General features: G+C 43.7%; 60 protein-coding genes (2 of these 60 cut by a window edge). 23 read left to right on the forward strand and 37 right to left on the reverse strand.

Features of this window, described 5'->3' with window-relative positions; all coding sequences use genetic code 11:
* The 3 genes in view from AB5903_RS01380 to AB5903_RS01390 are tightly spaced (at most 23 nt apart) and all read left to right on the forward strand, a layout consistent with a single transcriptional unit that may run on beyond the window.
* Positions 1-815, forward strand: partial view of a subtilase family N-terminal domain-containing protein gene (locus AB5903_RS01380; protein ID WP_005658196.1) — the end only. 1282 nt of this gene lie to the left of the window's left edge; only the last 815 of its 2097 coding nucleotides appear in the window; its start codon lies beyond the left edge, outside the window; its stop codon occupies positions 813-815.
* Between the two features lie 17 nt (positions 816-832).
* Positions 833-1606, forward strand: a complete 774-nt coding sequence (locus tag AB5903_RS01385; RefSeq protein ID WP_117946274.1) for a DUF1573 domain-containing protein — start codon at positions 833-835, stop codon at positions 1604-1606.
* Positions 1607-1629: 23 nt separating this feature from the next.
* The gene (locus tag AB5903_RS01390; protein ID WP_022104640.1) at positions 1630-2106 is read left to right on the forward strand and encodes a lipocalin family protein; all 477 of its coding nucleotides are present in this window, start codon (positions 1630-1632) and stop codon (positions 2104-2106) included.
* An 87-nt stretch (positions 2107-2193) separates the two neighbouring features.
* Here AB5903_RS01390 and AB5903_RS01395 read toward each other — a convergent pair whose 3' ends face one another.
* The 20 genes from AB5903_RS01395 to mnmA all read right to left on the reverse strand — a co-directional run bounded on the left by AB5903_RS01395 (position 2194) and on the right by mnmA (position 30039).
* Positions 2194-3261 carry an SGNH/GDSL hydrolase family protein gene (locus AB5903_RS01395; RefSeq protein WP_005658202.1) on the reverse strand — a complete coding sequence of 356 codons (1068 nt, stop codon included), beginning with the start codon at positions 3259-3261 and terminating at the stop codon, positions 2194-2196.
* 144 nt (positions 3262-3405) lie between these two features.
* On the reverse strand, positions 3406-4953 hold the full coding sequence (locus AB5903_RS01400; RefSeq protein WP_368117608.1) for a Gfo/Idh/MocA family protein: 1548 nt from the start codon (positions 4951-4953) through the stop codon (positions 3406-3408).
* Positions 4954-5006: 53 nt separating this feature from the next.
* On the reverse strand, positions 5007-6107 hold the full coding sequence (locus AB5903_RS01405; RefSeq protein WP_005658207.1) for an Mrp/NBP35 family ATP-binding protein: 1101 nt from the start codon (positions 6105-6107) through the stop codon (positions 5007-5009).
* A gap of 267 nt (positions 6108-6374) precedes the next feature.
* Positions 6375-8048: an RNA-binding domain-containing protein gene (locus AB5903_RS01410; protein ID WP_016661604.1), complete on the reverse strand. Its 1674-nt coding sequence runs from the start codon at positions 8046-8048 to the stop codon at positions 6375-6377.
* A gap of 103 nt (positions 8049-8151) precedes the next feature.
* Positions 8152-8910: a tRNA (guanosine(46)-N7)-methyltransferase TrmB gene (gene trmB, locus AB5903_RS01415; RefSeq protein ID WP_016661605.1), complete on the reverse strand. Its 759-nt coding sequence runs from the start codon at positions 8908-8910 to the stop codon at positions 8152-8154.
* Between the two features lie 9 nt (positions 8911-8919).
* Positions 8920-9726: an MBL fold metallo-hydrolase gene (locus AB5903_RS01420; protein ID WP_272710524.1), complete on the reverse strand. Its 807-nt coding sequence runs from the start codon at positions 9724-9726 to the stop codon at positions 8920-8922.
* 3 nt (positions 9727-9729) lie between these two features.
* The gene (locus AB5903_RS01425; protein ID WP_005658213.1) at positions 9730-10749 is read right to left on the reverse strand and encodes a branched-chain amino acid aminotransferase; all 1020 of its coding nucleotides are present in this window, start codon (positions 10747-10749) and stop codon (positions 9730-9732) included.
* A gap of 629 nt (positions 10750-11378) precedes the next feature.
* A complete protein-coding gene (locus AB5903_RS01430) occupies positions 11379-12824 on the reverse strand; it encodes a clostripain-related cysteine peptidase (RefSeq protein ID WP_231292998.1) in 1446 nt (481 codons plus the stop codon).
* A gap of 55 nt (positions 12825-12879) precedes the next feature.
* Complete coding sequence (locus AB5903_RS01435) at positions 12880-14769, reverse strand: hypothetical protein (protein WP_005658218.1); 1890 nt, start codon at positions 14767-14769, stop codon at positions 12880-12882.
* A gap of 23 nt (positions 14770-14792) precedes the next feature.
* Complete coding sequence (locus AB5903_RS01440) at positions 14793-16595, reverse strand: BACON domain-containing protein (RefSeq protein ID WP_005658220.1); 1803 nt, start codon at positions 16593-16595, stop codon at positions 14793-14795.
* Between the two features lie 24 nt (positions 16596-16619).
* Complete coding sequence (locus tag AB5903_RS01445) at positions 16620-17915, reverse strand: DUF4302 domain-containing protein (RefSeq protein WP_005658222.1); 1296 nt, start codon at positions 17913-17915, stop codon at positions 16620-16622.
* A 12-nt stretch (positions 17916-17927) separates the two neighbouring features.
* Positions 17928-18809, reverse strand: coding sequence for a putative zinc-binding metallopeptidase (locus AB5903_RS01450; protein ID WP_005658224.1), 882 nt, complete (start codon positions 18807-18809; stop codon positions 17928-17930).
* Positions 18810-18837: 28 nt separating this feature from the next.
* Positions 18838-20412 (reverse strand): RagB/SusD family nutrient uptake outer membrane protein, encoded by a 1575-nt coding sequence (locus tag AB5903_RS01455; protein WP_016661607.1) that lies wholly within the window; start codon positions 20410-20412, stop codon positions 18838-18840.
* Between the two features lie 21 nt (positions 20413-20433).
* Positions 20434-24018 (reverse strand): SusC/RagA family TonB-linked outer membrane protein, encoded by a 3585-nt coding sequence (locus tag AB5903_RS01460; RefSeq protein WP_005658228.1) that lies wholly within the window; start codon positions 24016-24018, stop codon positions 20434-20436.
* A gap of 158 nt (positions 24019-24176) precedes the next feature.
* The gene (locus tag AB5903_RS01465; RefSeq protein WP_117857678.1) at positions 24177-25322 is read right to left on the reverse strand and encodes a FecR family protein; all 1146 of its coding nucleotides are present in this window, start codon (positions 25320-25322) and stop codon (positions 24177-24179) included.
* Positions 25323-25402: 80 nt separating this feature from the next.
* Entirely contained in the window at positions 25403-25891 is a 489-nt protein-coding gene (locus AB5903_RS01470) for a sigma-70 family RNA polymerase sigma factor (protein WP_005658234.1), read from the reverse strand.
* A 156-nt stretch (positions 25892-26047) separates the two neighbouring features.
* Complete coding sequence (xseB, locus tag AB5903_RS01475) at positions 26048-26257, reverse strand: exodeoxyribonuclease VII small subunit (protein WP_005658237.1); 210 nt, start codon at positions 26255-26257, stop codon at positions 26048-26050.
* An 8-nt stretch (positions 26258-26265) separates the two neighbouring features.
* Positions 26266-27513 (reverse strand): exodeoxyribonuclease VII large subunit, encoded by a 1248-nt coding sequence (gene xseA / locus AB5903_RS01480; protein WP_016661608.1) that lies wholly within the window; start codon positions 27511-27513, stop codon positions 26266-26268.
* A 32-nt stretch (positions 27514-27545) separates the two neighbouring features.
* On the reverse strand, positions 27546-28919 hold the full coding sequence (locus AB5903_RS01485) for a S8 family serine peptidase (protein WP_272710539.1): 1374 nt from the start codon (positions 28917-28919) through the stop codon (positions 27546-27548).
* A 37-nt stretch (positions 28920-28956) separates the two neighbouring features.
* Positions 28957-30039: a tRNA 2-thiouridine(34) synthase MnmA gene (gene mnmA, locus AB5903_RS01490; protein ID WP_016661610.1), complete on the reverse strand. Its 1083-nt coding sequence runs from the start codon at positions 30037-30039 to the stop codon at positions 28957-28959.
* A 187-nt stretch (positions 30040-30226) separates the two neighbouring features.
* Here mnmA and AB5903_RS01495 point away from each other — a divergent pair, with 187 nt between their 5' ends.
* The 3 genes from AB5903_RS01495 (at position 30227) to AB5903_RS01505 (ending at position 33623) form a co-directional block, all read left to right on the forward strand.
* A complete protein-coding gene (locus tag AB5903_RS01495) occupies positions 30227-31273 on the forward strand; it encodes a porin (protein WP_368117609.1) in 1047 nt (348 codons plus the stop codon).
* Positions 31274-31309: 36 nt separating this feature from the next.
* Positions 31310-32161 carry a hypothetical protein gene (locus AB5903_RS01500; protein ID WP_016661612.1) on the forward strand — a complete coding sequence of 284 codons (852 nt, stop codon included), beginning with the start codon at positions 31310-31312 and terminating at the stop codon, positions 32159-32161.
* 103 nt (positions 32162-32264) lie between these two features.
* Complete coding sequence (locus AB5903_RS01505; RefSeq protein WP_016661613.1) at positions 32265-33623, forward strand: glycoside hydrolase family 28 protein; 1359 nt, start codon at positions 32265-32267, stop codon at positions 33621-33623.
* Here AB5903_RS01505 and AB5903_RS01510 read toward each other — a convergent pair whose 3' ends face one another.
* The 4 genes from AB5903_RS01510 to AB5903_RS01525 all read right to left on the reverse strand — a co-directional run bounded on the left by AB5903_RS01510 (position 33624) and on the right by AB5903_RS01525 (position 36586).
* Positions 33624-34643 carry a metallophosphoesterase family protein gene (locus AB5903_RS01510; protein ID WP_016661614.1) on the reverse strand — a complete coding sequence of 340 codons (1020 nt, stop codon included), beginning with the start codon at positions 34641-34643 and terminating at the stop codon, positions 33624-33626. It lies immediately after the preceding gene.
* A gap of 30 nt (positions 34644-34673) precedes the next feature.
* A complete protein-coding gene (gene ispF, locus AB5903_RS01515) occupies positions 34674-35153 on the reverse strand; it encodes a 2-C-methyl-D-erythritol 2,4-cyclodiphosphate synthase (protein WP_060385878.1) in 480 nt (159 codons plus the stop codon).
* 159 nt (positions 35154-35312) lie between these two features.
* The gene (locus AB5903_RS01520; RefSeq protein WP_258997842.1) at positions 35313-35930 is read right to left on the reverse strand and encodes a fumarylacetoacetate hydrolase family protein; all 618 of its coding nucleotides are present in this window, start codon (positions 35928-35930) and stop codon (positions 35313-35315) included.
* Positions 35930-36586, reverse strand: a complete 657-nt coding sequence (locus tag AB5903_RS01525) for a redox-sensing transcriptional repressor Rex (protein ID WP_005658317.1) — start codon at positions 36584-36586, stop codon at positions 35930-35932. Before AB5903_RS01525 ends, AB5903_RS01520 begins: the two co-directional genes overlap by 1 nt.
* Before the next feature lie 169 nt (positions 36587-36755).
* On the opposite strand from AB5903_RS01525, the gene AB5903_RS01530 reads away from it, so the two are divergent.
* Positions 36756-37115 carry a translation initiation factor gene (locus AB5903_RS01530; protein WP_060385876.1) on the forward strand — a complete coding sequence of 120 codons (360 nt, stop codon included), beginning with the start codon at positions 36756-36758 and terminating at the stop codon, positions 37113-37115.
* A gap of 90 nt (positions 37116-37205) precedes the next feature.
* Here the strand turns inward: AB5903_RS01530 and tsf are convergent, their stop codons facing one another.
* The 13 genes from tsf to AB5903_RS01595 all read right to left on the reverse strand — a co-directional run bounded on the left by tsf (position 37206) and on the right by AB5903_RS01595 (position 47576).
* Positions 37206-38198: a translation elongation factor Ts gene (gene tsf, locus AB5903_RS01535; RefSeq protein ID WP_005658319.1), complete on the reverse strand. Its 993-nt coding sequence runs from the start codon at positions 38196-38198 to the stop codon at positions 37206-37208.
* Positions 38199-38324: 126 nt separating this feature from the next.
* Complete coding sequence (gene rpsB / locus AB5903_RS01540) at positions 38325-39161, reverse strand: 30S ribosomal protein S2 (RefSeq protein ID WP_005658322.1); 837 nt, start codon at positions 39159-39161, stop codon at positions 38325-38327.
* A gap of 177 nt (positions 39162-39338) precedes the next feature.
* Positions 39339-39725 (reverse strand): 30S ribosomal protein S9, encoded by a 387-nt coding sequence (rpsI, locus tag AB5903_RS01545; RefSeq protein ID WP_004288304.1) that lies wholly within the window; start codon positions 39723-39725, stop codon positions 39339-39341.
* A gap of 6 nt (positions 39726-39731) precedes the next feature.
* Positions 39732-40193, reverse strand: a complete 462-nt coding sequence (gene rplM / locus AB5903_RS01550) for a 50S ribosomal protein L13 (RefSeq protein ID WP_005658326.1) — start codon at positions 40191-40193, stop codon at positions 39732-39734.
* A gap of 337 nt (positions 40194-40530) precedes the next feature.
* A complete protein-coding gene (locus AB5903_RS01555; protein ID WP_005658332.1) occupies positions 40531-41022 on the reverse strand; it encodes a DUF4488 domain-containing protein in 492 nt (163 codons plus the stop codon).
* A 156-nt stretch (positions 41023-41178) separates the two neighbouring features.
* The gene (gene asnS, locus AB5903_RS01560) at positions 41179-42582 is read right to left on the reverse strand and encodes an asparagine--tRNA ligase (RefSeq protein ID WP_022104287.1); all 1404 of its coding nucleotides are present in this window, start codon (positions 42580-42582) and stop codon (positions 41179-41181) included.
* A gap of 28 nt (positions 42583-42610) precedes the next feature.
* Complete coding sequence (locus AB5903_RS01565) at positions 42611-44077, reverse strand: pseudouridine synthase (RefSeq protein WP_117857663.1); 1467 nt, start codon at positions 44075-44077, stop codon at positions 42611-42613.
* A 131-nt stretch (positions 44078-44208) separates the two neighbouring features.
* Positions 44209-45555 carry an adenylosuccinate lyase gene (purB, locus tag AB5903_RS01570; protein ID WP_005658339.1) on the reverse strand — a complete coding sequence of 449 codons (1347 nt, stop codon included), beginning with the start codon at positions 45553-45555 and terminating at the stop codon, positions 44209-44211.
* 262 nt (positions 45556-45817) lie between these two features.
* Positions 45818-45958, reverse strand: a complete 141-nt coding sequence (locus tag AB5903_RS01575) for a hypothetical protein (RefSeq protein WP_016661619.1) — start codon at positions 45956-45958, stop codon at positions 45818-45820.
* The gene (locus AB5903_RS01580) at positions 45955-46263 is read right to left on the reverse strand and encodes a nucleotidyltransferase domain-containing protein (RefSeq protein ID WP_016661620.1); all 309 of its coding nucleotides are present in this window, start codon (positions 46261-46263) and stop codon (positions 45955-45957) included. The genes AB5903_RS01575 and AB5903_RS01580 overlap by 4 nt, the downstream gene beginning before the upstream one ends.
* Positions 46251-46700: an HI0074 family nucleotidyltransferase substrate-binding subunit gene (locus tag AB5903_RS01585; protein WP_151871375.1), complete on the reverse strand. Its 450-nt coding sequence runs from the start codon at positions 46698-46700 to the stop codon at positions 46251-46253. The genes AB5903_RS01580 and AB5903_RS01585 overlap by 13 nt, the downstream gene beginning before the upstream one ends.
* A 21-nt stretch (positions 46701-46721) precedes the next feature.
* The gene (locus AB5903_RS01590; protein ID WP_016661622.1) at positions 46722-47174 is read right to left on the reverse strand and encodes a hypothetical protein; all 453 of its coding nucleotides are present in this window, start codon (positions 47172-47174) and stop codon (positions 46722-46724) included.
* A 9-nt stretch (positions 47175-47183) separates the two neighbouring features.
* Positions 47184-47576, reverse strand: a complete 393-nt coding sequence (locus AB5903_RS01595) for a helix-turn-helix transcriptional regulator (protein ID WP_007557951.1) — start codon at positions 47574-47576, stop codon at positions 47184-47186.
* 184 nt (positions 47577-47760) lie between these two features.
* Here AB5903_RS01595 and AB5903_RS01600 point away from each other — a divergent pair, with 184 nt between their 5' ends.
* From AB5903_RS01600 to AB5903_RS01675, 16 genes are all read left to right on the forward strand, one after another.
* Complete coding sequence (locus AB5903_RS01600; protein ID WP_368117610.1) at positions 47761-48123, forward strand: hypothetical protein; 363 nt, start codon at positions 47761-47763, stop codon at positions 48121-48123.
* Between the two features lie 114 nt (positions 48124-48237).
* Complete coding sequence (locus tag AB5903_RS01605; protein ID WP_008782031.1) at positions 48238-48498, forward strand: hypothetical protein; 261 nt, start codon at positions 48238-48240, stop codon at positions 48496-48498.
* On the forward strand, positions 48476-48862 hold the full coding sequence (locus AB5903_RS01610) for a LuxR C-terminal-related transcriptional regulator (RefSeq protein WP_008782030.1): 387 nt from the start codon (positions 48476-48478) through the stop codon (positions 48860-48862). Before AB5903_RS01605 ends, AB5903_RS01610 begins: the two co-directional genes overlap by 23 nt.
* 75 nt (positions 48863-48937) lie before the next feature.
* On the forward strand, positions 48938-49240 hold the full coding sequence (locus AB5903_RS01615; RefSeq protein ID WP_007557958.1) for a hypothetical protein: 303 nt from the start codon (positions 48938-48940) through the stop codon (positions 49238-49240).
* Positions 49237-49467, forward strand: coding sequence for a hypothetical protein (locus AB5903_RS01620; RefSeq protein WP_007557960.1), 231 nt, complete (start codon positions 49237-49239; stop codon positions 49465-49467). The genes AB5903_RS01615 and AB5903_RS01620 overlap by 4 nt, the downstream gene beginning before the upstream one ends.
* A 10-nt stretch (positions 49468-49477) precedes the next feature.
* Positions 49478-50437 carry a recombinase RecT gene (locus AB5903_RS01625; protein ID WP_270367939.1) on the forward strand — a complete coding sequence of 320 codons (960 nt, stop codon included), beginning with the start codon at positions 49478-49480 and terminating at the stop codon, positions 50435-50437.
* Positions 50438-50455: 18 nt separating this feature from the next.
* Positions 50456-51658 (forward strand): hypothetical protein, encoded by a 1203-nt coding sequence (locus tag AB5903_RS01630; protein WP_368117611.1) that lies wholly within the window; start codon positions 50456-50458, stop codon positions 51656-51658.
* Positions 51658-52314 carry a PD-(D/E)XK nuclease-like domain-containing protein gene (locus AB5903_RS01635; RefSeq protein WP_151871367.1) on the forward strand — a complete coding sequence of 219 codons (657 nt, stop codon included), beginning with the start codon at positions 51658-51660 and terminating at the stop codon, positions 52312-52314. Before AB5903_RS01630 ends, AB5903_RS01635 begins: the two co-directional genes overlap by 1 nt.
* Positions 52315-52332: 18 nt before the next feature.
* Positions 52333-52872, forward strand: coding sequence for an HNH endonuclease (locus tag AB5903_RS01640; RefSeq protein WP_151871366.1), 540 nt, complete (start codon positions 52333-52335; stop codon positions 52870-52872).
* A gap of 1 nt (position 52873) precedes the next feature.
* The gene (locus AB5903_RS01645; RefSeq protein WP_007557967.1) at positions 52874-53299 is read left to right on the forward strand and encodes a hypothetical protein; all 426 of its coding nucleotides are present in this window, start codon (positions 52874-52876) and stop codon (positions 53297-53299) included.
* 171 nt (positions 53300-53470) lie between these two features.
* Positions 53471-54076: a hypothetical protein gene (locus AB5903_RS01650; RefSeq protein ID WP_368117612.1), complete on the forward strand. Its 606-nt coding sequence runs from the start codon at positions 53471-53473 to the stop codon at positions 54074-54076.
* Between the two features lie 52 nt (positions 54077-54128).
* Complete coding sequence (locus AB5903_RS01655; RefSeq protein WP_016661630.1) at positions 54129-55808, forward strand: DEAD/DEAH box helicase; 1680 nt, start codon at positions 54129-54131, stop codon at positions 55806-55808.
* Entirely contained in the window at positions 55789-55953 is a 165-nt protein-coding gene (locus AB5903_RS01660) for a hypothetical protein (RefSeq protein WP_153881318.1), read from the forward strand. The genes AB5903_RS01655 and AB5903_RS01660 overlap by 20 nt, the downstream gene beginning before the upstream one ends.
* A gap of 10 nt (positions 55954-55963) precedes the next feature.
* Positions 55964-56620 (forward strand): DUF3560 domain-containing protein, encoded by a 657-nt coding sequence (locus AB5903_RS01665; protein ID WP_368117613.1) that lies wholly within the window; start codon positions 55964-55966, stop codon positions 56618-56620.
* Between the two features lie 23 nt (positions 56621-56643).
* Positions 56644-56853 (forward strand): hypothetical protein, encoded by a 210-nt coding sequence (locus tag AB5903_RS01670; RefSeq protein ID WP_151871380.1) that lies wholly within the window; start codon positions 56644-56646, stop codon positions 56851-56853.
* Between the two features lie 333 nt (positions 56854-57186).
* Positions 57187-57671: the 5' portion of a hypothetical protein gene (locus AB5903_RS01675; RefSeq protein ID WP_368117614.1), read on the forward strand. Its footprint extends 100 nt past the window's final position; only the first 485 of its 585 coding nucleotides appear in the window; its start codon is at positions 57187-57189; its stop codon lies beyond the right edge, outside the window.

Genomic DNA, 57671 nt, shown 5'->3' on the forward strand with positions numbered 1-57671 from the left:
ATGAATATGCGGGAAGCGCCTCCTATCCGGGAGCTTACTCCAAATGCGTAACTGTAAGCGCGGTTGCCGCCGACTTCACCCCGGCATCCTACACCAACTTCGGTCCGGAAGTGGACATATCTGCACCGGGCGGTGACACTGAATATTATAACGCTATAGGGGAAGAGGACAATGAGTTTTGGGAAAACAATGAGGTTTCCGGCTCCATCCTTTCTACCATGATTCGGAACGGAAGCCCTGCCTATGGTTATATGGACGGCACTTCAATGGCATGCCCTCATGTATCGGGTGTGGCTGCATTAGGTCTGTCGTATGCCGTGCAACAGCGCCGCCATTTCAAGGCAAGCGAATTTGTGGCACTATTGAAAGAGTCCGTAAAACCGGTTGATAACTGGTATAGCGGCGGAAAGAAGAAAACATACTACCGCAACCATAACTCACCGGCTGCCGCTCCCTCCGTCATGGAGCTGTCCAAATACATCGGCAAAATGGGCACGGGCGTAGTGGATGCAGGAAAGTTGCTGAACAACATCGAAGGAAGCGGTTCGGATATGAAAGTGCCGAATGTGTACGTTGCCGAAGGAGGCACATCGACCGTGAACCTTGCCTATTACTTTGTAAACGGTGAAACGCTGACCTATACCTGTACATCGGACGATGCCGCCGTGGCAACGGTAACCGTCGGCAACAGCCTGATGGAAGTAACCGGCGTAAAAACCGGCGCCACACACATCACAGTGAAAGTGAGCAACGGAAGCGAACAGACAATCACCGTTACCGTGCGCAAGAATGCCAACGACAACGGCTGGATGTAATTTAATGTAATTGATTAATGAAACTAATTACCTGGATAGTGCTATTGGTATTTGCCCGTTCCCCTTGGCAGCAAAAAGCCGACTCGCTGATAAATCCGCCACTGATGCAGCAGGCGGAATCCATACTGCGTTTCGACAAAAGCACGCTGGACATCGGAACGCTGACCGAGGATGATGCTCCGCAGGCCTACCGTTTCACGGGCAGGAACATCAGCAAGGAAGCCGTTACCGTCACAAAGGTACGGACCACCTGCGGATGTACGGCAGCAGAACTGCCTGCCGGAAAGATACTGCCGGGAGAAACCGCTACGATTGTACTGACTTATCATCCGAAGAATCATCCCGGAACGATAGATACGGACGCGTTCGTCTATCTGTCCTGCTCGGAAAAGCACCCCGTAGCACGTCTGACCCTGACCGGGAATGTTCTTCCCGGAGCGGATGAATGGGCACGCTACCCGTATGCAATGGGCCGACTGAGACTGAAACAGAACCAGATGGAATTTCAGGAAGTGATGCCCGGAAAGCGACCTTCCGAACGGATTCTATGCGGAAACAGCGGAGACAAGCCGCTGCGCCTGTCGGCACTCGTCATTCCGAAGTTCGCAACTTTCCGGACGGAACCGGAAGTGATACAACCGGGCAGTGAAGCCGACATCGTGGTAACGGTAGACGCTTCACTGATTCCCGCCGGAAAGGAAAAGACATTCACATTCCCGATTATCATCGAAGGAGTGGATGCCCGGCCTTCGGACCGGACCCTGAATATAAAAGTAAACTATACCAAGTAACGATAAAAAACAAGAAACCCGAAATGAAGAATATTTTCAAACTAACGGCTTTGGCAGTCTTTCTGTGCTGCCTTGTGTCCTGCGATGACGATGAGCCGATAATACCGACCCTGGAAGTGACTCCCGCCAACCTGAACGGCACGTGGGAACTTTCCGAATGGAACGGAACTCCGCTGGCGGAAGGTACATACTGCTACGTGGTTTTCAACCGCAAGGAACAGACTTTTGAAATGTACCAGAAGTTCGACAGCATGTACGCCCGCTACATCACCGGAAGTTTCAGTATCAAAAACGACCCTTATCTGGGCGCCGTCATCAGCGGAGAGTATGATTTCGGCAACGGTGAATGGAACAACAAATACATCGTGACCGACTTGCTGGAAAGCGGCTCGATGATATGGACGGCAAAAGACAACGAGAACGATGTAAACAAATACATACGTTGCGAGAAAGTACCGGAAAACATAATTGCGGAAGCAAAAGTGGACAAGGGCGAGTAAAGCAGAATTTCAGCTTTTTTTCATAAATTTTTACTCTAACAATTATTTGTGGGGAGTCTGTGAGGATTCCCCACAAGTGCGTTTGCACTAATCCTTTATATGCTTCTTCAAAACCGGATACAACACTTTTGCATAACGCATAAAACCTAAATCCGTAAAATGAACACCGTCTACGGTAGCCTCTCCATCATGCCCGATAATATCTTCGGAAGAGAGCAGGTAGATGTTCTTCTCTCCCCGCTTCTTCAGAGACCGGAACACAGCCTGCAAAGTCTCGTTCTTATTCTTCACTTCTCTGGCTACGGTCCTGTTAAAACGGGAATGGGTAAATATAGGATCCTCCACAAAAAGTACAGGCGTATCAGGATGCTTGCTACGGATAATGGAATAGAACTCACCGGCACGTTCCTTTATCTGCTCCACACCGGCATTCGGAACAAAATCAAGTACAAATACGGATGCATCCACACCCGCCATCACATAGGCAATCTCCAAATCCAATAAAGCATTGCCGCTAAATCCCAGATTGATACATTCCCGATTGAGCCAACGCTCCAGGATATTGGTATGCGCCATACCCGGACGGGAAGCGCAGCCTCCCTGCAGAATGCTTGTTCCGTAAAAGACAACCGGCTTCTTACGCACCGGCAGTTCCGTTGCCGGCCCGCTGATTTGAGACAGCGAGTCGATGCCGATGGAAAGAGAAGTCACCCCGTCGTATAAAGAAAGGAATAAAAGATATTCACGCTCTTCGGGCAGCATATCCTTCACGATGGTTGCCTCATTCACCTTTCCTTGCGGACGACCGCTTCCGGCAAACAGCCACTTCCCGTCTTGCAGGCAATACAAATCAAGTCCTTTAATGCCCGTAGGGGTCATGTGATTCATATTCCTGTTGAGCAGTACCTCCCATTTGGCGGCAATCCGGGTGGAATTGGAACGGAAACGTACGGCAAGCCCGGCACTGTTACGTCCCAACTCCCATAGAGGCTTACGGGAGATATTCCGTAAAGAGTCCGGCAAACGTTCGTAGCGTGTAAGGGTTGTCTCGGTAGCTTTTCCTAAAAGAGGAAAAGCGGAAGCGTCGTGATAGACGATTTGTGCATTGGCGGAGATAGCCAACAGCAGGCACAGAAGAAAAAAATTTGTTTTCATAGCAGTTAAATAATATATGGAATAAGGATTTCGGAGACTGAAACTCAAGTCTTCTGTCCCTTATTCCATATAAACTTTATTATAGATGATGTTAAGAATCCGTTTGAACTTTGTTCAAAAAGTATTTTCCGAAAGTGAAAAGTATCATTTCTTTTCAGCCTGCGCCCATTCTTTAGCCCCTTGCTCTTTCAGCTTGGCAGTAAACGCCTTTGCCTTTTCCATAACGGCGGCTTCTTCTTCGGGAGCGGCATAAGCATGCTTATACCCTTTCACCACGTTCCACTCGCCACGGGTAAAGTCGGGGAATGCCACCGGAGCGCAATTATTGTCCATGGAAAGTTCTCCTAACTCTGCCAGGCAGCACCACTCTGCCAAATCGTATACATCCATATCCAAAGGCAAACCGTTCTGCAGGCAATAAACCAGACGGCTATCCATGATAAAGTCCATACCGCCGTGACCGCCCACTTCTTTTGCCATCTCACCGTATTTCTTCAAAATAGGATGCTGGTATTTGGCTACAAGTGCTTCCATTTCCGCTTCCGGCAAGAAACCGTGCGAGTTCAAATCATCTACCTTAGGCTGTACACCCGAAGCAGTCAGTTGGTCGGCATCGAGCGCATACCCCTCTACGGGATACTTATTGGCAAATCCTTTCGAACCGGTCAACTGATACAGACGGTTATAGGGCTGGGGAGTCATCACGTTATGCTGTATCTCGATCACCTTACCGTTGGCAGTACGAATCAGCGTGGTGGTATGGTCGCCATTGCGGAAGCCATTGCAGGCAGAGTCCGTCCTTGCCTCGACCAGAGTCTTTCCCACAACCGATTTGGTATCCATAGCAACCAGTGTCTGCATACGGTCGCCGCGGTGAATGTCGAGCGCCTGTGCCACAGGGCCGAGACCGTGAGTGGCATACACATCGCCGCGATGCTTCATGTTGTAATCCAGACGCCAGCCCAGCTTGTCGCCCTCGCCGTTCTTCCAATAATGGTTCCAGAACGGGCTCAGGTTATGGATATACGCGCCCTGCGCACGGATTACCTCACCGAATACGCCCTGCTGCGCCATATTCAGCGTATTCATCTCGAACCAGTCGTAGCAGCAGTTCTCCAGAATCATACAGTGCTTGCGGGTCTTTTCACTCATGTCGACCAAAGCCCAGCACTCTTTCAGATTCATGGCGGAGGGCACTTCGATGGCTACGTTCTTGCCGTTCTCCATAGCGCACATCGCCACGGGGAAGTGATGCAGCCAGTCGGTGGCGATATACACCAAATCTATATCATCGCGCTTGCAGAGTTCCTCATACCCCTTTTCACCGGAATATACGGCTGCTTTGGGCAAGGACGCCTGCTTCAGATATTTCTGGCACGCCTCGGCACGTCCTTGTTCGTAATCGCAAAGCGCCACGATCTGCGTACCGGGGATATGGGTAAACCGCTCCACAGCTCCGGGGCCACGCATTCCCAAACCTACGAAACCCACGCGCACCACCTCCATTTTAGGCAGTGCCAGACCTATCACGCTTTTCCGGTCTGCCGGACGCTGGGGAGTTTCAACGACAATCGTTCCATTCTCCCACTGCCACTGAGTTCCTTTGTCGTTTGTCTGCACAGTGGATGTCGGTGAAGAACAGGCGCATAATGCGACACATGCGCCCAATAATAATACTTTCAAGCTCTTCATGCTTCTCAAATTTAAAGTTAATCGATACGGATACATATTTTCGCTGTTCCGATTTATTTATGTGTCTCCACAATCTTGGTAGGCGCCATTTCCATATTCCGGCGGTCAACCTGGCGGACTACAGCAGCAGCCAGTTGCAGGAACGCGCGTCCGGTCACGGTATTCTCGTCCAAAGCGACGGGGGTACCCTTGTCACCGCTCTCACAGATGCTTTGCACAATGGGAATCTGCCCCAGCAGAGGAACGTTCATCTGCTCCGCAAGCTGCTTGGCGCCTTCCTTACCGAAGATGTAGTACTTGTTCTCCGGCAGTTCGGCAGGCGTAAACCACGCCATGTTCTCTACCAGACCAAGGATAGGCACGTTCACCTTATCATTCGTAAACATGTTGATACCTTTGCGGGCATCGGCCAGAGCCACCGCCTGCGGCGTGCTGACAACAATAGCTCCGGTCATGGCAAGCGTCTGCACTACGGTGAGGTGAATGTCGCTGGTTCCGGGCGGAAGGTCTATCAGGAAATAATCCAGTTCGCCCCAGTCGGCATCGGCAATCAACTGTTTCAGGGCATTGCTTGCCATACCGCCGCGCCACAGGGTAGCCTGGTCGGGGTCTACGAAGAAACCGATAGACAGCAGCTTGATACCATACTTCTCGATAGGGATAATCAAATCACGGCCGCCGATGTTCTCTGCATACGGACGTGCATCTTCCACCTGGAACATCTTGGGCATGGACGGACCGAAGATGTCGGCATCCAGCAAACCTACCTTATACCCCAGTTTGGCAAGGGACACGGCCAGATTTGCCGATACGGTGGACTTGCCTACACCGCCCTTACCGGAAGACACACCGATGATGTTCTTCACCTGCGGCAACAGTTTGCCCACTTCCGGGCGTGCCGCCTGACGGCTTTCCGTGGCAATCGTCACTTCCACTTCCGGTGAAACGTAAGTATGTATCGCCGTCTCGGCAGCTTTCACCATGGACTTCATAAAGGGGTCGGTCGGCTTCTCGAAGATAAGCGAGAAACTGACCTTCATCCCGTCGATACGCAGATTGTCGGCAACCATTTCGGCCTCAACGAGGTTCTTCTTGTTGCCGGGATAACGCACCGTTGCCAGTGCATCGAGGATTAATTTAGGATAAAGAGTCATGTTATTTACTATTTTAAATTTTCAACGGTTTGAGATAACCGTTTGAGAAATAAATATTCAACTGAGCATTTGAGTAGTAGTAGTAACGAATTAGCAACCTGCGAATTCCAGCGATTTGCAGTGCAATGCTGTCAAATAACTCTGTCACAAAAGTAAATAAATTCTTTAGTCAGACAAAGAGTTTATCTACTTTTTAGTCGTAATCGGTTCTATTTAGTCGTAAATAGTCATAATTCGCCATATTTAGTCGAAAAACGAGACTTAAGACTATTTTACATACCATATTCTACCCTTGACTATAACTATTTCCGCCTCTTTCATCTCTGCAAGGATATTTCCAACCATTCGTTCCTGCTGTTCCGAGGTCTTATTTCTGGGAAGAACATCTCTCAGATAATCGAATATAGCATCCCGTTTAGCTCCGACCGAACCCGCATTTTGGAGATACTGCAAAATCATATGTTGTAACTTAGCTTTATCCAATCCTCTGTTATGGGTATAATACGGCAATTGCCTTGTCTTTTTAGCAATATCAAGTGATATGTTATACTCTGAAGTATCACCCTCCAATAGTCCCCTATTCAATAGAGCAACCACATCTTTTTCAGAAATACGATGCCTTTTCTGCACTGCATCCAATAATATGCAGTCCCCCAATGTAAGAGTATTGTTTTCTTTGAGCAATTCAGTATATTTCTCATTAATTGTATTGCCATATATTTTTACTCCAACTTCCTTATTGAGTGCATCTATCTCATAATCCGGCATTGGGAAATGACGCTTCCATTGCTCATTGAACATCTTCTTGATACCCCGACTCACGGTGTCAATCATATTGAAATTTACCATAGCACGGCAAAGGCATTCGTTGCGGAAATAGCGTTGAGGTCCTTTGGTTGTCAACACATTTTGCAATGTACCCGGAATGAAACTACCACCGTTGGCGTAATAAAGATAGCCGGGATTTTCAACAAAGTTAATACGCTGCTGTAATGTGTAATCCTGATGAGCTATGGCATTGTGCAAAGCTTCACGGATGGTATAGTCATCATATTGCTTCATCGTTTCCGGAAACAATGTACCTCCGGGAAGTTCCCTCATTGTAAGATTGCGTATCTTACTTAAAATTTGGTCTACAGTAAGAATAAACGGTGCAGTGAAGTGTTCGTAATCTACCACTTCTTGCCGTTCATCTCTCAAAGTCCAAGTTACCTCAACTACAGCCGGGCGAAGTTTGAAGACTGAAACAGGCTTGCCCAACAATATAATGGCGGCACGAGTCAGTTTTCCGTCTATCATTATACCGCTATTCGACAACAATTCTTCCACTGTCCAAGCATCTATTTCTTCCGCCGGAATCTTAGAGGCATGTACTTTCTTGAACATTACACGGGCTTTGGCTACCGCCAATTCGTCTAAATCTGTCAATACCGCATTTGGAACAATCTCCGCCGACCAGTCTTTTGCCTCAAAAACAGGTTCTTCAAGGATTGCCGCAAGCCGTTCCTGTGTCATTTCCACCAATGAATCTTCCACCCGCTGCCATGCCTTCTTATGGGCATACACCGGGCGGCGGGGCAAATGTTTCGGTATATGGATTATCCATACCGTCTTATGGCTATCCTCTGTTGTGTATTCATCTATACTTAACCCCTCAGACGACAAGTTAGTGCAATGTTCCAATAGTTTCCACACGGCAGATTGCGCGTTCAAATTAAATTTGGAAAGGTCCGTGCCCACAATCTCCAAAGTCTTATCCTGCACGCCAATTACAAGATGCCCTCCTTCCATATTGGCTATGGCTGCAACATACGATATTACATCATTCTTTTCGTCTCCTGCAAATAAGTTTTTGAGATTCTTCATCTCTTTCCACTCACAACGAGCATTCTCTTGTGGAAACTCACGAAGCAGATATTGTTGAAGTTCTTGTGAAGTCATAATAATTAAGATCCAGATGAAGAATTTCAGAATCAATCATTTTTGCTATACTTTCAGCTCTCATGTTTGGATTAAAACCCATAGCAGGCTCGACAACCATTGTTTATTTGCCGGTCTGGAGACTGCTGCGCTTGCTGCGGTTGTAGCTGCGGTACTCGTCCAATTCTATCTCGACATCGGGTTCCTGCAACTCTCCGCACTGAGGAAGCCGGAACTTGACGTATTTTATGGTCAGGCCGCGGTCCAGCCACTGCTGTTCGTAATAGGTGCGGATGCCGAGAATATCATCCACCAGTCCGGAGTGGTAGAGGTCGTCGGTGATGAACTCTACGGGAAGCCCGTTCTTCTCTATCATGTATTTGGTGTAGGTGAACATGAAGTTGCTGTCGGTCTTTACATGGATAGTGCCGCCGTCTTTCAGGAACTTGCGGTAGCGTTCCATGAAATAGGTAGACGTAAGGCGTTTGGTGGCTTTCTTCATCTGCGGGTCGGAGAACGTGAGCCATATCTCGCTCACTTCGCCCGGAGCGAAGAAGCGGTCTATGATTTCGATGTTGGTACGCAGGAAGGCAACATTCTTCATGCCCGACTGCAAGGACTCGGTAGCTCCCGTCCACATGCGCGCCCCTTTGATATCTACGCCAATGAAATTCTTGTCGGGAAACATGCGTCCCAGTCCCACCGTGTACTCTCCACGGCCGCAGCCCAGCTCCAGCACAATCGGATTATCATTCTTGAAAAACTGTTGATGCCAGTTGCCCTTCATCTCAAACGGCACGTTGTCTACCGCCGAGTACGGATATTCAAACACGTGCGGATAACTCGCCATATCGGCAAACTTCTCTAACTTATTCTTTCCCATTCGTATGTATTAAAGTGTTTCTACCCGACCGGTATAATTATAAAAAGTACGGTCGGCAAAGCATTGGTGAAACAATGCGTATTTATCAATGCCCGTACAATGACAAACGCCCAGCCGCTGCGGCAAATGGCTTTCAAGGAAACGAGCTATCACATCAAATTTCTCTTTCTCGGTATTACGGATATGGAAACCGCCCAATACCAGTTTCAGCGAGGTCTGCGGAAAATATTCCTGCACTGCACGGATAATATTCGTAATGCCCCGGTGCGAGCAGGCACTCAGCACGGACACTTCAGCGTCCTGTTTCAATGCCAGCGCCAGTTCGTCCGTAAAGGTATCGGCCTGTTTCCGCCCTTCCGCCCACGTGAAGAAGTGTTCAAAATGCGTATCTTCCTCATCCGTAACAGGCAACTGCGGAAAGACAAACACGCCGCGGCACAATTCAGTAACCTCATCCACAAAACGGAAACGGGTGCTGTCCAAAGCATCGGGCTGCATCACTCCGTTTTCCCGTTCATCCTTGAACTTCGGTTGGAAGAGTTCTCTCTTGCAAACAACCTGTGCCTTGTCGTTCACGGCAAGAAAGTGATGCAGTCCTCCGGTGTGGTCGCGATGTCCGTGCGACAGTACCAGGAAATCCACCTCCTTCAAATCAATCCCAAGTATCCGGGCATTGCGTATGAAAAGGTCGGAAGCTCCGGTATCGAACAGCAGACGATGCTCACCCGTATCAACAAGCAGGGAAAGCCCGTGCTCTCCCTGTAGTCCCTTGCCGTAAACCGAATTTTCCACAAGGGTTGTAATCTTTATGCTCATGCGTTATTCCACGACAGTTACCCAACCGTGCGTATCGGGCTCGTCACCGTATTGGATAGCACGCAATTTGTTGTACAGCTTCGTGCAGACAGGTCCCGGTTTTCCGTCTTTGGCAATCACGTACGACTTACCGTTCTCCACATCGTCGATGCGCTCTATCGGACTGATAACGGCAGCCGTGCCGCAAGCGCCCGCTTCCTCGAAAGTAAGCAGCTCTTCTTCCGGAACCGGACGGCGTTCTACTTTCATGCCCATATCCTCGGCCAGTTGCATCAGGCTCTTGTTGGTGATGGACGGAAGAATGGAAGTGGATTTCGGAGTGATATACGTATTGTCCTTGATACCGAAGAAGTTGGCAGCACCGCACTCGTCGATGTATTTCTTTTCCTTGGCATCCAGATAGAACTCGCAGGCATAGCCCAAATCGTGCGCTTTCTTATTGGCGCGCAAGCTGGCTGCGTAATTGCCGCCCACCTTGTAGACACCTGTGCCCAAAGGTGCGGCACGGTCGTATTCGCGGATAATAACGTACGGATTGGTGGAGAACCCGCCCTTGAAGTAAGGACCTACCGGCGTTACAAACACGACAAACAGGTATTCCTTTGCCGGATGTACGCCTACCTGTGCTCCCGTACCCACCAGCAACGGACGGATATACAGGGAAGCTCCCGATTCGTAAGGCGGAATGAAACGCTCATTCAGCTTCACAACCTTAAGAATAGCCTCTTTAAAGCGTTCTGTCGGCAACTCAGGCATCAGGATGCCACGGCAGGTAGACTGCAAACGCGCCGCATTCTCTTCCAAACGGAAAATACGTACCTTGCCGTCTTTGCCCCGGAAAGCCTTCAAACCCTCGAACGCTTCCTGACCATAGTGCAGACAAGTGGCTGCCATGTGCATAGGAATGGTTTCCTCGCTGCATACTTCCAATGCGCCCCACTGTTCGTTACGATAGTAAATTCTCACATTGTAATCTGTCTTCATATAGCCGAACGGCAGATTAGCCCAATCCAGTTCTTTCATATCTCGCTCGTATTAATTTAATTTCAAGACTATCTATTTGTAACAAAAGTAATGGTTATTCTTCATATTTCCTAAAGAAGCACTGTTTTTTTACAACCTAAGAGTGGCGATACGTTGTTTCCATTACATGCCAACTATGATAAAAAGATAAGCAGCCAGATTTTCATTGGTTGGAACTATCTGTTTCCCTTAGGAATACCCTAAGTTTACCCTAAGTAAACTGATAGTTTAATGCGGTGAAACGAATAGTTTACTTAGGATAAACTATTCGTTTTTCCGCATGAAACTTTCTCTATTTACTGGAAAGCGCCCAAATACACTGAGAATCTCCATTTTACACAAAAGGAAAAGCTATCGGGCCACCCTTTCCTTGTGGAACATAACAGTGTGACAGATGTTTTTCGTTTTTCAAACTTTGTATAGGAAGCAGCAACAAGAATTAAACGGTGTGGAAGACGACATAAAAAAGACCGCTACCCAATAACTGTCGGTAGCGGCCTTTATCCTTGTTAGAGAGAATTAAATTACCAAATGCTTGTTTTCACAAATTTACAGATGATATAAAAAATATTCCTAAAAAAGAGTTTATTCACACTTTCATTTATTTGGATAATTCCTTGACAACAAGATTATCGTGCACCTATCGCTTTCGCCCATTCAGTGTCCAGCCAAGCTTTTTGAGTATCAGGAAACAAGTGGCTGTCAATAAAGCAACTGAGTCCGCAACTGCGAGACAGCCCGATGGGTTGCTGACTATAAGCACTGTAGAATTGTGGAGTGTGGTCTGTAAAAATCACAGCTTCTTTCAATGCCGCTTTAAAGGCATCAGTGTCATTGGTCAGTGCTTCAATATACTGCTCCAAGTCATAAAACAGGTGTGGATTAAGCCCTTCATAACCTTGAATGGCAGTCAAATCCACTTGCTTGTTTCCTACTGCAGTTACCACGTTTTTCACAGCAGCGGCCAAAGCTTCCAATTTATTGCTTTGTACCAGTGCGACAGTACCCGACGTTTGTCTGTATTTATTCATAAATGATTCGCAAGCGCCTTTCAAATCTTTTTGGAAGAGCTGCGATACGATTTCCTTATATGGGAATCCATCGGCCAGCACCTCTGTCGGTGAAGCTATTAAATAATCGGTTACATTTCGCAGATCATAAAGCGCTTCTATAGACGACATGAAGCAGGCATCGAATAACAAGTACTCGAATTTCAGTCCTTCAAACGCCTGTGCCAAAGCAGGAATTTCCATGTATTGAGTACCGTCCTGTCCGATAAACCGGGTGCTGGGTGCCATGACATGCTTGTCGAAAATAGAACTGGGCACCCAGCCGCTACCATGGCTGGAGAGTACTAATCCGTAGCTGTCAGCAGGCATTTCCTCCATCACCTTTTGCAAAACATTCTTCATGAATACGGGGTCTGTAGAAAGATCAGACTGAGTATATTCTTCGATAATCTGATGCGATGTCCGGTTATTCTCCTCATTGATGACCAGTTTGGTCAATGTAGACCGTTTGCCATTATCGTAGAATACAGCTACCTGATTTTTGTCGGACAGACGTATCAGGTGCCCGGCAGCTCCCTGAATAACGCGCAGGTTGGCCTCCATTTCCGTTTCCAATCCGGTATTGTCACCCATGTAATAGAAAATAAGCGTATGCTTCTTGTCGGGCACAGAGAAAGCCTTTGTTGCAATCTTTACACTAGCAAGCACGTTTTCTTCCTCTCCTTTGGCAGCAGCCAATACCACATATTGCGTGTTGGCATCCAGTTCTTCTATCAAGATATCCATCGGCTTGTTGGCAGTGGTCACAATACCTTTGTCCAGCACTTCCTGTGCATCGGGCATGATTTCGTTTTCTTCCATTACCAAATAAGCACAGCGCAAGGCATTGGTCGATTCCAACGTAATGTTTACAGTGGTGTAACCGGTCTCGCCGGCCGTGAGTGTCACGGTAGGTGTTGGAGGCAATATGGTTTCTTCCATCGGAGTGTCATCATCCGAACAGGCAGTGAGAGCAGACAAGCAGAAGAAAATACCTGCACCCCATTGGTATAAGGTTCGTTTCATGTTCATAATCTTTATATTTTAATAAATTATCGTTAAATTGTCTGTTGCGGGAAGTTTAAGGATTAAAATTATCCACCACGTTCACCGTACCTTTCCATTCTCCTGTTATTTCGTATCCCGCATCATCCCGGAAGTCGAATACGAATTTATAACCGTCGTTTTCTTTACTTACAGTCATTGTACCACTCTTGATAGGAGCCAATATATCTGTAGCCCCTGTCTCATCATCACTGCGCTTATCTCCATACCAGGTATACAAGATATCTGCTTTGTTGAACATCATGTATCCGGGAAGCGCATACATAGGTTCAAACTTATGTTCTATGGTGTAGACCCCTTCCTGAAGTGTGGCTCCTTTATTCGCATCAGTAAAGAATTCGATGGTAATCATCTCTGACTTTATCTCTTTCCCTTCTTCGTCTTTATCTTTATAGAAATTTATTTGCCAAGAACTCAATCCGGGATAGAGGTATTCTCCCAAATAATAAGCTTCTATCTCTGTCAGTTCTTCGGGCAGAGCCAATGTGACATTGTTCTTCAAAGTGCTCATCGGGCTGGCAGGCTTCGTATTGTCATTGTCGTTAAAATTACCCATAGGCAATGCCCCGCTGAAATTGCATGTTATGTTCAGACCGTCTGCACTTTGGAAATTGAATGCAATATCATAATTTTCACCGCTTCGTGTCACGGTCATGGTTCCACTGTTCAGGAAGGCAATATATCTCTTGCCTGTTCTGGAATCGACTTTCTCCAAATAAGAGCCCGTAGGATAATATTGCCCGTTTATGTCGGAAATTTGGCCTTTGTTGATAGTCATGGGGATTTGCATATATCCCTGTGCACTTCCTCCAAAGATAGACACTTGGTAAGTACCTTCTTCCAGTGGAGGATTTTCCATATTGTAATCTAACAATTTATGCATATAACAGCTTGACAATTGCAAATAATAGCCATTGGTCAGTACCTCGTTTTCATTGAAGTTTCCATGATAGAATTGCAACAGCATATCATCGGCATGCGGACAGAACCAGTTGCCGTAATATCTTCCTTTGGCTAAAGTGAAAGACACCTCTTGATCTTCCGTAAAAGGCTGGTAAGTGCCCTGTGGTGTTTCCGGCTCATATTTTTCAAAGATAATATCACCTTTGAAGTGTCCTCGGAAAGGCTCTCCGTCTTCCATGACGATATCCATATCAATGGTATAGGTGTCACCTTTACGCTGAACAAGTACGGTTCCTCCTGTGACGTAGCTGTAAACCACTCCATTGGCAGGGTCGGATGAAATACGGGTAAATACATTGGTTGTTTCCACATCCCAACAACCTATTTGTGCCGTCTCTTCTCCTGCATGATATTCTCCCGCCGGCAGAGTAGCGTTCCAAGGGTCGCTATCGGCTACATTATAAAGATCCAGGCGAACCAGATAGTCTCCAATATTGGTCGGTAAGTCGTCTTTTCCTATTTCCCCAGAGGCCAGGCGAATAACATAGTTACCGTTTCCAGGCTCATTGTCGGTACGGTAACTTGCCTTTTCCAATAATTTCAGTTTCACTACAGGTACATCATTTTCATAAACCGGTTGTGTCTTCATTTCAAGAGCCTCGGAAAGTAAATAGCGTCCTTGACTCACAACAGCTGCCTGAATGATGTAACAAGTTTCCGCCTCTAAGGCAATAGCCCGTTGGATACTTGTCTCGGAGTTATCGGCCAGTATGCCTTCGTTAAGAATATCCTCCGCTGTAGGAGCCGTCTCGCCTTTTTTATAGCACATCCAAGCACATTGGTCTGCATGTTGGGGTGTGAGTGAGAACTCCAATGAATGACTGGTAGCTTTGATGGCGTTCAGGGTAGCAGCCGCCGGAACTGCCTTTTCATCATCGGAACATGATGAGAAAAACAATACCGATAGAATGGCTGATAAAATATAATATGTTAGTTTATTCATAACAAACGTCTTTTTAATGTGATTTATTGGGGATTATCCATATCGGTAACCTTAGAAGTGAAAGTACATACATAACGCTGTCCTTCCGTATCAGTAAGGTCTATCTTAAAGGTATATGCTTCACCGGATTTGTCGACTTCCACCTTGCCTGATTTAAATTTACGGGTAGTGAAACCATACGAATAGACTGAGATTTCACTGAATTTGCTGTCCAACGTTCCGACAGCGCCATCGTTACCGACGTTATAAGTTCCGGCGGGAAGAACCTTCTCCCCCACAGCTGCACGCAAATCAAGGGTTATTTCTGTATCCCAATTATTGAATGCAGCCTTGAGATAGAATTGTCCATCTACTGCGCCGTTAGGAAGTATGCGTTTCAGTTGTTCTATACTATTAACCTGAATTTGCAGTTCATCGAAAATGGCAAATCCTTTTCCTGATATTTCCCCCTCATACGTAGCATTTACTTTGCTGCCATCCTCCAGTATGAATTCCATGCTGATTTCATACTTTTGGGTTTCCGTATTAGCATTCAATTTCATTGCACCAGATTGGATACCTATCTTTTCTTCTCCTTTCATAAAGTATGTGTAATCGATATTCGTATCAATGCAGTATCCATCTTCCGCCCCTACCACATAAGTACCGCTTTTGGTATATTTATAATCTTCACCATAAATCTCAAGTGCAAGTGTGTAGTTCCCGTCACTGAACGTGATATCATCAGTACGCCCATAATTGGAACCCTCGGCCGAGGTAAATGCAACGTTATACGTCTTGACTATCTCTTGCGCTTCCCCGTTGGGTTTCAGCATCAATTCTTGCAGCAGATCCATGGCTCCCGCCAATTCGTCATTCTCATCCATAGCAGCTATGGCTATACTCTTGATTTTTAATCCGATTTTCTGGTCCATTTGCGGAGTCAAGACCCAATCCCCGTTTTCCAGTGCGCTGGGGGCTAACGTAAAGCTTATATCCGGATTCAATCCCCATTGATCGTTTTCAAAGATTACGCCCAAGTAGAGTTTAAAGCCATTAGCTGTCTTCAGAAATTGTCCGCAAGGCACGTTGAGCACACCGTCTTTAAGGACTCCTTTGAAAGTAAGTTCTGCATTCTTGAATGAAACAGTTACCTCATTACTCTCGGCTATAACACTTACTTCATCCTGTGTGGCAAATCCGTCCCTATTCTTAAAATCAGCTATCCAAGAACGGTTGTAAGAACTCCTGGAATACTGCATAAAGCTATACTCTTTAGCCAAACTACCGGATTCCAGCGTCACTTTACCCAATCTTTCCAGACTTTCTGTGTTCTCATCAGCCAAGATGTAATACCCATTCTCTGCTTCTTCGTAACTCAACCAGGTTTGGGCTTCTTCACTGATGCTCACCGTTATCGGCATTTCACTTTCAAAACGGATAAACTGTTTGAAAGCCTTGTTTTCGGCAAAAGAGAAAAAATCGTCAGTCTTATAGTTTGTAATGATACCCATCTGTGTGATGCCTATCTTGGCAGACGATTCGCCCATGACCAGTGAGATGGTGGCTGTACGGGTTTCCATTTCGTCGTTGGGAGCTATGTAGAAGCTTACCACTCCATTACTGCACGCCTTGATGGTACACCATTCTTCATTGGAAGTAGCCGTCAGAGTAGGATCAGCGTTGCCCACCTCAATGGTTCCATCACCACCAACAGATTTGAAATCAACCGTAGAAGACGTTATTTGCAGTTCTACCGGTGGCAGATATTGGGTATCGTCATCGTTGCAGGCACCTAAGAACAAAGAGCATCCTGCGATGAGTAGATAGATGATATTCTTTTTCATATTCACTTCTTTTTTTAATGTTTGTTATTTGGAAGCCGCTTGCTGTGTAAATGTACGAAAGAATCCTGTCACATAAGCCAATTGCAGGACATCCTTACCTGTGTTATTGTCTATTGCCACAAAAGAGTCGCACAAAAACTTGCCCCACATACCGTTATCCTGCAAGATGACGGTTTGGGTTACATCTTCCAAATGGCTATCTCCAGGGTTGGGCGCTGCTTTTTCCTCCATGTAACCTTCCATACCAACACCCTGTGTCTGGCTCAAATATCCTCCTCCCTGCAAAGTCCATGGTACTAAGACAATGCCATCAGGCAACATTTGGTATTCCAGACTGATACTACCGGCCACTGCATTGTAGCGTATGCGCATATCAAACGGCAATCCTTTCATAAGATAACTTTCATTGAACAATTCTTCTTCCAGTGTTACAGGTAGCATGGTATTTCCTTGGTAATACACAAAAAAGTATTCACCGATGTATTTCTCATAGCGGGAGTAAGTTTTGGGCAATTCTCTGGCACGTATAGTTACTTTATCGTCTGTGAAGCTCATGCTACCCTGTTCCCAGCGCAACTCTTTCACATCCAAGGTAGCTAGCGACAACGGTTCATCGAAACTGATACCTTCCGGTGTATAGTGAAAAGGCAGATTTACCTGGCTGCCATCGGCATTTTCCAAGATAAATTTGCGATAACGCTGTGTCACTGTGTATTGTATCACTCCGTCTATCACCACCTCATAAGCGGCCGGATAAGCCTCATTGGTAATCTGTTTAACGCTTTGCAAGTAATCTTCCCAAGCTACATTCTCCGGCAGCGGATGCATTATCATTTTGTTACCGGTCTTCTTACCCTTCAACACCACTTCGTCAGAGGTACAGGACAAGATAAGAAAGTCACTGTCTCCCTCCATACCCATACCATCTTCGCCTATACCCAATGCATTGGAAGGCTCTGAGAAAAAATGGAATATTTCATTGTACGTACTAAACGTCAGCATGGGTCCGGCACTATTCACCATATCATAAGCACCTGTACTCACCTTATCGGGCTGGAAGAGATCGCATGACACATCGGCAGTGCCCTCTTTATGAAAGCGTATCAGCATAGTGTATCCCCCATAAGCCTTAGTAGCGGCAGGATAGTAATTCAGCACCCATCCGTTACCGGCAGAACGCAGTACTTCCTGATACTCGGCGATGGACTGGTTGATGCGGTTGGCGGCCGATTGGTCGAAAACATCGTCCACTTCAGAGGTACATGCTCCTGCTCCAATCAATATTAAAGCCAATATCCATAGATTATATATCTTTTTCATATATATGTTCTTTTAGTTTAATTCTGTCAAATCAATATATTTCACTTGTTCGGAACGGCGCTGTACAATATCGCGCAATTTGTCCAAGTCAATATTCCACACTTCATTCATGTAGTTTCTCACAATTTCCATCTTTTGGTTAATGAATGTGGCTCCCTCATCGGCTATTTTCAACTGTTGTTGCCACCAGGCAGCATCATGGGTCACATAGTTCGCTACCAGCTCGGCAAAGTCCTCATGTACTTCCGAACCACCGTAGGCCGTAATGAATCCCATGCCCAAAGCCGCTTCATCACTGACATTCACCCATCCGTTACCAATATATTTTCCACTAGACACAGCATAGAAGTCCTGCGGAAATTCGATGGTCTGATGCAAGATGTGTGAAAATTCATGGTGCATGGTACTGAAATACCAGCGGTTCATCATCTCTACATCCACGCTGTTCGGGTTCAGAGCGTTGATATTATACAGAGTTACTTTCAAACCGCCTTCTGCCGTACCCAAGGTAATCTTTCCGTTATCATAAGCCGGAGAACCTATCAAATGAATCATCTTAGGACCATATGTACATATAAAATCGCGGTTGTTTCCCTGAACTTCTACATAGGCATCAATCCACAAGTATTTTACCAATTTGGCCATGGCTACTGATTTGGACAATTCGGCCGGTGCCAAGTTATAGTCGGTATCCGATTCCTTGTATTCGAATTTATATTTAAAATCGATATTATAAGGGGTGACATAGTTATCGAGCAACCATTCATCGAATGCCGTACGGTATGGAGTCATGTTGTCGAAGCTGCTCTCCTTTGTCAGGTCATCTTCGTTGCAAGCAGTGGCACCGCCGATAAGGGCTGCCGCCATCAGAAAATAGGTTATATATTTTTTCATATGTTATCGTATTCAGTAGATTATATACTTAGTATCTAGGATTTGGTTCCATGCCGGCAGTGATGACATCTTGTGGAAGTTGGATGGCGCGTCGCGGGTCTTCTTTTCCCAGCACAATCGGACTGTTGCCGGCACGGTTGTGCGAAAACTCTATGCCATAGCGTTTCAGGTCAAACCAGCGAAGTCCTTCCTGCATGGTTTCCAAACGGCGCAGTTGCAAGATGAGTTGGATAAGATTCTCTTCCGTACCGGGCTCTACGGTAAATCCTTCAGGGTTAAGACGCTTTTTCACACTGCGTTCCTTGTCTTTGGTAACAATAGTGGGCTGATAAGGCAGGCTATTGTAGAAATTATTAACCTCTTGCTCTGTCAGGTCGTGTCCTTCGTCCTTACTCAGCGCACTATGACTTTCTATCCAAAAGTTTATGTCTTCCAAAGCCTTACTATAGTCAGGGTTATCACTCAACACATAAGCCTCTGCACGGCATAGTAGGGTTTCATCTACCGAAAACGGTACTGCTACCGTGTGCGGGTAGTACAGGCCATTGGCCTTGTCTACGTATTCAAAGTACAATTTCAGTTTCGGGAAAGGATTTTTCTGTACTACACTGAGGATGAAAGTACTCATAACCAGTCCACCCCTCCAATGCCAGGGACCGTCTGCGTCAATAGTCTCGTTAGTATAGATTGGGGTTCCGTGTCCGTAGCGTTTCAAAGTATTATAAGGACCTGTAATGATAGGTACTTGCGACCCTAAAGCAGCTAAAAGCAGATTGGCCGGTTTCTTTTCAGACACGTATTGGTTGCTGATGTCGTCCACCAAACTTACTCCGCCGAAATCAGCCTCCCAATTACGCAGTGCTGTGACCGGATTGCTGCCGATGGCAATGTTGGCACATTCTATCACCTTATCCCATTTTTGGTAATAGAGATAAAACCGTGCAGCAAAAGCGTTGGCTGCTTTACGGTTGAAGTGATACTTGGGAACCTCATAAGCAGCATCTTTAATGAGCGGAAGTCCAGCTTCCAAGTCAGCAGCAATCTGTTCATACGTATTCTTCAAGCTGCCTCGTTCAGTATTTTCCGGATAGACGCTGTCACCGGTCCGAGTACGGTAGGGTATTCCCAAATGACTTCCTGCCGTATTCGGATTATAAGGCATACAGAATACATTAGCTAATAGAAAATGGGAATAGGCGCGGCACACCAAAGCTTCGCCCCGTTGCGGATTGAGGCTGGCAGGCGAACCTAAGTTTTCGATACCTTCCAATGCCATATTAGCCGAAGCAATAGCAGCATAACATCCTTCCCAAAGGGCATAGGGACTATCGTAACTACTAATGCTGGGAGAATCCCACAAATAAAGTTTTTCGATGAGTTCGTCCGTATCAAATTGTCCACCGTTATCCATCACGTTATCCGATGACAACTCGCCAATCAACAGCGGAAGAGTAGTTGGGTATGCCGAAACCAACAGTGGAGATATTTTGTCGGTACTGTTGATTTCCGTGCGGCTATCGGGCAGTGTATCCAAAAAATCACTGCAAGAAGAGAATGCCAGCAATGAAACGGATAGCAAGGTTATGAATGATTTATTTTTCATGTGATTCATTATTAAAAAAAATTAAATGCCTAAGCGAATGGTAAAAGTGAACTGTTTAGCCATGGGAACGGCCACACCACCTGTGTTAAAGAATTCGGGATCCTGCCCGTTTAATTTGTCGTCTGCATAAAGCAAAAACAAATTAGTTGCCTGCAGTTTCAATCCTAAATTGGAAATTTTTAACGGTTCAATCCACTTCTTGGGCAGGTCGTATGAAAGCGAAATCTCTTTCAAACGGATAAAGTCACCCTTTGCGATGCGGTCGCTGGAGTAATTATAAGCATTGTAGGCACGGCTCAGATAACTGTCGTTCACATTCATATACTTATCTGCTATCACCGGAATATTGGTACGATGCTCGTCGCCCGGCCTCATCCAACGGTTCTTGAATTCTTTCGGCATAGCATCAAGGTCGGTATATTGGTTGCTAAATACCGGATCCAAACGGATGACATTGCCAAAAGAATAAGTGATAAACACATTCAGTTTCAGACCCTTGTAGCTGAATACATTTCCCAAACTACCTGTAATGGTAGGATCTGTAGTACCTTCATAAATCAGGTGTGATTTGTTGTTGCGCTCCTGGAAGTTGATGTTGCTTGTGGTCAATTCGCCATTTTCATTAATGAAAGTAGGCAGACCTTCTTCATTCAGTCCACGGAAGTCGAGCGAAAACAAACTTCTTACCGGATAGCCTTGCATGGCAAATCCATATCCGCTCACCATGTCCATTACCGATGAGAATGCCTCCAAATCGGTTACCTTGTTCTTGGTTTTAGAGAAAATGAAGTCAGTGTTCCACTTGAAGTCCTTCTTGGCAATGTTACGGGTAGAAAGAGTCAGCTCTATACCGTGCGAACGCATGCTTGCCACATTGGCATACTTGCCAATTTCTCCATCCAGACCGGTAGTACTCAACCATCCTATCAGGTCATAGTTCTTGCGTTTGTACCAATCCATGCTGAAGTTGATACGGTTATCCAGAAAACCTAAATCGATACCCAGATTCAGTTCATGTTTCTTTTCGTAAGTCAGTTCAGAATTTTTGCCTTGTAGGATGCCCAGTCCCGACTCCATGACATCGGCATTGGGACGCCAAGGATTATAACTGCTCACCATTGCCAGCGAGTTACTCACAAAGGCAGGACCACGGTCGGCAGTCAGCGAGTAACTTGCTTTCAGCGTCAAGTTAGATAATATGGAATTCAGTTTGCTGAACCAAGTTTCTTCGTGCGCATTCCAAGCACCGGAAATATTCCATGTAGGCAACCAGCGAGCCGAACGGCTTTTACCTAGTTTGTTGGAACCTTCGTAACGCACTGTACCGTTCACGGTATAGCGTCCCTTCCATGAATAAGTGCCGGTAGCGAAAAAAGCCACTTGGCGTGCTTTGGTTTCGTCAACAGTATTATAAGGTGTATTTTCCTCGTTGCCTTGCTTGAAGAACAAATAGTCGTAACTGGAAAGCATACCCATGCCATACTGCATACCTGCACCGTTAAACCACACTTTGCTGCGGTCTGTGGCATTTAGTTCCATACCACCGAAAAAGTTTACGATATGATTTTCGTTGAATACATCATTGTAACTGACGGTACTACGCAAGTCATAGCTCGACATAGTATATTTCGTATCGCGATAGAAACCGCCTACGGGCAGTACCGATTCCGGTAGAGTATTGATTTTGTCAGGATCGGTATAGAGCCACGGATTGGCTTGCTGCATGGTAGCGTCATCCATAGCCCTATAAGCCCATGCCTGATTAGAATAATCTTTCACATAATGGTTTTGGGTAGTAGATGAGTACTTGTAAGCCCCCAATATGCTCAATTCTACCTTTTGAATAGGCTTCCATTTCATTTCACCCTGGAATCGCATATCAGTAACTTTTAAATCCATGTAGTTGTTATCCAGCTCGTGGAAAATATTAAACGGTGCATAGTTACGTACGTAGTATTCATTGGGATCCAATGTGCGCGAAGTATTCAGCGCAAATGAGTAAGGATTGATGTCGAAGTCACGTTTCACCTCACCACTTACGGGATCAGCTTGCGAACCAAGAGTACCGGGAGCCTGCTGCTTGCGAAAAGATGCATTCCCGATAAGGTTAAGTGTAAGGTTTTTGAAGATATTATACGTAGAATTAATGTTAGCCGTATAACGTTGCACTTTGCTCCTCTTAGTCCATCCCGGGTCGTTCATCACACTGATGGAAGTATAATAAGAAGCCTTGTCTGTACCGGTAGCCATACTCACAGCATGATTTTGTGAGATACTATTGCTGAACAACAGGTCGAACCAGTCGGTATTACGGAACTCGGCCTGCTTCAGATAAGCCCCCCGTGCTTCAGGCGTATTGGCTAAACCAAATACACCGCCTGTTGCCGAATATTGATTAATGAGATGATACATTTTACCATAGACACCACTCTGCGAAGCACGATAAGAATCAACAAAACTCAGGGAACCGTTTTGCTCCATATTCTTGTATACATCCATTTGCTCTTGAGAGTTCATGATGTTGAAATTGCTATAACTGGGTTTCATGCGCATGGTAAACTCACCTGTATAACTGATTTTGTTCGTACCTGATTTACCTTTTTTGGTAGTTACCACAATCACCCCTGCCATAGCACGTGCACCATAAATGGAGGTAGCCGAACCATCTTTTAGAATTTGAAAACTCTCAATATCATCGGCATTCAAACCGGCAATAGCTGAACTGATCAGAGTCTCAGCATCACCTGAGGACAGATCGTCAGCACCTATCTCAGCTACATCTTCCATGATAACACCATCTACCACCCACAGCGGCTTGGAACTTCCGTAAATGGAAGTTGCACCACGCACACGAATCTTAGGCGCCGTACCGAAAGTACCAGATACATTTTGCACAGATACACCTGCCGAACGTCCTTCCAGACCGCGACTGATATCTGCCATACCATCCATTTTGATGTTTTCTGCTTTCAACTGGTCGGTAGCACCGGTAAACATACGTTTATCCATACGCTGCATACCCGTCACAACAACTTCGGACAGCGTCTGTACATCCGATTGGAGAGTCACTTTCATAGTCGGCGAAGGAGAAAGCGACTGAGGAAGCATACCGACATAAGAAAACTCCAACTTGGAACGACTGGAAACATTAGGCAATGTAAACTTACCGTCTATGTCTGTCAGCACACCCGTAGAAGTACCTTTCACCATAACGGTAGCTCCAATAAGCGGCTCACCGTCATCGGCAGACAGCACAACGCCGTTTACCGTATACACTTTAGCCTGTTTGGAAGGACCTTTTGTTGTAATGGTAATAAACTCCTTATCGATAGTATACTCAAGTTTCTTACCAGAAAGCACAATATCCAAAATTTCCCGGATATTCTTATCCTTGATGGCACCGCTATACGTATATGACTTCACATCATCATACGTAAAAAGGATTTTATAACCTGAAATTTTGCTCAACTGTTTAAATACAGAAGACAACTCTTCATTCTTAAACTCTACTGTAAGTTTCTTCTCACCTACCTGAGCTTCCGCACAGAACGGAAGACAAAATAGAAAAAAGAAAAGCGGAAATAATAAGTACCTCTTTCTTCTCATACGTTTATTTTTAATAATATTAGCGAAGCTTCATTTATTAATAATACGTATGACTTGAATAACAAGATACCTTTTTACCTTATTTTTTTCAATTCATGAAACTTTTTCTCTAAAAAGCATCTACAATATGGAAGAAATTACACAAAACATGCCTCCATCTAGTCAACATAGACCGTATTCTCACAAAGTGTTAACGTTACTTTTTTTAAACGGTTCATCAAACGAATTGTTTCTTCAATACCACCCTGACGATTGGACATAAAATGTATGCGATATGCCATGGCTTCTTTATTTCTAAATATAACGTTCACATTATACCAACGTCCAATAGACTTCATAATATCCGCCAAAGTCAACTCATCAAAATAAAAATATCCATCTTTCCAATAAGTATAGGCCTCACTGTTTACTTCCTTCACCTCAAACTGCCCATTGGAAAGAAGTATGGCATCTTTACCTGGTTCCAAATCCACAAAACGTGCATTTTCATGGCTGCGAACCTGTACCTTACCGCTAATCAGCGTTACATGGCTGTCTTCGGCTGTATAACTTTTCACATTAAACTCCGTTCCGAGAACCTTAGTTTGCAAATAATCCGTCTTTACAATAAAAGGTTTTGTATCTTTTGTAACTTTAAAATACGCTTCTCCTTCAAGAAAAACCGTACGCTCCCTTTCTATAAAAGCTGTAGGATAAACCAATTTACTATTGGCATTCAGCCACACCTCCGTACCATCACAAAGAATCAATTTGAATGTCTCGCCTCTGGGGATTACAATAGAATGAGTCTGTAACATCTTTTTCACTACCGGAACGGAATTCCTCGCTAGATTAGTATAATCAAGAGTCCGCCGTTTTTCTACTTGTTTGTTTTCTTTTTTAGGCTCATCATCCAAAAAGAATTGCTTGCCGTCATTTAATTCCAAAACAATACGCTGTTCATTCGGATCCGCAGCAAATACCGTGACAGATTTAGGCGGGGCAACCGGTATATTAAATAAATAATTAAATGAAACAAAAGCTCCTACCAGGATAGCTGCTACCGAACTGCTCCATATCCAAAACATCTTAAGATATTTTTTCTTATTCTGTCTACCTTTCAAACGAGCTAATTCAGCCTCCACATCAACCATACCGGAAGCCTGGCACTTATGCAAAAGATATCTGACATCCATCAAATCCTTACAGGCATCTAATGTCTCCACATCTTTCAAATCCTCCCATTTCTTGTCAGAGCTATCGGATGAACTCTCCATTAAATCCAGTGCTTTATCAAATTCAGATGTACTATCTTGATTACTCATAAATCCGCTAGTTTAGTTAATACCTTATTATAAATGCGTTTATAAAACTTATTTTGAACCGTTTAGCCTATTTTTTATATTTATTTAGCAAATTCCTCACGAATAGCCTTCAAGGCTTTAACAATATGTTTTCTAACCGCACTTATGCTTATATTCAATTCTGCGGCTACTTCTTTATACTTCTTCTCATGTAGATAGCACTCTTCCAGGATATGCCTCGTATGCGGGGTCATTCCATCCAACACTTTCTGAATCTTCATCATACGCTCGTCTTGCTCCTTGAACTCCACTTCTGTATAATTTTCATACAATTTCTGAGAGAATTCAGCATAAGCATAATGTATATCCTGATGTCTCAGATAATCGATAGCACGATTGCGTACATATATAAAGAGATACGACTTAGCCGTGGCCTTCTCTATCCTATCAAAATTCTTCCATATATATTCAAAAGCATCGCTCGCTATGTCACGGCTTACTTCCCAATTATTAATGAGAGAATGTGCATAGGAATAAAGAGAGACATAATACTCTTTAAAAAAGAAATCAAAGTCGGCAAAGTCCTCCACCCTTTTACAATTTATTATTCATCTTAAACAATTTTACCAGCGAAATTAATTATTATTATAATACAAAAAAAGCAGTATTAACTCTTTTAGCGTCCAAAAGAGTTATATAATATTAATACATCAAAAATCAAGCTAACAAAAGCCACTCAAGGTTATTTAGCTTTCCTGCTTGTCCGATAGAAGTTTCTGAACCTCACGGTCTGCCTTAGTCAACTTATCACTGCAAAAAGCAATGATTTCATTTGCCTCCTTTATCTTTACGGCAAGTTCATCTATTTCCAGTTCATTGTTGTCTATCTGACTGACAATTTTCTCCAACCGTTCCATCGCTTGGGAATAAGTCTCTTTTTTCTTGGGTGCAGGCATAGGATTATTTATTTTTTTGACAGTTTATTTGTTACTACTGAAACCACTTCTCCTTTATACAGGCGAGTGATAATTTCATCACCCTCATTTAAGAGAGAAGCATTCTTTATTGCTTTTCCGTTTTTCAATGTAATGCTGTAGCCACGGGCTAATTGCTTTTCCGGAGAAGCATCCGCCAGCCGTTGTTGCAGTAACTCCAGCCGATGATGCTGACGGAACAAGGAGGCTGTTACAGCTTGTACAATATCTTTTCGGACGGTAAGCAAAGTTAATTTTGCATCCGAAATGCAACCATAAGCAGCAGAGGGAATACGATTCCTGTATGATACTAACTTCTGTTGCTCTTGTACCAGCAAATTCCGGACACCATCGCATAGGCGGGCAGCCAGCGATTCCAATTCATCGGCAGCCTCATTCATGCAGTCTATCAGAAATTCGGCAGCAGCAGTGGGAGTTTTGACACGGGTATGGGCCACGGAATCGAGAACCGTATCATCGCGTTCGTGTCCGATACCCGTGATAACAGGCAAAGGAAACTGCGCACAGGCAGCCGCGAGCAGATAAGTATCAAATCCGGAAAGATCGGAAGTTGCCCCACCGCCCCGGATAATAACTACTACATCAAAACTGTCCGAACGGGAATTTATCTTATCCAAAGCAGACAAAACGGATTCTTCAACACGATCACCCTGCATCAATGCCGGAAAAAGTTCCGTATAGAAGTAAAAACCTCCCGGATTATTCTGCAACTGGTGGCAAAAATCACCGTATCCGGCAGCGGTTGGGGAAGAAACAACCGCAATACGCTGCGGCAAACGAGGCATTCTCAATTCTTTATTTAAAGTAAGTACCCCTTCTTCTTCCAATTGTTTCAAAATCTCTTTACGGCGACGGGCCATATCACCCAAAGTATAGGTGGGATCTATATCCTGTACTGTAAGGCTATATCCATACAGTTCATGGAAACTGACGGTCACTTGCACCAGCACTTTGATACCCGAAACAAAAGCCTGTCCCGTAGCTTCCTCAAAATAGGGTTTCAACAAACGAAAGACGTTCGACCATATCGTTCCTCTCGCCTTAGCTATCAGACTATTACTACGGACATCTTTCTGTACGAACTCCAGATAGCAATGTCCGGTGCTGTTGGTACGTACATCACTCAATTCTGCCTGTATCCAATAGGCATCAGGCAAACATTGCTCCAAGCTGCGACGCACCAGCGCATTTAATTCGTATAGTGATAAGGCATCCATTCTTTAAGTATAAGTATGCAAAGTTCCTGTCCTTACTTCATTTTTAATTTATAGCTATTATATGCTTTCCACATATCCGGCACGCCATAACCGTAGATATTATCCGGATAGTCGGCACGGTCACCGGAAGCGCGGACTAATTCAAGCAACTCTTTCGCTGTCAGCCGGGGGCATGCCTGCCATAAACAAGCCACCATTCCACACATGACGGGCGAAGAGAAAGAAGTCCCGTTTGCCTTACCCTGATTTCCGTCCGTGCGAATCACATCCGCTCCTTCGCCCACAGCTACAACATCCGGTTTAATCCGGTTATCAGCTGTGTTGCCGATAGAGGAAAATGGCGCCAACACCGCCTGTTTGTTGATAGCGCCTACCGTCAACACATTATCAGCATCTCCCGGCGGGGTTATTCTTTTCCAAGACCCCATTCCCGAATTACCGGCACTGCACACCAGTACCATACCCTTATCGGCTATATGCGAGGCTTGACGCGACATCAAGGCATGATGTCCGTCCAAATCACGATATTTGTAATTTTTCGATTTGTCATCGAACGCATAATACCCCAAAGAAGTATTAAGCACATCAACTCCCACACTGTCGGCAAACTCTACGGCAGCAGCCCAATAATCCTGTTCCACCAAGTGTTCGGAAGCCTCATCCTCACTGCGGAACAGCCAAAAGGAAGCTTCCGGTGCAGTACCTGTCATAATTCCCGGCTGATTCATTCCAATGCAGGAAAGCACACTCAGTCCATGACTGCTTGCCGCAAATAAATCCGCCTGAGGATTGACAAAATCTTTCATGCCCAAGACACGGATATTCCGCATAGCCGTTATCTTATCCAGATTATGAAATCCGGCATCAATCACGGCAATCGTCATTCCCTGCCCCCTGAATCCGGCATCATGCAACTTATCTCCATTGCTCAACTGAATTTGAGTGAGAGCAGGACCGTAAATACTGTCTGTATATATCTTCGGCTCATTGATTACAGAATCGCGCATTGCATCCCCCATTCCTTCATTCATTTTCGGAGCAGTCCATACTTTCTCCGTAGCGCGTACAAACGGCAATGCGGCAATATGTTCTATCAAAGCGGAATCATTGCAGGAAACCGTAACAAAATTTTCCCATTTCCCTACAACTACAATATTCACTCCTTGTCTGCGTATTTCATCAATATACTGACGGCAAACCGGCAGGTCGGTGGAATCAACCGCCAGGTTCTGTTTTTGACGTCTTGCAATGGCTTTCTCCGAAAGGAACTGTTCAGGATGCTCCAATGAATAAACGGTAGCTGCCTTGTCTCTTAAACTAATACGGTATTTCAACGTATCTTGCTGTGCCGACGCACTTGCCAGAAACAACACTAAAGCTGAAAGAATAATCAATCTCTTCCCCATTAATCTCTTTTTATTTTCAAATTTCAGTTTTTAATTTTTAAATATACATGCCGATACCACGTTGTGAAGCAATGAACGAACCGCCTACCACCCTTTTTCCAATATAGAATACAGCTGATTGTCCGGGTGCAATGGCAGATGCTTCCGTCTCAAAATGCACCAGCAATCGCCCGTCTTCCAGACGCTTTACCGAACAAGGTATCGGTTTGCTCCGATAGCGGATGCGAACCGTCAGTTCCCCGCTTCCAAAAACTTCCCCCTCATCAATCAGATTATCCTGTTCCGCAAGCATATATTCCGCTTTGAGCTGCTCGGCATCTCCCAACATTACGGTATTCTTCTGCGGATTTATTTTCAGCACATAAGCTGGTTTTCCCAATGCGATTTCAAGTCCTTTCCGTTGCCCGATGGTATAGTAAGGAAAGCCCTTATGCTCTCCCAGCTTCACTCCTTCCGAATTGACAAACCATCCCGGGCCTACTTCATTGTCTATCTCCGGCGAATGCTCACGCAGGAAGTCCCGATAATCTCCTTTTATGAAGCATACTTCCATGCTCTCTCCTTCCTCGGCTTTCGGTGCATAGCCTTTATCCCTCAGATAATCGCGCACTTGCATCTTGGTATAGGTTCCCAACGGGAAAAGACAACGTCGCAAGACATCCTGCCCCAAGCGCCAAAGGAAATAAGACTGGTCTTTCTTATCGTCATCCCCGGCAACTATATATATTTTCCTATTCTGCTCTTCCAGACGGGTATAGTGCCCGGTAGCAATATACCGGCAATTCAATTTATCCGCCCACTCCGTTAGAATGCGGAACTTGAACAGAGGATTGCACATCACACAAGGATTGGGGGTACGCCCCTGCCGGTATTCATCGATAAAGTTCCGGACAATCACCTCACGAAAAGCCTCTCGTTCATCAGCCACATAATGTTCAATGCCCATATTCTGAGCAAGCTGGCGGGCTTCCAACGGCTCTTCTCCCCACACCCACATCGTAAGACCGATTACCTCGTACCCCTGCTCTTGCAACATCAGACATGTAGCGGTACTGTCAATGCCACCGCTCATTCCAACCAACACTCGTTTTTCTGCCTTGTTCATTTCTCGGATATACATCGTTTAAGATGCAAAAATACAGGTTTTCAAACAGAAGAAAGAGAAAAGGCATGCCTTTTTTGCAAGAGTTCACATAGCTGCATATCGTTTTGCCCGTGACTTTGTAACAGAAACGAAACACATATGACATAAAATCACAACACATACGACCGTATCTTTGCCAACATAAACAAACCGACAACAAATTATGAAAAAAAGCGCATTGATGCTGTTCCTCACCCTGTTGCCCTTTATGGCAAAAGCCCAAAACACCCAAAACGGAAAGAAGATAGACAAGGAAAAACTGGAAAGCAAGGATTATCTGCCCGAAATACACGGAACAATCCGGGGCAAATACGAATACCAGACCACTATGGGCGCCGGACGTTTCGAAGTGAGAAACGCACGTGTCAGCGTTACCGGCAATGTCTTGCCGATTGTTGCCTACAAAGCCGAAATAGACCTGTCGGACGAGGGAAGCATCAAAATGCTCGATGCCTACGCACGCCTGTTTCCGGCAAAAGGGTTGACAGTGACCGCCGGGCAGATGCGCGTGCCTTTTACCATCGACGCACACCGATCACCCCACCAGCAATATTTTGCCAACCGCTCGTTCATAGCCAAGCAGGTGGGCAACGTACGCGATGTAGGTATCACACTGGGATATACCCTGCCTACCGACCTGCCTATTACGATAGAAGGCGGACTGTACAACGGTTCGGGCCTGACCAATCAAAAAGAATGGCATAAAGAAGTGAATTATTCTGCCAAAGCCCAATTTCTTTTCATCAAAGGGCTGAACCTGACACTGAGCATACAAAGCATCCAACCGGAAGAAATACGGGTGCAATCGTACGACATCGGCGCTTACTATGAGTCCGACCGCTTCCATATCGAAGCGGAATATCTGTACAAGCAATATTCCGACAATGCCTTCAAAGATGTGCAAGCCGTAAACACATTCATCAATTACGACCTTCCGCTGCGTAAAGTATTCAATAAAATGTCTTTCCTGCTACGCTACGACATGATGACAGACCAAAGCGACGCCAAGACCACCGATGAAGAAACCGGCGCATTGGTCACCACCGACTACAAACGCCAGCGGCTGACAGGCGGTATCACCTTCAGCCTCAGTAAAGCATTCCGCACAGACCTGCGCCTGAATTATGAAAAATATTTCTATGCCAACAGCAGTATTGCAAAAGAATCTGAACAAGACAAAATAGTATTGGAATTAATGGTACGATTCTAAAAAAATTACATATCTTTGGAATAAGCAAATTGATGTATGACAAATCCGCTTATTCCGGGCATCACTGCCGCAGAACAAGACGTGTTGTATCAAAAGCTAAATGAATACAACCTGAAAAAAGCTTCTTTCAAAGAGGTAGGCGCCTATCTTGTGGTATTGCCAAGAGCAGATTGTCCCCGATATTCACTTTGGATTTACTCCCCTCTGCCCGAAAGGCAATCCATATTTTACATATTCGACCTGAGTGAGGATATACACGAAGCCTTACGAATGGCAAGCACCTTATGTTACTACTCCCCCCGTCCTCTGTCGTTAGTGGAGTATAATGCCAAACGAATGCAGAATAAGGGCGACGATATTATCTCGTTCGGCAAATATCACGGACATTATCTGCACGAAATCCTGCGGATAGACCCCGGCTATCTCACCTGGATAGCTTTCAAGTTCACTCCCCGAATTCCTAAACAGGAACGCTTCGCACAAATCGCCCGGATATACCATTCCGTATACATTGACATCCTGCAACGGAAAGCCAAGCAACCGCCTGCCGGACGCTTTCTTGGGAAAGAAGGGGAAAAAGTGACAGATCTGACCCTGACCGTTCTCAGTGTCCGGCTGGAGGACGACCCCTACAAGACACAAGTCAGGGGTACGACCCCTTACTTCTATGTCCGGCAAATACTAAGGCTGAAAGACACCTCCGGAAATCTTGTGACTTTCCGCGTCAACTCCCGCACGGCAAGCAGGCATTCGTGCCAACTACCCGCCGTGGAACATGCTTACCGGACAGACGAAACCGTCCATATAGCCTCGGCACGCATTGCCGGTACGTACACCATCGGAAAAAACAAATGGACGCGACTTAATTATGTAAAATTTCATCCATAAGACCGAATCCGGTCAAAAATTCCATTTCAAACATCAATTCATCCACCCCTTACCGAAGAGAAACCCGTATTTTTGCTCCATACATATTTAAATACGTAATGCCATGAAAAAACAAACTGCACTCTGGTGCTTATCCCTCCTATTGGTGATGGGAGCCTGCACCACATCCTCCTCCCGGAAAACGGCCGGAGAATGGGCAAAAGTACCCGGAATACTAAAAAATATCGTACCGCCCGTATTCGCCGATACTGTTTATGATGTAACCGACTACGGAGCAAAGAGCGATACAACTTTCGACAGCCGTCCCGCCATCCTCCAAGCCATCAGTCATTGTAACACGAACGGTGGCGGTACCGTACTCATTCCCGCAGGAAATTATTTCATCAAAGGAGCCATTACACTGAAAAGTAACATAAACCTGCACATCGCCGAAGGAGCACGTCTGGAATTCTCTACCGAAGCCGCCGACTACCTGCCTATGGTACTGACAAAATGGGAAGGAACAGAATGTTTCAACTACTCCCCCTTTATCTACGCATACCAATGTACAAATGTCGCGGTAACCGGCAAAGGAACTATCGACGGAAACGGTTCGGTGACTTTCAACGGCTGGCATGCCATACAAGGTCCTGCCGTAGACCGTCTGCGCCAAATGGGTATCGATTCCGTTCCTGTATACCAACGCGTATTCGGAGAAGGACACTATCTGCGTCCCTGTATGATACAATTTTACGGTTGCAAGAACGTATTGGTAGAAGATTTAAAAATTTACGATTCTCCCTTCTGGATCATTCATCCCGTATTTTGCGACAACGTAACCGTACGGAATGTATATATCGACAGCAACAATTACAATAATGACGGCTGCGACCCGGAATCCTGCACCAATGTACTGATAGAAGATATGGATTTCAACGTTGGTGACGACGGCATCGCTATCAAATCAGGGCGCGACCAGGACGGCTGGCGCATCGGTCAGGCTACGGAAAACGTTATCATCCGCAACTGTCATTTCGCACGTTGGGCCATCACTGTCGGAAGCGAAATGTCGGGCGGAGTGCGGAATATCTATATCGAGGACTGCAAGATAGACAGTTGCCGTAACGGTATATATTTCAAGTCCAACCCGGACAGAGGCGGCTATTTCGAAAACCTGAATATGCGGCGCATCGAAGCCGATGTCTGCCTGTGGGGTGTTATCAATTTCCGCACGAACTACCACGGGTATCGGGGCGGCAATCATCCTACACTATTCCGCAACATCTGCATTGAAGATGTAACCTGTAACCGCGTGGACAGCGTAGCGCTCATGGCTAACGGACTGCCTGAAGCCAAACTGCACAACATCACCCTGCGGAACATCAACGTGAAGAAAGCTCCCAAAGCGATACAAATGGAGAATGTGGTGAACCTGACGCTGGACAATGTAGTAGTAAACGGAGAAAAAGTAACTGCCCCCTGATTACTTCTCTCCAACCGGCGGACGCTTACGCCAATCGTCTTTCCGGTAGCTGTCCGGATAAATCGTTTTGTCCACAATCTCCCCGCCTTTGGTACGAATCCAGGTAGTGAATGTGCGGGCGTTTTCTTTCATCAGAATAACACGGGCACCATTCGGCAGGTGGTTATACTCCGTATTTCCACCTGTAAAACGCCCGTAAGCCAACAGGATGCCGTGCCACATAACGGAATAATCATTATCGTGGTCGTGCCCCACAAAAGTACCCATTACATCACCGGCTTCTTTCATGGCGGCAAACATGCCGGTATTCAAGAGCGGAGCACAAGCCTTTTCCATACGCGTGCCTATCAATATGGCACTCTCATCAGCCGCAGCCTGATTATATTCGGGTAGGGGAATATGGAAAAAAGCCAGAGCAGGCAAAGGCTTTCCGCCATTTCTTTCCGTATAAGCAGCGCTCTGGCTACGATACCAGTTTACCTGATCAAAGGTAAACCAGGCATATCCTTTCACATCCGGCAGCCGGGAGTAGGAGTGCGAATCCATACAATACAACAAAGCTGCATCACGATTACTGTCGGAAGCCTGCAATGCAAGCACGTAGTCGGGTGAATCGGCCTCACCTCTGTCCGGCTGAATATTATAAGGAACAGAGCGAACGACATCATATAATTCGGCACGCGTCTTATCCTGTTCATTGTCATGGTTGCCAAAAGTCACAACAAAAGGAATTTTACGGGAAGAAGCACAAGCAAGTACCGTACGCATGGCTGTTTCTGCCGGCTTCGCATACACCACGTCACCGGTAAATACAACCAGGTCGGGACGTTCTGCATCAAGCACTTCATTGATACGCTTCAAGGCAATATCCGAGGCAGGATTACCATATTTGAAATGCACATCGGTAAACTGCACTATTTTGAATTCCCCGTTTTTATCGAATTTCAAAGGCTTTATCTGTGCCCGGCAGAACATTACGGACAGCAGTACCATACAAAGGGTCAAAGCAAATTGTTTCATAGTATTTTCTGATTTTGATTCGGAGTTCGTTTATTCTTTGACTATCAAGACAGTTGCATAAGCCGATATTCCCTCTTCCCGTCCTGTAAAGCCCAACTTCTCCGTAGTGGTAGCCTTCACGGATACATCGTCTTCATCAATCCCCAACACAGCAGAAAGAGTCTGCTGCATGGCGGGTATATGAGTTTTCAACTTGGGTCGTTCCGCACAGATTGTCGCATCAATATTACCGATGGAATACCCTTTACTGCCTATCAGGTCCACCGTTTTCTTCAACAATATCTTACTATCTATATTTTTAAATTCGCCTGCCGTATCGGGAAAGTGATAGCCTATGTCGCGCATATTCGCCGCACCCAGCAATGCATCGCAAATAGCATGTATCAGCACGTCTGCATCCGAATGTCCCAAGAGACCTTTCTCATGCTCCAGGCGTACACCACCCAACCAAAGTTCTCTATCTGTCACCAGCCGGTGAACATCAAAGCCAAAACCAACACGTATCTTCATATCTTTTCAATTATATAATAAACGTGCTAAAGTAGACATTATTCACTATCGGCTCAAAGATATTCTGCTATTTTTCCTTAATGAGAGGGATTACGTACCTAAAAAACAAACAGCAAGTCTTACAGCCTAATACAAAGGAGCATGAAAGAGCTGACGAAATCAGCGGATATGGAAATCAAGCAGCTTTTCCCCGCCTAAATAACCTTGTAAATGCTGACCGACGCTGACGGGCCCTACCCCGGCAGGGGTACCTGTAAACAGTAAATCACCAATCTTCAAAGTCATAAAACGACTGACATAGGCTATTATATCGTCTATCTTGAAAAGCATGTCTGCCGTATTGCCACGTTGTACTTCGCAACCGTCTATATCGAGATGGAAATCTAAATTCTGCAAGTCTCCACCGGCTTGTTCCAAAGAAATGAACGTACCGATAGCCGCTGAGTTGTCAAACCCTTTGCACAGCTCCCACGGGTTACCGGCTTCACGGAATTTCCGCTGCAAGTCACGGGCTGTAAAATCAATGCCTACCGTCACCGCATCATAATAACGATGCGCAAAACGGGGAGCTATATTCTTACCTAACCGGCAAATACGTACCACAACTTCCGTTTCGTAATGGACTTCATGGGAGAAGTCGGGAACAAAAAACGGCTTGCCGTCTTTCAAAATAGCCGAGTCGGGTTTCATGAAGATAACAGGTTCCCTATTCTCCTGAGTATGCCCAAGCTCCCTATTGTGCTGTGCATAATTCATCCCTACTGCTATGATCTTCATTACCTTATCTCATTAAAATTCAAACGGTTAAACATTACTGCCAGATGTGCATACAACGAAGTGTTCTGAACCACTATATCTTCCGGCACACGGATACGGAACGGAGTAAAATTCCATACGGCTTTAATGCCGCCTGCCACCATCGTATCCGTAATTTTCTGCGCAATCTCAATAGGTACTGTCAGCACACCGATATTGACGTCATATGCCTGCATTTTCTCTTCAAAATCATCGGAATGATAGATTGGAATGCCATTCAATGCCGTCCCTACCAAATCGGGATTTACATCAAATGCTGCTACAATCTCCAGACCGAAATGGTTCAAACCGGAATCTCGCAGCAATGCACCACCCAAACTTCCCACACCGAAAAGAAATGCTTTATGTATATTGGTAAATCCCAAAAAATCTTCCAACACGGCAATCAGCGTATCTATCTCATACCCCACACGGGTACGGCCGGAAATATTGACATATGACAAGTCCTTCGCTATCTGAGAGGCATCAATATTGATTTCTTTGGAAATTTGAGTAGAAGAAACGAAACGCTCCCCTCTTTTTCTAAGCAATTTTACATTGGAAAGATACCACGGAAGCCGGCGCAAGGTAGGTTCCGGCACCTTTGTAGAGTCTTTCTTTTGTAACTGACTGTTCATAGCTTTTCCTTTAAGTTCTCAATATTATGACTGACAAAAGTAGTGCTTTTTTTCCAATCTATAATATATCTATGACAAAAGGTTAACATTATTTCTACCTGTGATTGCAAAGTTCCTTGTAAAACCGTATTTTTGGACTCCTTTTGTGAGAAAATTAAAACAAGTATATATGGCTAAGAAACCAAAAGAGAACGATTGGAAAGACAGACTGAATGTAGTGTATTCAACCAACCCCGACTTCAAATACGAATTGGACGATGAAGAAGAGCAAACCACTCTCCAACCGTCCCAACAACGTCTGCGCGTACAATTGGACCGCAAGAACCGGGGCGGTAAAGTTGTAACTCTCGTTACCGGATTTATCGGTACGGAAGACGATTTGAAAGAACTGGGCAAATTCCTTAAAAGTAAATGCGGTGTGGGAGGAAGCGCCAAAGACGGAGAAATCATTGTACAAGGAGACTTTAAGCAAAAAGTACTGGAATTACTAAAGAAAGAGGGGTATACACAGACCAAAACGGTGGGATAACTCACTGCTGCTTTAAAAACATAATAAAGAAAAACGGTCGCTATGGATATTTCCATGCGACCGTTTCCATATATTTACATCCGTACGGAATTATTCAGCACGCAAAGTGAAACGCTTGAAATCAACGATTTTCAATTCAGGGTCAGCTTCTTTCAGCACTTCTCTTACAGTCTTCTTGCCATCCATGATATCTTCCTGGTTCAGCAAGCAAACTTCTTTCAGGAATTTACCCAGACGACCTTTAGCAATATTCTGAATCATCTGTTCCGGCAAGTGTGCAGCTTTTTCAGCAGAAACTGTAGCAATGATTTCTTTTGCCTTTGCTACGTCTTCAGCTGTAATCCATCCCTTAGCCATGTTGCTTTCCATGTGGTCTTCGCTGTCAACGTGAGCAGGGTTGATGCCGGCTTTCTTCAAAGCAGCCTCAACAGCCTTCTGTACTTGTTCAGCTTTTGTCTTCTCGATAGCAACTTCGATTTCTTTCTGCTTAACTTCTTCAGAAACACCGTCTTCGTCGATAGCCAGCGGATTCATGGCAGCAATCTGCATGGCCACTTGCTTAGCCAACTGTTCGTCAACATTCTTGTTGAAAGCAACAATCGTGCAAAGGCCGTTTCTGTTCATGTGGTTGTACACAACCGTAGTTGCACCCTCTACAGTCAGATAACCGTCGAGTTCCATCTTTTCGCCTGTGATACCGCTACGGTCGGTTACTGCATCCTGTACAGTACCGTTACCCATCGGCAGGGCTTTTACTTCATCCAACGTCTTGCACTTATTGGCAACGGCAAGGTCAAGGATATCCTGAGTCAGTTTCACGAAGTCGGCATTCTGAGCTACGAAGTCGGTTTCGCACTTCAAAGCGATGATAACGGCAAAGTCACCGGTAGTCTTAGCCAAAACGCAGCCTTCAGAAGCTTCACGGTCTGAACGCTTAGCAGCAACAGCCTGTCCTTTTTTACGGATAATTTCCATTGCCTTATCGAAATCGCCTTCTGCATCGTTCAATGCATTCTTGCAATCCATCATACCAGCACCGGTCATTTTACGGAGCTTGGTTATATCAGCCATACTTACAGCCATACTATCTTTCCTTTATATTTTAGTTAATAAATATCGTTCTAAAAAGCGAAAAAGAGCTGAGAATAGAGAATTGAGAATTGCTGTAAAGTAACTCTCAACTTTCAATTCTCAACTCTCCACTATGAATTAAGCCTCTTCGTCTTCCTTAATGAAAGCGGCAGCTTTAGCTGCGTTGATTGCTTCCTCGTCAGACTTGTCGAGTCTTGCTTTTGTAGCTTTCTTCTTGCCTTTGTTGGCAGGAGCCTCACCGGCAGCTTCCATGTCTACCTTCTCAGCCTTACGTTCTTCCAAACCTTCCTGCATAGCAGCGCAGCAAGCATCCAAGATAACTTCTACCGACTTGGTAGCGTCATCGTTTGCCGGAATAACGAAGTCGATATTCGTAGGATCGGAGTTGGTATCAACGATACCGAATACGGGAATACCCAAACGGTTGGCTTCGCGAACTGCAATATTCTCCTTCATTACGTCGATAACGAACAAAGCAGACGGCAGACGAGTCAGGTCAGCGATAGAACCCAACGTCTTGTCCAACTTGGCACGTTGACGGGAGATTTGCAGGATTTCTCTCTTAGAGAGGTTAGAATAAGTACCATCGTTAGTCAGCTTATCGATAGTAGCCATCTTCTTCACAGCCTTACGGATTGTCGGGAAGTTGGTCAACATACCACCCGGCCAGCGCTCGATTACATAAGGCATATTTACAGATGCAGCCTTGTCGGCAACCACCTGCTTAGCTTGTTTTTTAGTAGCAACAAACAGGACTTTCTTTCCTGATTTAGCGATTTGCTTCAAAGCTTCAGCAGCTTCGTCAATTTTAGCAACCGTCTTGTTGAGGTCAATGATATGAATACCATTGCGCTCCATGAAGATATAAGGAGCCATTGCAGGGTTCCACTTTCTTTTCAAGTGACCGAAGTGACAACCGGCTTCCAATAATGTATCAAAATTAGTTCTTGACATTTTGTTTTAATCTTTAAATCGTTTACTTTCTTTTTTGTTTTTTCTAAACCAACCGCCGGGTAGCCTATCCGAATGAAGAGTCCCGGTAGTTTAGATACTAAACGCTTTTTCAGTTGAGAGTTGAGAGGTGAAAGTCGAGAATTAAGCAACTTGTCCGCCCCAACCGTTCTCCAACTCTTAACGTTTACTGAACTGGAATCTACGACGAGCTTTCGGCTGTCCCGGTTTCTTACGTTCAACAGAACGGGGATCGCGAGTCATGAAGCCTTCAGCACGGAGAGCAGCTTTATCTTCAGCATTGATTTTCACCAAAGCGCGAGCAATTGCAAGACGCAATGCCTGAGACTGTCCGGTGAAACCGCCACCGCAGAGGTTTACTTTGATGTCGTACTTTTCAGCAACACCCAGCTTGTTCAACGGTTGTTTAACTACATACTGAAGAATGCTTGATGGAAAGTACTCTGCGAGGTCTCTCTTGTTAATAGTAATCTTTCCAGTACCTTCGCTTACGAAAATACGTGCAATTGCACTTTTACGTCTGCCTAATGCATTTACTACTTCCATTATCTCTTATTTAAGTGCGTTAATATCAATCATTTTCGGGTTCTGAGCATCATGCTTGTGCTCGCTGCCGGCATATACATACATATTGCCCAGCAATTTGGCGCCCAACTTATTTTTAGGCAGCATACCCTTTACTACTTTTCTCAGCAACTTGTCATCACCGTTCGGTTTTGCCTGCAAACGAGCAGGAGTGATTTCTCTCTGACCGCCGGGATAGCCTGTGTATGACAGATATACCTTGTCATTCCACTTGTTACCGGTTAATTTTACTTTGTTGGCATTGATAATGATTACATTATCGCCGCAATCTACGTGAGGAGTAAAGTTAGGTTTATACTTTCCTCTCAACAGTTTCGCAACTTTTGCGCCCAGACGACCCAATACCTGGTCTGTAGCGTCAACAATGACCCATTCTTTAGTCACTGTAGCTTTGTTTGCAGAAATGGTCTTGTAACTTAAAGTATCCACTCTTAATTGTTTTTTTAAATGTTACTACTAAATTTTTGCTTCACCACGAATCAACCGCCTCGGACAAAGGGAGATTAATCCGCTATGAATTAAATGCTTATCCTTATGAGATAATAATCGGCTTGCAAAGGTACGGATTTTCTTATAACTGGCAAACGTTTTCTTCTTTTTTTTGATTTGCACTTGGCTGATATACAACAAAAAGAAATTCTCTTCCGAGGAAATACAGATTTCCTCGGAAGAGAATTTCAAAAGTTCCCGCCCGCACACGCAAACACTTATAAACAGAAAATTTTCCGGATTTGCGCAAGGGACATAAAACAACATTCGTTTTATACTACCGAACAATGTCTACCGGAAACGCGGATGGCATATTTACCCGTTTCCATGTTTCATGGAACCATGTATTCAGTTCATTTCCGTTTAAATCTTTTGCGATAAAGTATTTCAGGTACATCACACCTCCCTCACCCATTTCAAATTCAAGGATATTGTCCTTATTATCCAACATAGGCAGATGGATGTTCCTCTCGATACTTTCCTTATAGGCTGTACCCGATATTTGCCGATAGGTACCATACCCTGTAATAATGGCATCTGCACCGGGCCGTATCGTGAAGTTAACAATGCGACCGTCATCGCTCAGTACCTTAAATGTATTACTCGGCTTCAATGTTCCGGGAATTTCCGGATTTTCAGACACATAATGACACAACTGCCAAATACCTTCCAGATGCGCCGGCTCAAAAGCAGCCTTATCCTGCGCCCGGACTCCTGTTACCGCAAGCAGCACCACTGCCAGCATGGTAAAGAAATAATTCTTTTTCATATTCGTATGATATTGGTTAACGCTATGCCATTCCTATTGACACAAATATAAAGATTTATTTCGAGAAAATAACAGTTTATCCGATAAAAAAGCCCGCATAAACCAAAGTTTATGCGGGCTTATCCGTCAAGGATATTTTATTTCGTTCTTCGGCGGTTAGAACTCCGCATTGCGCGGAGTACGCGGGAACGGTATCACGTCACGAATATTAGTCATACCGGTTACAAACAGCAACAGACGTTCAAAGCCCAATCCGAAGCCTGAGTGCGGGCACGTACCGAACTTGCGGGTATCAAGATACCACCACATATCTTTCATCGGAATATGAAGTTCTTCAATGCGGTTCATCAGTTTAGCATAATCGGACTCACGCTCGGAGCCGCCGATTATCTCGCCAATCTTCGGGAAGAGCACATCCATAGCACGTACCGTTTTACCATCGTCGTTCTGCTTCATATAGAACGCCTTGATTTCTTTCGGATAATCCGTCAGGATAACCGGACGCTTGAAGTGGTCTTCCACCAAATAACGTTCGTGCTCGGAAGCCAGGTCGACCCCCCAGTATACAGGGAATTCAAACTTATGCCCCTGTGCTACGGCTTCTTCCAGAATCTTAATACCTTCCGTATAAGGCAGACGAACGAAGTTTTCTTTCAGTACACCTTGCAAGCGCTCTATCAAACCCTTGTCAAACATATCATTCAAGAACTTCACATCATCGGCGCAGTTATCCAAAGCCCACTGTACGCAGAACTTGATGAATTCTTCCGCCAAGTCCATGTTATCGGTAATGTCATTGAACGCAACTTCCGGCTCCACCATCCAGAACTCAGCCAAGTGACGGGGGGTATTGGAGTTTTCCGCACGGAACGTAGGCCCGAACGTATAGATAGCGCCCAACGCCGTAGCGGCAAGTTCACCTTCCAACTGACCGGAAACCGTCAGACTCGCCTGCTTTCCGAAAAAATCGTCATCGTAGATAATAGAACCGTTTTCGTCTTTCTTCAAATCATAAAGGTTCATCGTAGTAACCTGAAACATCTGTCCGGCTCCTTCGCAGTCGGAAGCCGTAATGATAGGCGTATGAAAATAGAAGAACCCTTTCTTATGGAAGAATTCATGAATGGCAATAGCCATATTGTGACGGATACGGAACACAGCACCGAATGTATTCGTACGAGGACGCAGATGGGCTATCTCGCGAAGGAACTCCATAGAGTGCCCTTTTTTCTGCAAAGGATACGTATTGTCGCAAGTACCCAACACTTCAATTTCACGTGCCTGGATTTCAGCTTTCTGACCGGAGCCTACCGATTCCGTCAGCACACCGTTCACGCTCAAACAAGCTCCTGTGGTAATTTCTTTCAGCATCTGCTCATCGAAGTTTGCCAAATCCACCACAATCTGCACATTATTTATTGTAGAACCGTCGTTCAGCGCGATAAAATTAACTTGCTTACTACCTCTGCGGGTACGAACCCAACCTTTCACGTTGACCATAGCGCCAAAATCCTCGCGCTTCAGCAGGTCAACAATCTTTGTTCTACTAATCTTTTCCATAAAACAGTTATTATAACTTGATTATATATTATTCGAAAGAGCCCATGCGCAGGAAGTTCACCTCTTGTTCCGTGAGGTAACGCCACTCGCCGCGACGCAAGCCTTTCTTGGTTAAGCCGGCAAAGAATACACGATCCAGCTTCACGACCTTGTATCCCAGCGATTCGAAAATACGACGCACGATACGGTTCTTGCCGGAGTGGATTTCTATGCCCACTTCATCTTTTTTGAAATCATCCGTATAGCTGATAGCATCTGCCTGGATTTCACCATCGTCCAACTGAATACCGGCTGCAATCTGCTCCATATCGGCTTTAGTCAGATTCTTATCCAAATGCACATGATATATTTTCTTTTTCAGATACTTGGGATGGGTCAGCTTGGAAGCCAGGTCGCCATCGTTCGTCAGCAACAATACCCCCGTAGTATTACGGTCCAAACGACCTACCGGATAGATACGTTCGTCACAAGCACCTTTCACCAAGTCCATTACAGTACGACGCGCCTGCGGGTCATCGGAAGTTGTCACCGTATCTTTCGGCTTGTTCAACAGGACATATATCTTACGTTCGATGCTGACCGTCTGGTCGTGAAACTTCACTTCATCGCCACGTTTAATCTTAGTACCCAATTCCGTAACCACTTCTCCGTTTACAGACACTACACCTGCCGTAATAAACTCATCCGCTTCACGACGCGAGCATACACCGGCATTAGCCAGAAACTTATTCAAACGAATCGGTTCGTTCGGATCGACAAACTGTTCTTTATACTCTATCTGTTTCTTCTTACTGTACTTGGCATTGGGATCGTAATCTCCCGTACGGCGAATCGGGCGACTGTAGCTGTCTCTGTTGCCATAAGGGCGTTGAGGACGGTCACCGTTCGAGTTATAGCGCGGACGGAAAGGGCGGTCACCACCAGCATTGTTACCATAAGGACGCTGAGGACGGTCGCCACCTTCACTGTTATAACGGGGACGGTAAGGACGATCACCGCCAGCATTGTTACCGTAAGGACGCTGAGGACGGTCGCCACCTTCACTGTTATAACGGGGACGATAAGGACGATCACCGCCGGCATTGTTACCGTAAGAGCGTTGAGGACGGTCGCCACCTTCACTATTATAGCGGGGACGGTAAGGACGGTCACCGCCGGCATTGTTACCGTAAGAGCGTTGAGGACGGTCGCCACCTTCACTATTATAGCGAGGACGGTAAGAACGGTCGTTGTTATAGGAACGCTGAGGACGGTCACCATTTTCCGCATTCGGATTAAAGCGCTGACGGTAAGGACGGTCACTGCTGTACGAACGTTGCGGACGGTCGCCATTTTCACTATTAAATCTCGGACGATAAGGGCGGTCACCATTTTCACGGTTATAAGACGGGCGACTATAGCTTCCCTCTCTGTTAAATTGGTTACCATCACGGCCGGCGCCTGAATTCTCCTCTGAAGAAGAAGCATCACGCCAAGTTTCATTTTCTGTACTCATTGTTTTATTCGAATAAAATTAAACCTACTGGCCTCACGGCCATTCTTTCTTTATCTCTAATTACCTTTATTTTAGCTTATAACAAATTCCGGATTAAAAAAGTTGAAATCTCCGGTTTCCCTTGTCGCTTCTTAAAGCCCCGTATATGTATGGGGAGTAATTGCACGTAATTCTTTCTTTATATCTTCGCTTACATTCAATTCTTCTATGAATTCCTTGATAGAATTCTCTGTGATAGCCTGATTGGTACGTGTCAATGCTTTCAGCGCTTCGTAAGGATGCGGATATGCCTCACGGCGCAGGATTGTTTGAATGGCCTCGGCCACAACACTCCAGCAGTTATCCAAATCGCGATAGATAGCCGTTTCATTCAACAGCAGCTTGCGCAATCCTTTCAATGAACTCTGAATGGCTATTATGATATGTCCGAACGGAACGCCCACATTACGCAATACGGTAGAATCCGTCAGGTCGCGCTGCAAACGTGACACCGGCAACTTCACAGCCAGATGTTCAAGGATAGCGTTTGCTATGCCCAGATTACCTTCGGCATTTTCAAAATCAATCGGATTCACCTTATGCGGCATTGCACTCGAACCAACCTCACCAGCCTTGATCTTCTGCTTGAAATATTCCATGGAGATATACTGCCAGAAGTCACGGTTCATATCAATCATCACCGTATTAATTCGCTTCATCGCATCGAAGATAGCAGATAGATTATCATAATTGGAAATCTGAGTCGTATATTCTTCGCGCTCCAACCCCAGTTTCTCTGCAACGAACTTAGTACCGAAAGCTTTCCAGTCATATTCCGGATAAGCCACATGATGTGCATTGTAATTTCCCGTAGCACCGCCAAACTTAGCAGTAACCGGACAAGCCTTCAATGCAACCAGTTGGCGTTCCAAACGATATACAAACACCATTATCTCTTTTCCCAGACGAGTAGGAGAAGCCGGCTGTCCGTGCGTTTTGGCGAGCATCGGAATATTCGCCCACTCTTCAGCATAAGCACGGAGTTGCGCTATCAATTCCTCTATCTGCGGATAATATACCTGTTCCAATGCCTCTTTTACAGACAAAGGAATAGAAGTATTGTTAATATCTTGTGAAGTCAGCCCGAAGTGGATAAACTCTTTATAGTCGTCCATTCCGCCTAACTTATCAAATTCTTCTTTCAAAAAATATTCAACAGCCTTCACATCATGGTTAGTCACGCTTTCAATATCCTTGATACGTCCGGCATCGGCTTCTGAAAAATTACGGTAAATATTTCTCAAAGTTTCGAATACATCCTTATTCACCCCTTTCAACTGAGGCAAAGGCAGTTCACATAAGGTTATAAAATATTCCACTTCAACCTGTACACGGTATTTTATCAGTGCGAATTCTGAGAAATAGGCAGCCAAAGCATCTGTCTTGCCCCTGTAGCGACCGTCAATCGGGGAGATTGCGGTAAGTAAATCAAGTTCCATACGTCGTATTTATGATAATTATCGGATTGCAAAATTACGGCTTTTTTCCGAGTAATCAGGTATAATGGGGAAATAAATTAAAAAAATGAAGTTTCAGAATAAAAAAATAGCTTTGCATACTATATACAAAGCTAAAATCCGCAACAATGTGTGGGCGTTGACGGATTCGAACCGCCGACCCTCTGCTTGTAAGGCAGAAAAGTCCGGCACATAACTAATTATCTCACAAACAATTATCAGAGCAAGCTGCTTTTGTTATAAACTATTTCAAATTAGACTTCTGTTTTAACAACTCTATCTCATGATTCAAAAGAGCGATTTCCTGCTCCTGAGCACTGCATTTTCGCAATGCTTCCCGTAGCTGTTTCCGAAGGGAAGCTATCAGTTCATCCTTGTCGTTCATATCCCGGTTTTGTTATAAAAAGGCTTTCCCACACGATTTATATGCTCACCAATAGGAGTACCTATATTCTTATTGTAATCAACCACATCAACCTTATATAACAAACCCAAATCCTCTATCTGGATATTGATATCCATTAGCTGATTAAAGGTAAGCCCATCCCCCACCGCAGCCAAGTCAATATCCGATCCCTCGGAATACGTACCCTTGGCACGGGAACCGAAAATAAGTACCTTTTCTATATTGGGATGGCGGCGGAATACACCGCAGATATCCGTTATTACTGTATCACTTAAACCGTACATAAACTATCCAGGTTATTGTTCATTTTTTGTTGTTCTTTAGAGAGTCTGTTATCCAATTGCTTTAGAAGATTCGAATACTCATCATATATTTTAACAACAATTTCTCCTGCTTCCCCCTCATTATATGTATGAGAAGTCGTATTTCTAGCCTTTGCCATTCTTCTCCATGAGTCATGATTAGATAACAATCCGTCTTCAAAGGCCTTTTGCAATACAGGGTTAGGGCCACTAATACCCTCGTATCCCTTGTATCTTAAAAAGTCCTGCAAAACTTTCCATGCGAGTTCAAATGTATATTCAAAACGCTGAACTAATCCCTCCATCTCTAATTCTGATAAATCTTGAGGTCTTCTATTTGACTCAGTTAATTCTAACACACGACTACAAGCCCGATGGAAGCTGTCGTATCTTTGAAGCCAACGTATATCTTGTTCCATAATTTTGTTTTCTTCTTTAATTTATTCTATCCTTTTATACTTATAAGGATTTACGATTGTTAGGGGATATAAATTAAACTCATTTTCATTAATAATTTTCAAAGGTACCTTATCACGACTTGATACATTTTCGTTATCAACAATATCATAAGTATACATATATTTAGCATCCCTCGACAAAGAGAAGTAATAAGTATCTTCAAAACTTGCCCAAGATGTTCTTATCTTCCCAAATATTTTATCATCATAGCCATTTTCAAGCAAGCCTAACACTGAAATTTTTCTAGGAATATCATACACTTCTAAGAATTCCATAGTTCTTGAATTATCATCTGTTTGAAATTTCCCATGAAATACATCAAGTACCGCTTTCTGTTCTTCAGTATAATATTCTTTTATATCTTCATCTTCACCGCAAGCTGAGAACAAAAACAAAAGTACAAATGCCAAATAATGCTCTATAATTTTCCTCATTTTATATACCTACTTATTCATTAATACATTAATCAATCTCTCTTTCTCTTGAAGAAGTTTATCTTTCGCATCGATAACTTCTTTCAAATGCTTTATCTCAACCAATGCACTTTCAAGTTTTTCTTTATAATCCAAGTTTAAAGAATCCACATTATTATTCTGACCTAAAACGATACTATTATTTCCTGTATTAGATTGATTGTTATTTACTGAATTATCAAAGAAAATAGTTATTGGAACATTAAAAATAGCAGCAAGCTCACGAAGCAATGAGGTGTTAACATCTTCTTTATCAAGCATATCATATACGGCTTGTTTTGTCTTACCCAATCGTTTTGCCAAATCTGCAACTTCAATATTTTGTTTAAGCATTAACTCTTTGATTACCAATCCAATTTTCATACATTTAAAGTTTTTATTTAATCATATTCATTATTTTCTTGAAAAATATTTCAAGTTTTTCTTGTTTATATTTCAAGAAAACATTTAATTTGCACCATAAAGTTAGTGCAAAAGTGCAATAACAGCAAAATAAAGTTGGAATAAAAACAGCAAAATAGATTATTCACTCTAAAAAAGACAAGATATGGGACAATTTAGTTGGTTTACACAAGACACCAATCATCGCATTGTGAATGGCGAGAATTACAAAGTTGTAATGACTGATGATAAAGGAAACAAGTATGTAGAACAATACTATGAAGGCTATGGGGAGTTCGGAGGCAAAGACTACTACGAACTTCTTGCAGAAATGAACGGCTTAGGTTCAGATAGAGACAAGGGGATCGAACTTGCTTTTGAAAATTCCCCTAACGGCAGAAATCCAAATATCAAGCATCCATCAATAACTGAGAATGGAGAGTATTTCGGAGGTAAAGCACCCGAATCAGACCCCGACCAAGGCTTTCCTGATATTGACGAAGATGAAGAATGGGAGGATGAAGAATGATATGAACAAAAGCACAGAGATTTCATAAGAAATTAATCGATAATAAAAAGTAGATAATCAATCCCGGCTGGGCTTGACCACCTTGCCGGGAACTCAGACAATAATATCAGGTATATGGAAAATCAATTAGAAATTATTAAATCCAATCTCCCTTATGGCTATGAGGGGAGCATTGCAAAAGAAGCAGGATGTTCAAAAGGTACAGTACATAATATTCTAAACAACAAGCCTGCATCTGCCCGTTCAGCTTATAAGGCTAAAGTTCTCACAATAGCAACCAGAATGGCTAAAGAAGCCTTGGAAGCCTCAAAAGGAGTTTCTAAAGCGGCAGCCGAATTAGAAACATTGCAAAATGGAACTACAAGCGAACAATGAATTAACCAAGCGTGAAAATCAGATCGCCGGACTTGCCTTTTGCGGACTCGCAAAGAAAGAAATGGCAGACAGGCTTCACGTAGCTTACGGAACTATCAACGTATTGCTCGACAAAGCATACAAAAAGACCGGAACCAGCAAATTAAATGAACTGGGGTCATGGTGGGCCAATAGAGTATTTACTCTAAACATAGATTTTCAACAGCTACAAAAAACGATTATAGCTCTTTGCTTCTTGGGAATAGTAATATTCCAATTTTCAGTAGATAATCATCACGATTATTACTACCGAACAAGAAGAGGAAGAACGCAAAGATACAAGACAGAAGAAATATCTCAACCTAATTATAAACAGGCAGCATAGCATAGAGTTGCAATGTGTTTCAGATAGTGAAGAAAGCTCGTAACCAATAATTAACCAACCTAAGAAACAGCTAAAATGGGAGAAAGATATTTAGAAAGAATTGTAGCAAGCGGCATAAAAATCGGAACGATTCAGACGCTTAAAGCATTAGGGCTACTGCCGGAGGTGGTAACAATCTCCCAAGCAGAAAAGATATACGGACGTCGTCTCATTACAGAATGGCGTAGTAAGGAATGGATAAAGTTTTATCCTGCAAAGAACAAGGAACGCGGCAAGTATTATGTGAAAATGTCCGAACTGGAAACAGCAAGTGCCATGATGGATATTCATAACAAAGTACCGGCCAACATAATCAAAGTATTAATGCAAGTACCATGACTGCAAAAGATATACAAATAGGGCAGAACATTTCAGCCGGATTCTTTTTCCGGTGCGGACATTACGGGGATGATGTGGACTACGCCATTATTACCGGAGTGGTTATACGCAAATTGGAATGCTATAATCAGGTGCTTGTTGATGTCGATTTAGAACAATCGTTTAATAGTCCCGGCAAATCAGTCTGGGTACGGTTAGACAAAGCAGATTTTAATATTAACAACTAAAATTCTCATTATGAGCAGTATTATTCAAGTTAAGATGGAAGAGCTAAATGCGCTTCCAGCAACGAAAATTGTCGAAAATGAAGGTGTACAAGCAAAGTTTATTCAAATGTACAATGCAATTTGGGGTACGGATAAGGGTGAGCAGATGTACCACAAAGAAGTATTCAATTTTCAAAAATTACTTCGGGATAACCCCGATGTAGCCACTTCAAGCAAAATATCCCTTTATGGCTGTTTCCTTGATATCGCAGTCAATGGACTAACATTAGACCAGACAGGGCATCCGCTCTGCTATATTCTGAGTCGCAACTGCAAAACTGGGTACAAAAACGAACATGGGAACGATATTTACGAAAAACGTGCATACGTTTCAGTTACCGGCTACGGTGAACTTACCATGCGTATGCGTGCCGGCCAAATTAAATATGCTGACAACCCCGTCGTCGTTTATGAGGGAGACCATTTCAAGGCATCTTTAGTCAATGGAGTAAAAAACATCGAGTATGAAGCACAATGCCCCCGCACATCAACCAAGGTTATTGCAGCATTCATACGCATTGTACGCAATGATAATTCAGTGGACTATCAATGGCTCATGCAAGGGGATATTGAACGCTTGAAGCATTATAGCGAAAAAGCAAATTCCAAATGGAATGAGCAGACCAGACGGAGAGAACTTGGTAATGCCAATGCTTTATACACTTCCAATAATGGCGGTATTGACCCCGGTTTCCTTGAAAACAAAATGATTAAACACGCCTTCGACGCATACCCTAAAGTACGTACCGGAAAATATACCATTATGGCAACCGACCAGGAGGAAGAAGAAATCATCGATTATGGAATTGTGGAAGATGCCAATATTGCACAGGAAGACCCAAACATTCCTTTCGGTGAAGAAAAACAGCTCACCGCACCGGAACCGGTATCTGTAAATGTCAGCAAAGCAGATGAAGAAGAAGGATTCTAACCATTAATACTTAAAGCTATGTCAACAGAATTAATAAAAGTAGAAGAGTTTACCTCTTTAATGAAAAGTGCCCCTGACGCCTTAGGCAAGAACCAAAAATCAATAGCCAACTGTAATTCAGCGGGACAGGCAATCTTAGATACGATTCAAGGAGAAGGTATGACTGATGAACTGGATGCCAAAGCTGCGGAGTATCTGAAGAAAGTCAATGTTACAATTACCAACATGAAAAGCCGTCGTGCGCCTGTTACCCAACTATTCGACCGTATCCGATCCATTTTCACGACAGATGAAAAAGCTATTGACCCAAAAGACAAATCAACAATTCCGGGCAAAATAGCTGCAGAACGTGACAGATATGCAGCACTGAAGCGTGAAGAAGAAAGAAGGAAGCAGCAGGAAATGCAACGACAAGCCAATATTGAAAAGGAAAAAGGAATGTATCGGCTTGCTATTGAACAGGCTATCAATACACACATGAGTTCCTATTTTGCCGAACAACAGAAGAATCTGAGCCATATTTGGGAAAGCATTACACTGGCTACATTTGAGCTGAAAGAAAAGAGTATTAGAGGTTGGTCAACTCTGTATCCTCGTGAGCACTTCGACACTTTCAATAAAGATATTACAACTTACTATCTGGACGCACAAACCAAAGAGAATATCAAGGCTGAAATTCTAAGCAATAAATTTTCCGCTTTCTCTCAACAGTATAAGTTTGACATGGAGGATTTACGTCAGTCATTTATTGACCGTCTTTCCTCCAAAAAGCAAGAACTTATTGAGGAAGAAGAATTGCGTAAGAAAGATGCTGAAGCTGCTGCCAAAGCGGAAACCGAAAGGAAACAACGGGAAGAAGAGGAGCGAAAACAACGTGAACTTGAAATACAGCAAAAAGAACATGAGCAGCAACAAAAAGCGGAATCTTCTATACAATCCGCACAAATGAATAGTCTGTTTGCAACGGCTGCCGCTTCTGTTACAACAAGAACCAGCAAAGCCAAAGTGACTGAAAGGATTAAAATACTACACCCTGCCGGCTTCTTGGAAATATATCAGATGTGGTGGATAAATGAAGGTCAGAATCTGACAATAGAAGAACTTGAAAAAATCCACAAAAAGATGATTTCCTTCTGCGAAAAGAAAGCTAACAGCGATGATGAAATGAAAATCAAATCAAAATATATCCGATACGAAGAAGAAGTTAAAGCAGGAAAGTAATGGCAAATCCGGATTCATATTACTTGCGTACAGAAGTCAGCAACTCCGATCTGACAGAACTCAAAAACTATCTTTATCCCCGTACCCAGTATGGGGATAAAGAAAAAGCCTTCAAGTTTGGGACATTGGTAGATGCACTTATTACCGAAAACGAACGGGTACATTATAGTAAGCGCATGGTGGATGATGTAACCTATTCACGGGAAGATTTCGAGTTAGGCCTTGCCATGAGGGAAGCTTTAAGAAAAGAGGCAAGAAAAGACGAGTTCCTTAGAGCCGTTCTTTCCAACTCCGATACCCAGAAATTCATGGTAAACAAATCCCAGCGATTTCTCTACGGAAACTTTGAGTACACTCTTGATACCCGGTGTAAATGGGATTGGTGGTTACCGAGTTTTGGATTTGGCGGAGATTTAAAGACCACTTTTGCAGAATCACAAAACCAGTTCAATGAAGCTATAGATTTTTTTGATTGGGACCGTTCCAGAGCATGGTATATGGATATAGCAGGAAGCCAACAGGACTTTATCTATGCCATCAGCAAGAAGAACCTGAAAATATTCAAAGCATTCATTAGACGAGACGATGATACCTATAAACGTGGGAAAGAGAAATATGATGAATTGGCTTTTAAATGGTGGCAACTAATGGTCTAATTATATTTTATCAGAAAAATGAATAGAAAATTATTAAAAGCATTAGATGATAATGGCTTCGTTACTATTGATTTTCCCGAAGGAAGTGTGAAAGTCAATCCAGATACTTTGCAAGTATATACTCCCAAGGGGTATCCTGCAAAACAAAGGATTCTTTTCGGTTATAAGGCATCAATTATAACCTTCTGTTTAGGAAACAAACGACAAAAGACATACCATCTTTTCGAACACCGATTAGTTGTATATCTTTTTGGTGACGCAAATCACAATGTTATCAGCAAAGTTGCAGGAGGTGGCAGTAAGTATGAAATTATAGATCATTTAGACTCTAATAAGTTAAACAATCTTCCTGAGAATTTGCAAATCGTTACTAAAAGGCAGAATTCTAGTAAAGAGAAAACAATAAAGTCTGGGTTGCCTGTTGGAGTATCTTTAGACAAAAGAAGAAACAAATATCAAGCCAAGATCCAAATAAACGGTAAGAGAAAAACATCCAAATGCTTTGATACACCATCTGAAGCCAGCCAAGCTTATATTGAAATGCTAAATTCGTTATAATATGAACATACTTATCACACCCAAAGAACAAATCTGCAAGGAACTTACAGATATTGACTCATTCCTCAATATAACAATGAGCGAAAATGCAGAAGAAGCCGTATTGCGCGGAAATGACTTGGCTGTATATGTCGCCCGTTCAGGCAAGTTATTAGCTGATGCTAAATATTGGCTTAACGAAGCCATGAATTCCGAAACAATGAAAACACTTGCCGAAACAGCAAAAAATGCCAAGGCTACAGCTACGGCAATAAACGCTTTAGTAAACTCCCTTTGCAGGGAAGAACGATATTTGGTCGATTGGTGTGAACGGTGCAATCGAACCGCAACACATCAGCTATCATGGTGCGTGACAGTAATAAGCAAAGCCAAAGAAGAAATGAAAATGGCTGGTATGTACAACAATAACAACAGACAAAAATGCTAAACGACCAAGAAGCACCCAAATACTTGCTTTGGCTTCTTATAGCCATTATCCTAATGGGATTAGACGAAAACATTACTGGATTCCCATTCATCATGGGAGCCGGTATAATCATATATCTATTTATTAACATGCTTATTCTTACATCAAAGGATGAGCCTAAAAAAGAGAACAATGGAAACTGCAAAAATTGACATCAAGCAGGCTGTCATTAAAAAAGACAGATTAAATGTTGTGTACAACGAGCGATTCACAGAAGCCAACTACACAAACAAGGTTACCAAGAATTGCGACCAAATCGTACATTCCGAACTGAAGGAGATTTTTAATCACTTGAAACTGCATCTTGTGGTATTATGCGAGCAACCCGAAGCGGAGAAAATCTACAAGTCAAGTTTTACATCACCGGGCTTTGTTGAAACTCTGAATAACTACTTCATTACCGGATATGCCAATGATAGCAACGATGGAGTACCGGGTATAACCATAATGGGAGGCAAATTACTACAATCCGGTAAAATTGTGGATTTGAAAATCTTTACTCCATTCGGAGACGAAGAATATAAATTTTCAGAAGAACTACAAATAGATGCAGCAGCTTGCGATGCGGAAGTGGAAGCATATCTCTTTGAAGAGAAATGGGGCATTAAGCAAGAGCGGTTAGACTTTGATAGCGATATCCCCGATGAAGCTGTTACCGATGCAGAAGAACTTCCTGCAGAAGAAGAAAAGCCTAAAAGAAAAGGCAGAAAGACCAAAACTATAGCTCCTGCCGCTTAATCAAATTCGGGGCTGATTTTTGTCAGCCCCATAAAACTCTAAATTACAAGTCATGATTATAGAATTAAAAGGAAACGTTTTTGAAGTTACTTTCAAGTACAAGCCCACTATTGTTGACAGAATACGTCAAATCACAGGCAAGAGATATGACGGAAGCAGAAAGAAATGGCTTATTCCTGTTTCCAGTCGTGTCGAACTTGAAAAAATGGTCTATCAAATCAGACCATTTGAAAATATCCAATGGGTTACAGGACAACAGAAACAAGAAGAAGAGGAAGAAGTTGCATACAATATACCGGAGCTGCCGGAGCTTGATATTCCCCACTTACTAAAAGTAAACCCATATCCCTATCAATTAAAAGGAATTGCAAGAGGATTACAGCTCAAACGATTCATGAATTGCGACGAGCCGGGCCTTGGAAAGACACTGCAAAGCATTGCAACCATTAATCTTGGGAATGCCTTTCCTTGTTTGGTTATTTGTCCTTCTGCCTTAAAGGTTAATTGGGAAAGAGAATGGCATAAGTTCACAGATAAAAAGGCAATGGTACTGACGGATAAAGTACGAGATACATGGACTTTCTTTTATCAGACTGGCATGTATCAGGTATTCATCGTTAATTATGAATCGCTTAAAAAATACTTTGTACAACGTATCAAAAAAGAATCTGGTTGGACTTTAAGAGATGTGGAATTCAGAAACAGCATCCAACTTTTCAAATCTGTAATCATTGATGAAAGCCACCGTTGCAAATCATCATCCACTCAGCAAGCTAAATTCTGTAAAGGTATATGCAATGGTAAGGAATGGGTCATTGAACTTACCGGAACTCCGGTTGTCAATAAGCCTAAAGATTTAATTCCGCAGTTATCTATCCTTTCCAGAATGGAAGATTTTGGAGGATATAAGACATTCGTCAATAGATATTGCTCCGGTCAGAATGAAGCATCAAATCTGAAAGAACTGAACTATATGTTATGGACTAAATGTATGTTCCGGCGTGAAAAGTCATTGGTGCTGACAGACCTTCCCGATAAAATACGACAAGTAAATACTTGTGAGATAACTAACCGCAAGGAGTATATCGACGCAGAGCGTGATCTTATCATGTACCTACAAAAATACAAAGAAGCGGATGATGAAAAGATAGAGAAAGCATTACGAGGTGAAGTCATGGTGCGTATTAATATCCTCCGCCAAATATCAGCCAGAGGGAAAGTACGTGATGTAATTGAGTTCGTAAAAGACTTTCGTGAGAATGGAAAGAAAATCATCCTCTTTTGCTCACTTCACGAAGTGGTAGATCAACTGAAAAGCTATTTTCCTACGGCTGTATCTGTAACAGGAAGGGACTCACAAGATGAGAAACAAAGAGCAGTGGATTCTTTTCAAAACAATCCCAAAACGGATATTATCATCTGTTCCATTAAAGCTGCAGGAGTCGGACTGACCCTAACTGCATCAAGCAATGTTGCCTTTGTTGAATTCCCCTGGACTTATGCCGATTGTTGCCAGTGCGAAGACCGTGCGCATCGTATAGGGCAAAAGGATTCTGTAACCTGTTACTATTTCCTCGGCCGACGTACCATTGACGAGAAGGTTTACCGTATCATTCAAAATAAGAAAGCCATTGCCAAAGATGTTACCGGTTCCACGGAAGATATAGAAGAGAATATCGTTGATATGGTAGCTAATATTTTCAGCACAGATTATGATGATGAAGGTTTCTAAAATAACACCACAACAAAAAATAGACCGGCTGAAAAAAGCCGGCTATCAAGTTCAAGAAAAAGGTAATAAAATCCGTGCCGCTAAAGGTTCTTTGATAATCAATGGCACTATAAACCAAGTACACAAAGAAGTTTTTAACCGATAATTATATTGATATGAATACGTATAGCAAATATGTACCCAATGTTTTTCTCGCAAAATGCAGTGAAAAACACGAAAAAGGAGAAGTTATTGAAGTTACAACCAAATATGGCAAAGAGAATGAATGTATTGTATTCAATCTCATCTATGAACGTGAAGGCTTTTATTATTACTCCATCGTCAGAGCTGACGGATTTAATGTGCAAGAATGGGCCAAACAAAGAGCCGAGCGCCGCCATGATTGGGCCCAGTCTGCCGGACAAAAAAGTAACGAATATTTCAACCGCTCGAACAAAGACAAAGATTTTCTTTCTCTTGGAGAGCCAATCAAGGTCGGGCACCATAGTGAGAAACGGCATCGAAAAGCGATTAATGATGCTTGGAACAATATGGGAAAAAGTGTTGAATTTAGCGACAAGGCTGCCGAACACGAAAGAATTGCCAAATATTGGGAAGAAAAGGCAAATACTATCAATCTTTCTATGCCGGAAAGTATCGATTTCTACGAACACAAGTTAGAGAAAGCGAAAGAATATCATGAGGGATTGAAATCCGGCAAATATCTGCGTGAGCACTCCTATTCTCTCGCTTATGCCAAGAAAGCAGTTAATGAAGCACAAAAGAATTACGAATTGGCTAAAAAGCTATGGGGAGATTTAGAGAAAGTATAATTGCAAAATTTGAAAATATAAGTATGAAAAAGGTAATTGGGAAAATATATATCTATAAGGTACTGCCACCTTATAAGAATTGGTACAGTATCACGACTGATGACGGGCTAAATCGTAGTAATGTTGTAATTGTTGGGAAAAAGCAATTATTGAAAGTCGCTTTAGCCTTGATTGTTATGGCTATTTTTAATAAAAGGACTACTATAAATAAATTCAAATCTAATATCCAATGAAAAATGTAACGAAATAAAGGAGATATTCAACCTTATTGCACTCCTCGTGAAGCCTTTGCCGCCCTCATAGATAAAGTCTCCGGCAAAGGTACATGGGAATCCAATCCTTATGTATTTGTTTACGAATTTGAATTAGTTGATTAACCATGAATAGAAAAGTATACCAGGAACACTGCAAGCATTACAGCCCCTACAGTGGGCAGTGCTACAAAAAGTCATTCATATCGAGTATGGCAAGTAATATGTATGTGAACATGCGGTGTGACGGGAAATGCCCCCGTATGAGTAATTACGACAAGAGAAACGGAATATTAACTGATAAAGAAAGAACAGATGAATCTAAATGAACTGCGCGACCGCGCCTATAAAACCGCTTGCGACCACGGTTTCCATGATGAAGAATTGAGTAATGAACATTGTCTTTGCCTTGTAATATCCGAGCTTATGGAAGCTGTGGAAGCAGATAGAAAGGGAAGATTAGGAAAGAAATGTAAATCACGTTTTGAAATGGATTATAATCGCTATCCTGCATTAGTGGAAGAAGAAAAGCGATTTAAGTGTTCCTTTGAAAAGAATGTAAAAGATACACTTCCCGATGAACTTGCCGATGCAGCTATACGCCTGCTTGATTTGTGCGGATTGCGTAAGATAGACATTGAGGACTTTACGGAAGAAATGTTGTACGGGGCAGAGGAAAGTTGCAATGATGAGACCTTTACAGAAAGTGTATACGCTATATCCACAATTCCCATCAGATATGAGTATGAATACGGCTATCCATTAGGAGGGCAATTAAACAGCATGCTATTGGCTATTTT

It is taken from the genome of Bacteroides sp. 2201st1_D9_2201SCRN_220225, assembly GCF_040928965.1.
GTDB lineage: Bacteria > Bacteroidota > Bacteroidia > Bacteroidales > Bacteroidaceae > Bacteroides > Bacteroides stercoris.

Coding starts and splice junctions, on each gene's coding strand:
- AB5903_RS01385 (WP_117946274.1), top strand. CDS start 833: ATGAAACTAATTACCTGGATAGTGCTATTGGTATTTGCCCGTTCCCCT.
- AB5903_RS01390 (WP_022104640.1), top strand. CDS start 1,630: ATGAAGAATATTTTCAAACTAACGGCTTTGGCAGTCTTTCTGTGCTGC.
- AB5903_RS01395 (WP_005658202.1), bottom strand. CDS start 3,261: ATGAAAACAAATTTTTTTCTTCTGTGCCTGCTGTTGGCTATCTCCGCC.
- AB5903_RS01400 (WP_368117608.1), bottom strand. CDS start 4,953: ATGAAGAGCTTGAAAGTATTATTATTGGGCGCATGTGTCGCATTATGC.
- AB5903_RS01405 (WP_005658207.1), bottom strand. CDS start 6,107: ATGACTCTTTATCCTAAATTAATCCTCGATGCACTGGCAACGGTGCGT.
- AB5903_RS01410 (WP_016661604.1), bottom strand. CDS start 8,048: ATGACTTCACAAGAACTTCAACAATATCTGCTTCGTGAGTTTCCACAA.
- trmB (WP_016661605.1), bottom strand. CDS start 8,910: ATGGGAAAGAATAAGTTAGAGAAGTTTGCCGATATGGCGAGTTATCCG.
- AB5903_RS01420 (WP_272710524.1), bottom strand. CDS start 9,726: ATGAGCATAAAGATTACAACCCTTGTGGAAAATTCGGTTTACGGCAAG.
- AB5903_RS01425 (WP_005658213.1), bottom strand. CDS start 10,749: ATGAAAGAACTGGATTGGGCTAATCTGCCGTTCGGCTATATGAAGACA.
- AB5903_RS01430 (WP_231292998.1), bottom strand. CDS start 12,824: ATGAAACGAACCTTATACCAATGGGGTGCAGGTATTTTCTTCTGCTTG.
- AB5903_RS01435 (WP_005658218.1), bottom strand. CDS start 14,769: ATGAATAAACTAACATATTATATTTTATCAGCCATTCTATCGGTATTG.
- AB5903_RS01440 (WP_005658220.1), bottom strand. CDS start 16,595: ATGAAAAAGAATATCATCTATCTACTCATCGCAGGATGCTCTTTGTTC.
- AB5903_RS01445 (WP_005658222.1), bottom strand. CDS start 17,915: ATGAAAAAGATATATAATCTATGGATATTGGCTTTAATATTGATTGGA.
- AB5903_RS01450 (WP_005658224.1), bottom strand. CDS start 18,809: ATGAAAAAATATATAACCTATTTTCTGATGGCGGCAGCCCTTATCGGC.
- AB5903_RS01455 (WP_016661607.1), bottom strand. CDS start 20,412: ATGAAAAATAAATCATTCATAACCTTGCTATCCGTTTCATTGCTGGCA.
- AB5903_RS01460 (WP_005658228.1), bottom strand. CDS start 24,018: ATGAGAAGAAAGAGGTACTTATTATTTCCGCTTTTCTTTTTTCTATTT.
- AB5903_RS01465 (WP_117857678.1), bottom strand. CDS start 25,322: ATGAGTAATCAAGATAGTACATCTGAATTTGATAAAGCACTGGATTTA.
- xseB (WP_005658237.1), bottom strand. CDS start 26,257: ATGCCTGCACCCAAGAAAAAAGAGACTTATTCCCAAGCGATGGAACGG.
- xseA (WP_016661608.1), bottom strand. CDS start 27,513: ATGGATGCCTTATCACTATACGAATTAAATGCGCTGGTGCGTCGCAGC.
- AB5903_RS01485 (WP_272710539.1), bottom strand. CDS start 28,919: ATGGGGAAGAGATTGATTATTCTTTCAGCTTTAGTGTTGTTTCTGGCA.
- mnmA (WP_016661610.1), bottom strand. CDS start 30,039: ATGTATATCCGAGAAATGAACAAGGCAGAAAAACGAGTGTTGGTTGGA.
- AB5903_RS01495 (WP_368117609.1), top strand. CDS start 30,227: ATGAAAAAAAGCGCATTGATGCTGTTCCTCACCCTGTTGCCCTTTATG.
- AB5903_RS01500 (WP_016661612.1), top strand. CDS start 31,310: ATGACAAATCCGCTTATTCCGGGCATCACTGCCGCAGAACAAGACGTG.
- AB5903_RS01505 (WP_016661613.1), top strand. CDS start 32,265: ATGAAAAAACAAACTGCACTCTGGTGCTTATCCCTCCTATTGGTGATG.
- AB5903_RS01510 (WP_016661614.1), bottom strand. CDS start 34,643: ATGAAACAATTTGCTTTGACCCTTTGTATGGTACTGCTGTCCGTAATG.
- ispF (WP_060385878.1), bottom strand. CDS start 35,153: ATGAAGATACGTGTTGGTTTTGGCTTTGATGTTCACCGGCTGGTGACA.
- AB5903_RS01520 (WP_258997842.1), bottom strand. CDS start 35,930: ATGAAGATCATAGCAGTAGGGATGAATTATGCACAGCACAATAGGGAG.
- AB5903_RS01525 (WP_005658317.1), bottom strand. CDS start 36,586: ATGAACAGTCAGTTACAAAAGAAAGACTCTACAAAGGTGCCGGAACCT.
- AB5903_RS01530 (WP_060385876.1), top strand. CDS start 36,756: ATGGCTAAGAAACCAAAAGAGAACGATTGGAAAGACAGACTGAATGTA.
- tsf (WP_005658319.1), bottom strand. CDS start 38,198: ATGGCTGTAAGTATGGCTGATATAACCAAGCTCCGTAAAATGACCGGT.
- rpsB (WP_005658322.1), bottom strand. CDS start 39,161: ATGTCAAGAACTAATTTTGATACATTATTGGAAGCCGGTTGTCACTTC.
- rpsI (WP_004288304.1), bottom strand. CDS start 39,725: ATGGAAGTAGTAAATGCATTAGGCAGACGTAAAAGTGCAATTGCACGT.
- AB5903_RS01555 (WP_005658332.1), bottom strand. CDS start 41,022: ATGAAAAAGAATTATTTCTTTACCATGCTGGCAGTGGTGCTGCTTGCG.
- asnS (WP_022104287.1), bottom strand. CDS start 42,582: ATGGAAAAGATTAGTAGAACAAAGATTGTTGACCTGCTGAAGCGCGAG.
- AB5903_RS01565 (WP_117857663.1), bottom strand. CDS start 44,077: ATGAGTACAGAAAATGAAACTTGGCGTGATGCTTCTTCTTCAGAGGAG.
- purB (WP_005658339.1), bottom strand. CDS start 45,555: ATGGAACTTGATTTACTTACCGCAATCTCCCCGATTGACGGTCGCTAC.
- AB5903_RS01575 (WP_016661619.1), bottom strand. CDS start 45,958: ATGAACGACAAGGATGAACTGATAGCTTCCCTTCGGAAACAGCTACGG.
- AB5903_RS01580 (WP_016661620.1), bottom strand. CDS start 46,263: ATGTACGGTTTAAGTGATACAGTAATAACGGATATCTGCGGTGTATTC.
- AB5903_RS01585 (WP_151871375.1), bottom strand. CDS start 46,700: ATGGAACAAGATATACGTTGGCTTCAAAGATACGACAGCTTCCATCGG.
- AB5903_RS01590 (WP_016661622.1), bottom strand. CDS start 47,174: ATGAGGAAAATTATAGAGCATTATTTGGCATTTGTACTTTTGTTTTTG.
- AB5903_RS01595 (WP_007557951.1), bottom strand. CDS start 47,576: ATGAAAATTGGATTGGTAATCAAAGAGTTAATGCTTAAACAAAATATT.
- AB5903_RS01600 (WP_368117610.1), top strand. CDS start 47,761: ATGGGACAATTTAGTTGGTTTACACAAGACACCAATCATCGCATTGTG.
- AB5903_RS01605 (WP_008782031.1), top strand. CDS start 48,238: ATGGAAAATCAATTAGAAATTATTAAATCCAATCTCCCTTATGGCTAT.
- AB5903_RS01610 (WP_008782030.1), top strand. CDS start 48,476: ATGGAACTACAAGCGAACAATGAATTAACCAAGCGTGAAAATCAGATC.
- AB5903_RS01615 (WP_007557958.1), top strand. CDS start 48,938: ATGGGAGAAAGATATTTAGAAAGAATTGTAGCAAGCGGCATAAAAATC.
- AB5903_RS01620 (WP_007557960.1), top strand. CDS start 49,237: ATGACTGCAAAAGATATACAAATAGGGCAGAACATTTCAGCCGGATTC.
- AB5903_RS01625 (WP_270367939.1), top strand. CDS start 49,478: ATGAGCAGTATTATTCAAGTTAAGATGGAAGAGCTAAATGCGCTTCCA.
- AB5903_RS01630 (WP_368117611.1), top strand. CDS start 50,456: ATGTCAACAGAATTAATAAAAGTAGAAGAGTTTACCTCTTTAATGAAA.
- AB5903_RS01635 (WP_151871367.1), top strand. CDS start 51,658: ATGGCAAATCCGGATTCATATTACTTGCGTACAGAAGTCAGCAACTCC.
- AB5903_RS01640 (WP_151871366.1), top strand. CDS start 52,333: ATGAATAGAAAATTATTAAAAGCATTAGATGATAATGGCTTCGTTACT.
- AB5903_RS01645 (WP_007557967.1), top strand. CDS start 52,874: ATGAACATACTTATCACACCCAAAGAACAAATCTGCAAGGAACTTACA.
- AB5903_RS01650 (WP_368117612.1), top strand. CDS start 53,471: ATGGAAACTGCAAAAATTGACATCAAGCAGGCTGTCATTAAAAAAGAC.
- AB5903_RS01655 (WP_016661630.1), top strand. CDS start 54,129: ATGATTATAGAATTAAAAGGAAACGTTTTTGAAGTTACTTTCAAGTAC.
- AB5903_RS01660 (WP_153881318.1), top strand. CDS start 55,789: ATGATGATGAAGGTTTCTAAAATAACACCACAACAAAAAATAGACCGG.
- AB5903_RS01665 (WP_368117613.1), top strand. CDS start 55,964: ATGAATACGTATAGCAAATATGTACCCAATGTTTTTCTCGCAAAATGC.
- AB5903_RS01670 (WP_151871380.1), top strand. CDS start 56,644: ATGAAAAAGGTAATTGGGAAAATATATATCTATAAGGTACTGCCACCT.